This window comes from Staphylococcus cohnii subsp. cohnii, assembly GCF_002902365.1.
GTDB lineage: Bacteria > Bacillota > Bacilli > Staphylococcales > Staphylococcaceae > Staphylococcus > Staphylococcus cohnii.
Window position 1 is genome coordinate 58364 of record NZ_PPQC01000044.1, and the last position, 55376, is coordinate 113739.

Annotated in this window: 49 protein-coding genes (1 of these 49 cut by a window edge); 18 read left to right on the top strand and 31 right to left on the bottom strand. The window is 32.1% G+C overall.

Annotated features, from left to right (window positions below; translation table 11 throughout):
* The 3 genes from CD032_RS07545 to CD032_RS07555 form a co-directional block, all read left to right on the top strand.
* Positions 1-498: the 3' portion of a peptide MFS transporter gene (locus CD032_RS07545; protein ID WP_040030230.1), read on the top strand. It extends 1017 nt beyond the left edge of the window; the window shows 498 of its 1515 coding nt (coding positions 1018-1515); the start codon falls outside the window, past its left edge; it ends in the stop codon at positions 496-498.
* Between the two features lie 261 nt (positions 499-759).
* Positions 760-2268 carry a peptide MFS transporter gene (locus CD032_RS07550; RefSeq protein WP_019469523.1) on the top strand — a complete coding sequence of 503 codons (1509 nt, stop codon included), beginning with the start codon at positions 760-762 and terminating at the stop codon, positions 2266-2268.
* A 203-nt stretch (positions 2269-2471) separates the two neighbouring features.
* Entirely contained in the window at positions 2472-3425 is a 954-nt protein-coding gene (locus tag CD032_RS07555) for a diacylglycerol/lipid kinase family protein (protein WP_026034811.1), read from the top strand.
* 210 nt (positions 3426-3635) lie between these two features.
* Here the strand turns inward: CD032_RS07555 and CD032_RS07560 are convergent, their stop codons facing one another.
* The 6 genes from CD032_RS07560 to CD032_RS07585 all read right to left on the bottom strand — a co-directional run bounded on the left by CD032_RS07560 (position 3636) and on the right by CD032_RS07585 (position 12093).
* The gene (locus tag CD032_RS07560; protein WP_019469525.1) at positions 3636-4184 is read right to left on the bottom strand and encodes a 5' nucleotidase, NT5C type; all 549 of its coding nucleotides are present in this window, start codon (positions 4182-4184) and stop codon (positions 3636-3638) included.
* A gap of 230 nt (positions 4185-4414) precedes the next feature.
* Positions 4415-5470 (bottom strand): histidinol-phosphate transaminase, encoded by a 1056-nt coding sequence (gene hisC / locus CD032_RS07565; RefSeq protein WP_019469526.1) that lies wholly within the window; start codon positions 5468-5470, stop codon positions 4415-4417.
* A gap of 189 nt (positions 5471-5659) precedes the next feature.
* Complete coding sequence (locus CD032_RS07570; protein WP_103211360.1) at positions 5660-7174, bottom strand: ABC transporter permease/substrate-binding protein; 1515 nt, start codon at positions 7172-7174, stop codon at positions 5660-5662.
* Positions 7171-8133 (bottom strand): ABC transporter ATP-binding protein, encoded by a 963-nt coding sequence (locus CD032_RS07575; RefSeq protein ID WP_019469528.1) that lies wholly within the window; start codon positions 8131-8133, stop codon positions 7171-7173. Before CD032_RS07575 ends, CD032_RS07570 begins: the two co-directional genes overlap by 4 nt.
* Positions 8134-8420: 287 nt before the next feature.
* Positions 8421-10199, bottom strand: a complete 1779-nt coding sequence (gene recQ / locus CD032_RS07580) for a DNA helicase RecQ (RefSeq protein WP_019469529.1) — start codon at positions 10197-10199, stop codon at positions 8421-8423.
* 13 nt (positions 10200-10212) lie between these two features.
* Positions 10213-12093, bottom strand: a complete 1881-nt coding sequence (locus tag CD032_RS07585; RefSeq protein WP_064264589.1) for an ABC-F family ATP-binding cassette domain-containing protein — start codon at positions 12091-12093, stop codon at positions 10213-10215.
* 112 nt (positions 12094-12205) lie between these two features.
* Here CD032_RS07585 and CD032_RS07590 point away from each other — a divergent pair, with 112 nt between their 5' ends.
* Complete coding sequence (locus tag CD032_RS07590; RefSeq protein WP_019469531.1) at positions 12206-13024, top strand: ZIP family metal transporter; 819 nt, start codon at positions 12206-12208, stop codon at positions 13022-13024.
* 531 nt (positions 13025-13555) lie between these two features.
* Here CD032_RS07590 and ltaS read toward each other — a convergent pair.
* From ltaS to CD032_RS07620, 6 genes are all read right to left on the bottom strand, one after another.
* Positions 13556-15496: a polyglycerol-phosphate lipoteichoic acid synthase LtaS gene (gene ltaS / locus CD032_RS07595; protein WP_019469532.1), complete on the bottom strand. Its 1941-nt coding sequence runs from the start codon at positions 15494-15496 to the stop codon at positions 13556-13558.
* 970 nt (positions 15497-16466) lie between these two features.
* Positions 16467-17471, bottom strand: coding sequence for a 5-oxoprolinase subunit C family protein (locus tag CD032_RS07600; protein WP_040030233.1), 1005 nt, complete (start codon positions 17469-17471; stop codon positions 16467-16469).
* The gene (pxpB, locus tag CD032_RS07605) at positions 17459-18166 is read right to left on the bottom strand and encodes a 5-oxoprolinase subunit PxpB (protein WP_040030234.1); all 708 of its coding nucleotides are present in this window, start codon (positions 18164-18166) and stop codon (positions 17459-17461) included. Before pxpB ends, CD032_RS07600 begins: the two co-directional genes overlap by 13 nt.
* A 424-nt stretch (positions 18167-18590) precedes the next feature.
* The gene (locus CD032_RS07610; RefSeq protein ID WP_019468264.1) at positions 18591-19199 is read right to left on the bottom strand and encodes an aminotransferase class IV; all 609 of its coding nucleotides are present in this window, start codon (positions 19197-19199) and stop codon (positions 18591-18593) included.
* Complete coding sequence (locus tag CD032_RS07615) at positions 19199-20338, bottom strand: chorismate-binding protein (protein WP_040030235.1); 1140 nt, start codon at positions 20336-20338, stop codon at positions 19199-19201. Before CD032_RS07615 ends, CD032_RS07610 begins: the two co-directional genes overlap by 1 nt.
* The gene (locus tag CD032_RS07620; protein ID WP_040030236.1) at positions 20322-20915 is read right to left on the bottom strand and encodes an anthranilate synthase component II; all 594 of its coding nucleotides are present in this window, start codon (positions 20913-20915) and stop codon (positions 20322-20324) included. Before CD032_RS07620 ends, CD032_RS07615 begins: the two co-directional genes overlap by 17 nt.
* Before the next feature lie 250 nt (positions 20916-21165).
* Between CD032_RS07620 and queC the strand changes: the two genes are divergently transcribed.
* The 5 genes from queC (at position 21166) to CD032_RS07645 (ending at position 24127) form a co-directional block, all read left to right on the top strand.
* Positions 21166-21837 carry a 7-cyano-7-deazaguanine synthase QueC gene (gene queC, locus CD032_RS07625; RefSeq protein WP_019468261.1) on the top strand — a complete coding sequence of 224 codons (672 nt, stop codon included), beginning with the start codon at positions 21166-21168 and terminating at the stop codon, positions 21835-21837.
* Between the two features lies 1 nt (position 21838).
* Complete coding sequence (queD, locus tag CD032_RS07630) at positions 21839-22264, top strand: 6-carboxytetrahydropterin synthase QueD (RefSeq protein ID WP_019468260.1); 426 nt, start codon at positions 21839-21841, stop codon at positions 22262-22264.
* Positions 22257-22973: a 7-carboxy-7-deazaguanine synthase QueE gene (gene queE, locus CD032_RS07635; RefSeq protein WP_019468259.1), complete on the top strand. Its 717-nt coding sequence runs from the start codon at positions 22257-22259 to the stop codon at positions 22971-22973. Before queD ends, queE begins: the two co-directional genes overlap by 8 nt.
* A 242-nt stretch (positions 22974-23215) precedes the next feature.
* A complete protein-coding gene (locus tag CD032_RS07640) occupies positions 23216-23809 on the top strand; it encodes a hypothetical protein (RefSeq protein WP_019468258.1) in 594 nt (197 codons plus the stop codon).
* Positions 23810-23872: 63 nt separating this feature from the next.
* The gene (locus CD032_RS07645; RefSeq protein ID WP_019468257.1) at positions 23873-24127 is read left to right on the top strand and encodes a GlsB/YeaQ/YmgE family stress response membrane protein; all 255 of its coding nucleotides are present in this window, start codon (positions 23873-23875) and stop codon (positions 24125-24127) included.
* Between the two features lie 543 nt (positions 24128-24670).
* Here CD032_RS07645 and CD032_RS07650 read toward each other — a convergent pair.
* The 11 genes from CD032_RS07650 to norA form a co-directional block, all read right to left on the bottom strand.
* Positions 24671-25762, bottom strand: coding sequence for a glycosyltransferase family 2 protein (locus CD032_RS07650; RefSeq protein ID WP_019468256.1), 1092 nt, complete (start codon positions 25760-25762; stop codon positions 24671-24673).
* Between the two features lie 531 nt (positions 25763-26293).
* Entirely contained in the window at positions 26294-27133 is an 840-nt protein-coding gene (locus CD032_RS07655) for an aldo/keto reductase (RefSeq protein WP_019468255.1), read from the bottom strand.
* 216 nt (positions 27134-27349) lie between these two features.
* Positions 27350-28702 (bottom strand): hemolysin family protein, encoded by a 1353-nt coding sequence (locus CD032_RS07660; RefSeq protein ID WP_019468254.1) that lies wholly within the window; start codon positions 28700-28702, stop codon positions 27350-27352.
* 298 nt (positions 28703-29000) lie between these two features.
* Positions 29001-30161, bottom strand: coding sequence for an N-acetylglucosamine-6-phosphate deacetylase (gene nagA / locus CD032_RS07665; RefSeq protein WP_040030239.1), 1161 nt, complete (start codon positions 30159-30161; stop codon positions 29001-29003).
* Between the two features lie 169 nt (positions 30162-30330).
* Positions 30331-32268, bottom strand: coding sequence for a PTS fructose transporter subunit IIABC (locus CD032_RS07670; RefSeq protein WP_019468252.1), 1938 nt, complete (start codon positions 32266-32268; stop codon positions 30331-30333).
* 1 nt (position 32269) lies between these two features.
* The gene (gene pfkB / locus CD032_RS07675; protein ID WP_040030240.1) at positions 32270-33193 is read right to left on the bottom strand and encodes a 1-phosphofructokinase; all 924 of its coding nucleotides are present in this window, start codon (positions 33191-33193) and stop codon (positions 32270-32272) included.
* Positions 33190-33948, bottom strand: coding sequence for a DeoR/GlpR family DNA-binding transcription regulator (locus CD032_RS07680; protein ID WP_019468250.1), 759 nt, complete (start codon positions 33946-33948; stop codon positions 33190-33192). Before CD032_RS07680 ends, pfkB begins: the two co-directional genes overlap by 4 nt.
* Before the next feature lie 797 nt (positions 33949-34745).
* Complete coding sequence (gene ybaK, locus CD032_RS07690; protein WP_019468248.1) at positions 34746-35225, bottom strand: Cys-tRNA(Pro) deacylase; 480 nt, start codon at positions 35223-35225, stop codon at positions 34746-34748.
* Positions 35226-35286: 61 nt separating this feature from the next.
* Positions 35287-36156: a UTP--glucose-1-phosphate uridylyltransferase GalU gene (gene galU / locus CD032_RS07695; RefSeq protein WP_019468247.1), complete on the bottom strand. Its 870-nt coding sequence runs from the start codon at positions 36154-36156 to the stop codon at positions 35287-35289.
* Positions 36157-36319: 163 nt separating this feature from the next.
* On the bottom strand, positions 36320-37066 hold the full coding sequence (locus CD032_RS07700; protein WP_019468246.1) for a hypothetical protein: 747 nt from the start codon (positions 37064-37066) through the stop codon (positions 36320-36322).
* 469 nt (positions 37067-37535) lie between these two features.
* Positions 37536-38696, bottom strand: a complete 1161-nt coding sequence (gene norA, locus CD032_RS07705) for a multidrug efflux MFS transporter NorA (RefSeq protein WP_064264492.1) — start codon at positions 38694-38696, stop codon at positions 37536-37538.
* A 207-nt stretch (positions 38697-38903) separates the two neighbouring features.
* Here norA and CD032_RS07710 point away from each other — a divergent pair, with 207 nt between their 5' ends.
* The 3 genes from CD032_RS07710 (at position 38904) to CD032_RS13425 (ending at position 40961) form a co-directional block, all read left to right on the top strand.
* Entirely contained in the window at positions 38904-39323 is a 420-nt protein-coding gene (locus CD032_RS07710) for a PPC domain-containing DNA-binding protein (RefSeq protein ID WP_040030242.1), read from the top strand.
* 790 nt (positions 39324-40113) lie between these two features.
* Positions 40114-40689, top strand: coding sequence for a DUF1361 domain-containing protein (locus tag CD032_RS07715; protein WP_046467659.1), 576 nt, complete (start codon positions 40114-40116; stop codon positions 40687-40689).
* Positions 40686-40961: a hypothetical protein gene (locus tag CD032_RS13425; RefSeq protein ID WP_064264668.1), complete on the top strand. Its 276-nt coding sequence runs from the start codon at positions 40686-40688 to the stop codon at positions 40959-40961. The genes CD032_RS07715 and CD032_RS13425 overlap by 4 nt, the downstream gene beginning before the upstream one ends.
* A gap of 76 nt (positions 40962-41037) precedes the next feature.
* On the opposite strand, the gene mdh is transcribed toward CD032_RS13425, so the two are convergent.
* From mdh to CD032_RS07745, 5 genes are all read right to left on the bottom strand, one after another.
* Positions 41038-41976: a malate dehydrogenase gene (mdh, locus tag CD032_RS07725; protein ID WP_019468241.1), complete on the bottom strand. Its 939-nt coding sequence runs from the start codon at positions 41974-41976 to the stop codon at positions 41038-41040.
* Between the two features lie 92 nt (positions 41977-42068).
* Positions 42069-42686: a DedA family protein gene (locus CD032_RS07730; RefSeq protein WP_019468240.1), complete on the bottom strand. Its 618-nt coding sequence runs from the start codon at positions 42684-42686 to the stop codon at positions 42069-42071.
* 40 nt (positions 42687-42726) lie between these two features.
* Positions 42727-43026 (bottom strand): hypothetical protein, encoded by a 300-nt coding sequence (locus CD032_RS07735; protein WP_019468239.1) that lies wholly within the window; start codon positions 43024-43026, stop codon positions 42727-42729.
* Between the two features lie 26 nt (positions 43027-43052).
* Positions 43053-43961: an aldo/keto reductase gene (locus CD032_RS07740; RefSeq protein ID WP_103211361.1), complete on the bottom strand. Its 909-nt coding sequence runs from the start codon at positions 43959-43961 to the stop codon at positions 43053-43055.
* Between the two features lie 37 nt (positions 43962-43998).
* The gene (locus CD032_RS07745; protein WP_103211362.1) at positions 43999-44925 is read right to left on the bottom strand and encodes a CobW family GTP-binding protein; all 927 of its coding nucleotides are present in this window, start codon (positions 44923-44925) and stop codon (positions 43999-44001) included.
* Between the two features lie 225 nt (positions 44926-45150).
* Here CD032_RS07745 and mgrA point away from each other — a divergent pair, with 225 nt between their 5' ends.
* Entirely contained in the window at positions 45151-45594 is a 444-nt protein-coding gene (gene mgrA, locus CD032_RS07750; protein ID WP_019468237.1) for a global transcriptional regulator MgrA, read from the top strand.
* Between the two features lie 472 nt (positions 45595-46066).
* Here mgrA and cydC read toward each other — a convergent pair whose 3' ends face one another.
* Both cydC and CD032_RS07760 read right to left on the bottom strand, forming a co-directional pair.
* The gene (gene cydC / locus CD032_RS07755) at positions 46067-47743 is read right to left on the bottom strand and encodes a thiol reductant ABC exporter subunit CydC (protein ID WP_019468236.1); all 1677 of its coding nucleotides are present in this window, start codon (positions 47741-47743) and stop codon (positions 46067-46069) included.
* Entirely contained in the window at positions 47740-49365 is a 1626-nt protein-coding gene (locus CD032_RS07760; protein WP_019468235.1) for an ABC transporter ATP-binding protein/permease, read from the bottom strand. The genes cydC and CD032_RS07760 overlap by 4 nt, the downstream gene beginning before the upstream one ends.
* Before the next feature lie 385 nt (positions 49366-49750).
* Between CD032_RS07760 and CD032_RS07765 the strand changes: the two genes are divergently transcribed.
* From CD032_RS07765 to CD032_RS07780, 4 genes are all read left to right on the top strand, one after another.
* Positions 49751-50626: an undecaprenyl-diphosphate phosphatase gene (locus CD032_RS07765; protein WP_040030247.1), complete on the top strand. Its 876-nt coding sequence runs from the start codon at positions 49751-49753 to the stop codon at positions 50624-50626.
* A gap of 159 nt (positions 50627-50785) precedes the next feature.
* The gene (locus tag CD032_RS07770) at positions 50786-51487 is read left to right on the top strand and encodes a hypothetical protein (RefSeq protein WP_040030248.1); all 702 of its coding nucleotides are present in this window, start codon (positions 50786-50788) and stop codon (positions 51485-51487) included.
* Between the two features lie 5 nt (positions 51488-51492).
* The gene (locus tag CD032_RS07775) at positions 51493-51957 is read left to right on the top strand and encodes a YaiI/YqxD family protein (protein WP_019468232.1); all 465 of its coding nucleotides are present in this window, start codon (positions 51493-51495) and stop codon (positions 51955-51957) included.
* Between the two features lie 3 nt (positions 51958-51960).
* Positions 51961-52527 (top strand): LOG family protein, encoded by a 567-nt coding sequence (locus CD032_RS07780; protein WP_064263522.1) that lies wholly within the window; start codon positions 51961-51963, stop codon positions 52525-52527.
* 57 nt (positions 52528-52584) lie between these two features.
* Here CD032_RS07780 and CD032_RS07785 read toward each other — a convergent pair whose 3' ends face one another.
* Positions 52585-53202 (bottom strand): LysE/ArgO family amino acid transporter, encoded by a 618-nt coding sequence (locus tag CD032_RS07785; RefSeq protein ID WP_019468230.1) that lies wholly within the window; start codon positions 53200-53202, stop codon positions 52585-52587.
* Between the two features lie 312 nt (positions 53203-53514).
* Here CD032_RS07785 and CD032_RS07790 point away from each other — a divergent pair, with 312 nt between their 5' ends.
* Entirely contained in the window at positions 53515-54966 is a 1452-nt protein-coding gene (locus CD032_RS07790) for an aminotransferase-like domain-containing protein (RefSeq protein ID WP_103211363.1), read from the top strand.
* Positions 54967-55376 lie beyond the last annotated feature (410 nt).

Genomic DNA, 55376 nt, shown 5'->3' on the forward strand with positions numbered 1-55376 from the left:
TTTTCAATTCCTGCCTCATGGGCACAATCTTTAAATCCATTGTTTATTATTCTCTTAGCGCCAGTCTTTGCAACGCTATGGGTTAAATTAGGTAAAAAGAATCCGCCTACAGTACATAAATTTGCCTATGGCGCAATTATCGCTGGGTTATCCTATCTAGTCATGATTATTCCATTAGCTACAGGCAATGACTTAATAAACCCATTATGGCTTGTACTCAGTTTCTTATTAATTACTATCGGTGAACTTTGTATATCTCCAGTCGGTTTATCAACTACTACAAAGCTAGCACCAGTCACATTCACGGCGCGTATGATGAGCTTGTGGATGTTAAGTAACGCAACAGCACAGGGCCTCAATGCTCAACTTGTGGTTGTATACACAAAAATGGATCAAAGTGATTACTTTATGTATTCAGGATTAGTTGCAGTTGTTATCGGCGTTATATTATTGATTATTTCACCAAAAGTAAAACGTGCAATGAAAGGTATATATTAATCACTTAAACGATAATATTTTTTAATAAGCAATATAGAGATCTGATTTCAAAGATTTCTATATTGTTTATTTTTTGTAAAAATACACTGTCGTCAATTTAAATATCCTTAAATAAAAATTTATGCTTATATACAGTGATAATAAATCAGAATATTTTGAATATTGTTGTTTTGAGAATATTATTGAAATTTAATTTAATTAAGCGTAAAATCATTTTTATACATTCTTATAGGGAGTATGAAAGGACGGGGAATGTTTTTTATGCAAAATCAAGATAAAGCCCATGAACAAGCGGTTCAATCTATTCCACAAAAAGGATTTTTTGGACATCCTAAAGGGCTAGGCGTATTATTCTTTGTTGAATTTTGGGAGAGGTTCAGCTACTACGGTATGCGTGCCTTGCTGATTTTCTACATGTATTTCGCTATTAAAGATGGCGGACTCGGCATGGATAAAGGCACTGCACAGTCTATTATGGCAGTATACGGTGCACTGATATACATGACATCCGTGCTGGGTGGATGGATTTCCGATAGAATTACGGGGACACGCGCAGCAACATTTTACGGTGGCGTGTTGATCATTATTGGACATATCTTCTTAAGTTTACCTTTAGATATTATAGGACTATTTATTTCTATGTTCTTTATTATTGTAGGTTCTGGTTTAATGAAACCAAGTATTTCAAATATTGTCGGTAGATTATACCCTGATAGAGATACACGTATAGATGCTGGTTTTGTTATATTCTATATGTCTGTTAACTTAGGTGGATTAATTTCACCAATTATTTTAGATCGCTTTGTACATACAGGGAATTTCCACGGTGGTTTCTTAATCGCTGCGATTGGTATGGCACTTGGACTCGTATGGTATATATTTTTCAATAAAAGAAATTTAGGGCAAATTGGTTCAAAACCAACAAACCCATTAAATAAAAGCGAGAAAAAGAAATATAGCATTTTATTTGCTGCAATCATCTTAATTATTGCAGTAGTATTATTAATTACCGGCTTAACAGGTACATTATCATTTAACTTAGTTAGTACAACGGTACTCATACTAGGGGTGGCATTACCAATCATATATTTCACAATTATGATTCGAAGTAAAGAAATCACAGATGATGAACGCTCAAGAGTAATAGCATTTATACCACTATTTATACTCGGTGTAATATTCTGGTCTATTCAAGAACAGGGTGCCAACGTACTTAACCTCTTTGCGTTTGAAAGCAGTGATATGAAATTAAATATATTTGGATGGAAAGCTGATTTCGGTCCTACGCTCTTCCAGTCGATTAATCCATTATTTATTGTATTACTAGCACCAGTGGTTTCATTGATTTGGGCAAAAATGGCTCGACGCCAACCAAGTATAGCCACAAAATTTGTTCTAGGCGCAATATTAGCAGGTGCTTCTTACATAATGATTGGTTTTATCGGTCATTCAGCTGGCGGTACCGATATTAGTGTCAACTGGGTTATTTTATCTTATATCATTTGTGTAATCGGTGAACTTTGTTTATCACCTACAGGTAACAGTGCAGCAGTTAAACTTGCTCCAAAAGCTTTCAACACACAGATGATGAGTTTATGGCTGTTAACTAATGCCTGTGCACAGGCTATAAATGGTACATTAGTAAAACTAATCGAACCTCTTGGACACAAAAACTACTTCCTATTTTTAGGTAGTATTGCAGTTGTAGTTAGTTTAATTGTTTTAGCATTTGTACCAAAAATCATCAAAGGTATGCGTGGCATTAAGTAGCGCATGGAAAAGGCCCTCTTCTCAATTTATTGAGTTAGTGGGCTTTTTCCATGCCCTAAAGCTCAGATAAACATCGACCTAATTATCCTTGTATAATAGTGCGAAGAAATCATTTGAAATGAAATAGATGTTTCGCCCGCCAAAATATATTTATAACTATAGAAATATGGGTAAAGTGAATAAGCAACAAAATTTAAAAGAATATGGTGAAAAAATTGGAAAATACTAAATTCAAACACGGTGTCTTATTTTATCATGAATATAGTGGTATTAAAGATATATATCGAGGACTGGGAGATGTAGCAGCTTCTTTAACTACGTTTTGTAAACATCTGTCAATCCAACTAAGTGAAGATGAAGGTGATATCATAAGATTTTGCCAGAAGATTAAAGACCAAAGTTACAGTGACGATGTAGATATCATTTTTCTCCTTGGTGGAGATGGTACTGTCAACGAATTAATCAATGGTATGATGCAACATGAATTGAATATCCCTATTGGTATTATTCCAGGTGGTACGTTTAATGATTTCGTTAAAACATTAAACCTAAGTCCACGTCATAAAATAGCCAGTCAACAACTTATTCAATCAGAGTTACAATCTTATGATGTTATGAAAATAAATGATCAGTATGCACTAAACTTTGCTGGATTGGGTCTCATTGTTCAAAATGCAGAAAATGTTCAAAATGGCAATAAAGACATTTTTGGGAAATTGAGCTACGTAGGGTCTACTGTTAAAACTTTACTTAATCCAGAGCACTTTGATTATCAATTAACCGTTGATGGTAAAGTCATTGATGGTAATACTGCCATGCTTGTTGTTGCTAATGGGTCATTTATAGGAGGCAGTCGCATACCATTAACAGACCTTTCGCCTAGTGATGGTTATCTGAATTTATTTATCTTCAAAGAACACAGTTCAAGTGTACTGAGTGATATATTTAAGCAAAGAGACAGCATGAACTGGAACCACATGACAGAAGGTATTCAGCATTTATTAGCCAAAGATATCAAAATAGAGACTAAACCTGAAATGAAAGTAGATATCGATGGCGAAATTGCATTAAAAACACCCATCCATATCGAAGTTATACCAAAAGCAATTCAAATTTTAACGTTACCTGAAGACACACCTGATAATGAATATGAATAAATACACTATATATAATGATTAATAAAAAAGGACGAATCCACATACATATGGATTCGTCCTTTGAATTTAGTGTTAAATCATATTTACTTACTTGAAATATAGATAGCCCATAATCTCTCACTCATGACATATTCAGATGTCCGCACATTTTAAGTAAAGCATCATTAAATTTCATATTTAAACACCAAAAACACATTCATGTCATTTATATTATATATCGTAATCACGATCCCCTAAGAAATATTTTTCAACATCATACCAATCATTCACGCGTGTAAAACGATCATCGTTAACATTATGTGATGCTGTATACATAATTGGTTTACCAGTAAATATAGCTAACTGACGAGGGTTGTCATCTATGAGATAATCCGCGTTCACGATATCTTTACGACCACAAAAAACAAAGTGCTGTGAATCTAAAAACGGAAAATACTCTCTTAACCATGCATATTTATCATGAAACGATGTAGGAACGTCCATTGCGGCAGTCGCAATATAGACATCATAATACTCAGTTAGTTTTTTCACCACTTCTTGTGAATGTGCCATCACTTTTAATTTTTTGAAAAAACCTGGTTCGCGTAAAATTTCATGCAATAACCCATCATGTTCAGGCATAGCATGACGTAATTTTTTACCATCCAACATATCATATGTTATTCCTAAATCCGTACGTTTATTCACATCTTCAATCAATGCACCTACTGTATCAGCAAGTACTTCATCCATATCAATAGCAATTGATTTTCTAGTCATCTCGTACTCTACTCCCTTTTAAGTTCTCGTTCATTAGCAAAGATCACGCATGATTACATTAGTCATCTTAGAACATGATCTTGTTTATCACTATTAGTATAGCAAAAAACGTTCAATGAAACCAAAATTGTATATGAGCATATCATAATATACTATATAAATTAATTATTTTCATTATATAGTTTAAGCTTTATACATTTTAATTTATTGAACGTTATAAATACTACTTTTTATAAATCAAAGTTATTTAATACTTCGATCATTTTATCATTTTGCTCAGGGAAACCAATCGTAATTCTGACACCATTCGGAAATTCTCTTGTAATGCACCCTTGTTTTAACAATGCCTCATATAATTCGTGAGGTCGCGACGTATTCACAAAAATGAAGTTCGTTTGGCTTGGATTTAATTTATGACTACTAACTGAATCAAAGAATTTTGCTCTTTCTTGTGCATTTTTTTCACGAATAGAATCTAAATAATCTTGATCTTCTAACGCAGCAAGTGCAGCGTGTTCTGATAATCGACCTACATTAAATGGTGGTCGTATAATATTCCATTTTTCAATCGCTTCTTGAGCAGCAATCACATAGCCAATACGCATGCCGGCTAATCCATATGCTTTAGAAAATGTTCTCAGTAAGAAAGCATTTGGAAATTGCTCTTGTAAAGCTAATGAATTCGGAAAGTCTTCAGCTGTTGCGAATTCAACATAGGCTTCATCTATAATTACCGGTATATCTTGAGGCACACGTGATAAGAATCGTTGCAACTCTTCATGTGTAAAGTATGTGCCGGTAGGATTATTAGGGTTACACAACCATACAAGTTTAGTGTAGTCATCCACTTCAGAAAGTATGCCTTCTAAATCAAATCCACCATCTTTTAGTGGGACTTGTACAACATCTGCCGCTTCAACTATGGCATTATGATAATACTGACCAAAAGTCATTTCACTTGTAACAATTTTATCTCCTTGGGTTAAAACAGCACGTGAAATCATTAATATCACTTCATCTAATCCTGCACCAAATAAAATACGTGCTGGGTCAACATTCAAGTGTTCACTTATCGCTTCTTTAATTAACGGAGAACCCGTTTCAGGATAAAATTGCAATTCATCTAAATGATGTTTGATTGCGTCTTTCACTTTAGGTGATGGTCCATATAAATTTTCATTAGAAGCTAATTTATAAAGTTCACCCTCAATCCCGTATTGTTCTTTTAGTGCTCTTGGTGATAGACCTGGTTGATATGCTGATAATTGTTCGATTTGTTTTTTCATTGTTGATTCGGGCCTCCTTAAATTTACAGAAATTTCAAAACTTAGTAACCATTATATACCTTATTTCCATTGAAAATCAATGTAACTTAATTTTTAAAGCTAGAATTTAATCAAATATAAATACGAGTTCAACTTAATGCATTTTTGTCCGTAATAAAATGCATTGTTAAACTCGTATTGTCTTATGAATTAATCAATTAAATGATGTTTCTCTAGATAGTTTTTAGCTACTTCATATGGATCTTCTTTTTTTACTGTAACTTCATAATTCATTTGTTGCATATCTTCATCAGAAATCTTACCTGCTAATTTATTAAGCGGTGCTTTAATTTCAGGATGCTCTTTTAAGTACGATGTTTTAAACATAGGCGCACCTTGATATGGAGGGAATACTTTTTTATCATCTTCTAATACAACCATATCGTATTGTTTTAATTCAGCATCTGTTGAATATGCGTCGATTAAATTAATATCTCCGCTTTCAACTGCTTGATATCTTAATTTCGGCTCCATCGTCTTCACGTCACCGAAATCTAAATCATATGCTTTTTTAACAGCTGGGTAACCATCCTCACGATCATTAAACTCTAATGTGAAACCTGGTTTAATTTGATCGCTCACTTTGTTTAAGTCACCTATCGTTTTAAGATTATGCTTTTTCGCAAAATCTTTTTTCACCGCTAATGAATAAGTATTATTATATTGCATTGGTTTTAACATAGTCATATCGTATTTATCTTCTAAACTTGATTTTGCTTGTTGATATACTTTATTTTCTTGTTTAGACTTCAAGTCTTCTTTTGTTAACTCTCCAAGTACAGTACCCGTAAACTCAAGGTAGCCATCTATATCGTCAGACTTCAAGGCATTAAATAGGAATGAGGTTTTCCCCATGCCATCTTTCACTTCTACTGTATCATCTGTTTCTTCTTCAATTAAAATTTTATACATATTTGTAATTACAGATGGTTCTGACCCAAGTTTACCTGCTAATGTAATTTTATCCCCTTTTTGAGCAAACATTGGTCCAATAATCACTAATAACAGTATTATAATAATTGCACAAAGGGAAATAAGCAATTTTTTATAGGACAGTTTTTGCATATAACGTAAAACTAAATCAAATAGAATTGCTAATAAAGCCGCAGGAATCGCACCAATAATGATCAATGATGTGTCATTTCGATCTATACCTAAAAGAATCAAATCACCAAGACCTCCTGCACCAATTAAAGCTGCTAATGTAGCAGTACCGATAATCAATACCATAGCGGTTCTAATACCTGCCATAATTACTGGCATGGCTATTGGCAATTCCACTTTCGTTAATCTTCGTCCTGGCTTCATACCGATACCCTTGGCTGCTTCAATTAACGAGCTATCTACCTCATTGATACCTGTGTATGTATTTCTTAATATCGGCAACAATGCATAAACTACTAATGCGATCACTGCTGGTACCTTACCAATACCAAACAGCGGTATCATCAAACCAAGCAAAGCTAATGATGGTATTGTCTGTAACACGGCAGCGATATTCATCACAATCTCAGAAACCTTGCGTGTCTTTGTGAGTAAAATGCCCAGGGGTACCCCAATTACTGCAGCAATGAGCAATGCAATAAACGATATTTGGATATGTTCAAATATCGTAGTTAACAATTGTCCTTTCCGATCTGAAAGTGTATTTATTAATTCATTCATTTTTGACTACCCCCTGTATGCTCCGATAGATATTTAAACATATCTTCGCGTTTAAGCACATGCTGTGTAGCAGTTGAATCATCATTAATAATGATTGCATCGTGGTTAGCCAAATCACTATAAATGCTTTTAATAGACGCGTTACTATTAACAATAGGATAGCCTTTGGTAGCTTCCTGTTCATTAATTGTTAATTCACCAATAAGTTCTGATAGTTTTATATCTTTTTCTATTTTCAGTGATTTATCCCCAACAAATTGTCTTACAAAATCACTTTTAGGATGATTAACCATATTGTCAGGTGTATCTATTTGCTCTACTTGTCCTTTGTTTAATAAACAAATTCTATCAGCTAGCTTCATCGCTTCTTGTATATCATGTGTGACAAAAACGATTGTTTTTTTAATTTTTTGCTGTAATGCTATTAAATCATCTTGCAGCTTTTCTCTGCTAATTGGATCTAATGCACTGAAAGGTTCGTCCATCAGAATAACTGGTGGGTCTGCAGCTAATGCACGTACTACACCAACACGTTGTTGCTGTCCACCTGATAATTCATCTGGTTTTCTATCTTTAAATAGTTCTGGCTCTAAGCCAACCATCTTTAATAACTCGTCTATACGTTTATCAATATCTGCTTCTTTCCATTTTTTCATTTGTGGTACTTGTGCAATATTCTCTTTTATCGTTAAATGCGGAAATAATGCAATTTGTTGTAAAACATAACCAATATCCCAGCGCATTTCATAAACTGGATAGTCACTAATTGGTTTCCCTTTAAAATAAATAAATCCCTCTGTTAATGAAATTAAACGATTAATCATTTTTAATGTTGTTGTTTTACCACAACCTGAAGGTCCGATTAAAACAAAAAATTCACCTTCTTTTATATTAAAGCTAAGATTATCTACAGCTTTCTTATCCCCATAACGTTTCATAACATTTTTAAATTCTATCAATTTGTCACCCTCACTCTTCTCATTGCCTTTACTATCAGTTAAAAAAATTCACATAGTTAACACATAACCGATTTACTAACACTTTAACCCTTTTAATCATAGTTAGATAAAACAAAAACGAAGTTAATTCAAACTAGTCAATAATACTATTACATTTGTGCCTGTATAGTATATTAATAGTTGTCAAATTAACTTCGTATTTTTTGCAATCATTTCAATGTAAAATACTAATACCATTAAAATTAAGTATATGGGATTATATATTCTAAAAACAATTATTTGCTCAACTAAATTTGAGCTTTATAAGATTGTATTGTTTCTAAAAATATTGGACAGTAGTGTTTTAATTTATAACTTCCAACACCATCAATTAATATCATATCTTGTTTTGATTCTGGTTTTCTCTTAGCAAATTCTTCCAAAGTAAAATCTGAGAAAATGCTTACTGGTGGAATAGTTAATTTTTCACTTAATTGTTTACGTACAGCAACTAATTCATCGAATAAAGCACGGTCTACACCTTCTACAGTGTTGATGTTAACCTTTTCTTTTGATTTGCGTTTAAATGGTGTTGTATATATCGAAATTTGGTTATTAAGCAGTTCCTTTACAGAAACATCACAGGTTAATATTTCATCGTGTTCATTCAAAAATCCTTTAAATCGCAATTCATCAATAAGATGACTGAGTTCAGAAGTCGTATAGTTTTTCATAATACTATGCGTTGTCAATTGATTATAATCACAATAACGAATGTAATCAGAGTCTTCGCCCCTTAAAACTTGAATAATGACACTATAGCTTTCTTGCTGTTTCATACGTGCAATACAACTCACTATCATTTTAGCTTCGTTCGTCATGTCATATGTTTTATTTTCTCTAACACAATTACTACATTGTTCACATTCTTCTAGTTTTTCATTAGGTTCAAAATAATGTACAAGTGTTGCTTCTAGACACTTTTTAGTTTTTGTATATAGCAGCATTTTATTCAATTTTTCACCCATTTTTTCTTTGTAATCATCGTCTGCTTTTGAAGATGAAATGAAATATTGGTGTAACCCAATATCTCTATCACTGAATAAAAGTATGCAATCACTCTTCAATCCATCACGACCAGCACGCCCCGCTTCTTGATAATAAGACTCTAAATCACCAGGCATATTATAATGAATCACAAATCGCACATTGGATTTATCAATCCCCATACCAAATGCGTTCGTTGCTACAACGACACGCACGCGATCATATACAAAATCATTTTGCGCTGCTTCACGCTCTTTATTGGATAAACCAGCGTGATATATTGTGCTACTAATTTTATTATTTTCAAGTGCTTCATGTAGTTCTTCTACTTGTTTACGTGTCGAGCAATAAATAATGCCTGCTTCTTTTTGATGTTCTTTAACATATTCTAGTACGAACTTTTGACGTTGATACGTTGGATTAACTTGAAATATTAAATTACGTCGTTTCGTACTTGTTTTAATTTCGTCATGCTTGTCGATATTTAAGCGATCCATAATATCTTTTTGCACTTCAATTGTAGCCGTTGCTGTTAATGCTACAATTGAAAAATCTTGTGGCAAGGCAAAAACCTTATGAATAACTTCTTGATAACTTGGTCTAAAATCATGTCCCCATTTTGAAATACAATGGGCTTCATCAAAGGCAACTAAATGTATATCTAACTGCTGTAATAAACGCATAAAGTTAGCATTATCAAAACGTTCCGGTGCAACATATAAAAATTGGATTTCTCCACTTTTTAGTTGTGCTTGAATGTCTTTTTGTTGCTTTTGAGTCAAACTACTATTTAAATATGCTGCGCGAATCCCCATGGCCTTTAATTGATCAACTTGATCTTTCATAAGTGAAATTAATGGGCTGATTACGATTGTCGTACCACCCAACATTAACCCTGGCACTTGGTAACAAATTGATTTTCCCCCACCAGTTGGTAAAACGCCAAGCACATTACGATGATCCATTACTTTAGTTATAATTTCTTTTTGACCTGGACGGAATGTGTCATAGCCAAAATAATGTGATAATGTTGCTTCCATGTTATATAATCCCTCATTGTTCTTTTAATTCTTCAAGTTCGCTCCATCTTGTTATATCTTCTTCATACAACATATTAAGATTTTGTTGTTCTTCATTTAATTCTTTTACTTTAGCATAATCAGAACTTGCTTCAACCATTTCTTGTTCGATTTCTTCTAATCTGTGCTCGGTTGTTTCAATACGCGCAATTATTGTTTCATATTCTTGTTTTTCTTTATATGATAAACCTTTTTTCTTTTTCTTTTCATACGTTGGTTTCACTTTAGCTTGTTGTTTTTCTTGCGTTTGTAATTTATCTATCTCTTTTTTATATGCTTCATAGTCATCAAAATTTCCTATGATACGTTCTATTTTTCCATCATGAATATACCAAAATTCTTGAGCAACTTTATTTAAAAAGTAGCGATCATGACTCACCGTGATAACTGTGCCGCCAAACGTATCGATATAATCTTCTAAAATAGTTAACGTTTCTGTATCTAAGTCATTAGTCGGTTCATCTAATAATAAAACATTAGGTTGATGCACTAATAATTTTAATAAGTACAATCTTTTTTGCTCTCCACCTGATAATTTATAAACTTTTTTACCATGTGTTGCACTTGGGAATAAAAAGCGTTCTAATAATTGCGTAACTGACACAGCAGTTCCATCTTTTTCTTTCGCTACTTCACTTTCCTCACGCAAATAATCAATCATTCTGATGTCCCTGTCTAAACGAGCTTCAGTCTGCCTGAAATAAGCAACTTTAACGGTTTGACCAACTTTCAATTCCCCTTCGAACGCCTGGTCATCACCATTCAAAATATTTAACAATGTTGTTTTACCAGCACCATTTGGTCCAACGATACCAATTTGTTGTCCATTTTGAATAATTTCAGTGACATGTTCAAATAATATTTTATCGCCTATACGTTTTGACACGTTATCAAGTTCAAAAACTTGTTTACCTAAACGTGAATACGCAAGATTTAAAGATGCTTTATCTTGTTGTTGTTGATTTTTCACATCGTGTTCTAAATCTTTAAATCTATTTTTTCGTGCTTGTTGCTTTGTAGAACGCGCTTTTACTCCTGCACGCATCCAAGCTAATTCTTGTTTATATAATGCGCGCTGTTTCGCTTGTTGTTTTTGCTCAACAATTTCGTTTTCAGCACGTTGTGCGATGTAATCTTCATAATTACCTGGATAAGCAGTTAATTTACCACGATCTAATTCAATAATGCGAGATGATACTTCATTTAAAAAGTAACGATCATGTGTTACAAACAGCACTGTATGCGGATACTGCTTAACATAATTAATTAACCAGTTGATTGACTCAAAATCTAGATGGTTCGTAGGTTCATCCAGAAGTAATAAATCCGGTTGCTCTATAAGTGTTTTAGCAAGACCAACACGTTTTTGTTGCCCACCTGAAAGTTCTCTCACTTTTTTAGTCGTATCATTGATGCCTAGCTTTGATAAAATAGTCTTAATTTCAGCACTATAATCCCAAGCTTGATATGTATGCATTGCTTCTTGTGCTTGCATCATTTGTTGAAAATCTGTCTCATTCTGCGTCTCACTATATTTTGTTACAGCAGCTTCATATGAGCGAATCACCTGAAGTGTCTTTGTCTCTGACGTTAATACCGCTTCAAAAACAGTTAAATCTCCTTCAAACTCTTGTTTTTGAGACGAATAACGTATGCGATATGCATTAGGATGTGAGACCTCTGCCTCGAAATCTTCATCCAAACCAGCAATTACTTTTAACAAAGTACTTTTGCCTGTACCATTAATACCTACAAGACCTATTTTTTCTCCTTCAGAAATAGACAGATGTAAATCATCGAAAATGATTTTATCAGCGTAAGATTTATGTAAATGTTCAATTTTGTAGGCTTCCATCGTCCAACATCCTTTTTAATATCGAAAATTATAATTAATTCTGTTAAACTTAATTTCAGTTCTATATATTATACACCTTTTTGAACTCAAATGATACAAGGGAGCGTAGCTTATGTCAGATTTTTTCCAAGACTTACCTCCTTTTATCCAAGCACTAATCGCAGGTATCATCACATGGTTATTGACTGCATTAGGTGCTGCAGCAGTCTTTATATTCAAAAGAGTAAATGATAAAATACTGAATTCAATGCAAGGATTTGCTGCAGGCATTATGATTGCTGCAAGTTTCTGGTCTCTATTACAACCATCAATCGATTACGGTTCTGGTTCATCTTTTGCATGGTTACCAGCAGCAATAGGTTTTTTATTGGGCGGTTTTTTTATACGCGCGTTAGATTTAGTTATTCCACACATTCACCCAAACACCCAAGACACTAACCAATACCAAGAAGGTGTAGGAACGAAAAAACTCAATAAAAATACATTACTTGTATTAGCCATTACATTGCATAACATACCAGAAGGTCTGTCTATTGGTGTAGCATTTGGTGGCGTAGTAGCTGGTAATGGACAAGCAACTTTTTTAGGTGCACTTGGTTTAGCAATTGGTATCGGGATCCAAAACATCCCCGAAGGCGCTGCGCTTTCAATGCCTATCAGAGCAGCTGGTGCTTCACGATGGAAAGCATTTAACTATGGACAAGCATCTGCAATTGTTGAGCCCATTTTTGCTACAATAGGCGCTGCTGCAGTTCTTTTCATTACGCCTATGTTACCTTATGCACTCGCTTTTGCCGCTGGAGCAATGATATTTGTTGTTGTGGAAGAGCTTATACCAGATTCTCAAGCTAGTAATAACACTGATTTAGCAACATTAAGTTTAATGCTAGGCTTTACTATTATGATGATTTTAGACGTTGCACTTGGATAAAAGGTAAAAGAAAAAGAAATAACTTGGATCCATTCTTCAAATAAAAAATGATGAGCCTGGGACAATCGTCTCAAAATCAAAACAAACAATCTGGGGCATAAAACCCAGAAAATAGCACTCAGATGATTGAATTCAATTCATCTGAGTGTTATTTTTTTATTCAACACTTCGTATTGTTGCCTCGCTTTCATAGGGAGGGCAGCTTCATCCTATAATCTTCAGCTTGTCCCATTCCCTCATGCGTCTCGCCAAAATACCTCACATTTGTTCAAGAACTATATGTCTCAGGAAATCTTATTTTGAGAATGGTGATTTATACCCCATCTCTTTTTAGCATTTATTTCTTGTTATTTTAAGCGTAAGTACTTGCTCGTAAAATGGATTAATCCGCTATCCCGCACTTCTTAAACTTCACTCATATTAAATAATTTAATACAATCATCATGTGCATTATAAGACACCATTCAATACACTTGCATATATAAAAGCCCTAATCCATTATCTAAAAATGGATTAGGGCTTAAATAATTATTATTTTTTCTCTTGTCCTTTTGGACCTACTTCGTATTTATAATCTGATGGTTTCACTTTATCAAAGTCAGGATTATCATAAAATCTCAATAAGTCACCGTTTAAGACATCATCACTCATTTGCAAGTCTTTTTCAGCTTGCTGTTTACGTTTATCAAAATCACTAGGTTTTTCTGTTACTGGCTCATTATTTTTATTATCATATATTCTGCCATTTACATATTTGTAATCTTTCGTTACAAAGTCACCGTTTCTAAACGGTACAGTATCATTATGATCTTTTGATAATAAGTCTGTACCCATCATGAGATAATTCTTAGTATCAATACCCATTAAATGTAGTAATGTAGGCATTACATCTGCTTGTCCAGCATATGTTTTATCAACAGTACCTTCTTTACCAGGGATTTTCAACCAGAAACCTGTACGATTTAAATCTGTAAACTTAGCTGGTGTAATATCTTCACCTAATAATTTTTCCATTGCTTTGTTATGATTTTCTGAAATACCGTAATGGTCACCGTAAATCATGATAACTGAATCATCATAGACGCCTTTTTTCTTCAATTCATTTACAAATTGTTCTAACGATTCGTCCAAATATCTCGCAGTCTGTACATAACCGTCAACTGTTGAATCACCAGTATTTGGTTTATCAATTGATGCATCTTCTGGAGATAAAGTGAACGGATAATGGTTCGTTAGTGTAATCAAATGACTATAGAAAGGTTCTTTTTCTTTCGCTAAATAATCTGCTGATTCATCAAAGAATTCTTTATCTTTCAGTCCTAAATTCTCTTGATTTTCTTCAGACATATCATAGTACGTTGCATCATAGAATTTATCTACGCCGAAATGTTTATAAACTTGGTCACGGTTCCAGAAAGTTTTATAATCACCGTGCATCACGCTAGATGTGTAACCTTGTTGTTGATGCAAAATCGCTGGTAATGATTGGAACGTATTGTCACCTTTAAGTGAGAATGCCGAACCTTGTGGTAAACCATATAAACTATTATCCATTGTAAACTCTGAATCTGAAGTTTTACCTTGTCCTGTCTGATGGAAGAAGTTTGGATAGTATCTAAAATCTTCATTACCAGTAGAAAGTTTATTTAAGAAAGGTGTAACTTCTTCACCATTTACTTTTTTGTTAATCAAGAAAGTTTGGAAACTTTCTAAGTGTATTTTAATCACATTTTTTTTCTTAGCCGCTCCGAAGTATTCTGGATTCGGCTGTGTTTGTTTTTGTTTCGTATAATTTAAGACTTTTGTTAAATCATCTTCATTTGCTAATGCTTTTTGTTGATTATTTTGTATCGTTTTTACACCATCATAAACTGTGAAGTTATATGGACCTAAGTATTTAACTAAATATTTATGGTCGAATGTACGTGTTAATAATTCCGGACGATCAGATTCAGCAAAAGCTAGGTTTAAGAAAAATAATGCAACGGATGCTGCCATAATCACTGGAACAAATTTTTTGCTAAACACACGCTTGTCTAACCATTTTTGTTTAAATATTAATACAAATAAATAAATGATTGTATCGATAAAGTAAACAAAGTCATACCATTTAAATGAAGCTGATACAGCACCACCCATTGATTCAACATTACCTACTTGATTTAATGTACTAAAAGTCAAGAAGTCAGAGAAAAATCTAAAATATACAACATTTGCGTATAATAAGAAGGTTAAAATAAAACCGCCTATAAAGATAAACCAAAATGCTTTCTTACCTTTGAAGAATAAGAAAATACTCAATACTAATGCAATTAAACTATATGGATTCATTAATAAGATTAAATTTTGAACTAACCCTTTAACACCTAAAGAAAAGTCAACATAGTATGAAAAATACGTTTTAGCAGTAACTGTTAATACAGTTAAAATAAAAAACGCAAAAAGAGTTAGTTTCTTTTTGTGTAGACTCATGTCTGTTCCCCCGATATAAATTAATAAAAGTTGGTGCTAATACCTAGCCCAATTAAAATACTTTGTAATCATTGTTAATGTGTAGCTTATATTATCTAACAATGTCTTTATCGTTATTTGCGAAAGTTAAAATTTAAATAAGAAAAATAGGGTGACATCCTGTATCTTTCTTCTAAAACACATCTTTTTACCTTTTGTCACTAATTTATTTTTATAAAGTAGCAATTTTTATTTTTAATGAAATTTATTGATTCTTTTTGAAAAATTATATTTGTTGTAATGTAAATTATGTTAATGCGTTTCATTAAGTTTTACATCGTTTTTACACTGCATTCACTCTGTAACATCTTTGTAATAAAACGATTATAGTTCAATTAATAAATATAAAGCAATTCTTGTCTAATATCAAGTAAAAACACACTTTTTTTAATTAAAAACGCTGATTTAACCGTTTTATGAAGGTATCATTAACCTATTGTGAATACGTGATTAAAATAAGATTAAAATTTAAATTTCCTTTATAATTATACTTGCTCTATTTAATAAATTAATCAGGCCTTGGACCTATTTAAATAATGGTTAATTTATACTGAATGGCTTATGCAATTACTTAATCTTATCATATTCAACACGATCACCGTTTATAATACTAGATAAATGAGTACAAATATTTAAGAATTAATCACTGAATCTAAATGTTTATCGAATAATCACTAATTATGTATCACAAATAAAATTTCAGAACTATATTTTAGTTAAACATTTGTCTAAGATTTATGTATATTGAGAAAATCATCTAATGTAAAAAACCTTAGGTAATTTATTACCTAAGGTTTTTTACATTCTAAAATTCATTAACCAAAAGACATATTGATATAATAATTATTTTATGGATAAAAGATTTTTAATTTTAAATGCACACTTTCACAACGTATTACTATACAAAAATCCGTTTATTTTTTTGTGTATACTATTTTAACATTTCTAATTGCATTCTATACTCAATACCATGAAACAGTTGATTTAACCAATTGGTATATTTTATTAAATTCTTTTCTGCAGTTTCAACATCTATGAATTGAAACTTCAACTTAGTACCGGGATGTTTTTGGCCTAACTTCGTTAAGTGATAACTGGCGATTGTCCCTATTTGTGGGTAACTGCCTAATGTGTAATGATCATTTAACAATATAATAGGTGTACCGTCCCTCTTAACTTGAATCGTTCCTATTTGTACAGATTGATGTGCAGGCATATCTTCATAAAATGCTTTAACAGGTTGACCTTCAACATACATGCCCACCCTATTCGCTTTACTTGTCACTTTATATTCCCCATAAATAAAACGATTTAAAGCATCTTGATTAAAATCTTCTGTTCCTTTGTTTTTAATGACATGAAATACATCTGACATATAATTAAAAGAAAGTGCATAGCCATCTATACCCCAATCTGTTTGATGTGTATGTTCAAGATTCTCAAAAAGTTTGTGGTGACGTTCTGTATAATCACGTTTCATATTGATTTCATCGCCTTTTTCTAATTTGCGACCATTAAAACCACCTAGTTTAGACATAAAATCAGTAGATGTAGAACCCAGCCATTCGTCTAACTCAAATCCTCCACCAACGGCTAAGTAAACTCTTGAGGTCCGTGAAGTTTCTGTAAACTCAAGTACATCACCTTTTTCCATTAAATAAAGTTTATTAGGTAAGACTTTTAAATTAGAAGTTTTGGCTTTAAAACTGCCGCCACTTAATGCAATTAAAGTAGGTTCAGTGAAACGAATACTAGCCATTCTATTGGTCATTTCTAATGTTGCTTCATGTTTATCGTTGGCTACCAACCGATTAGCAATTTCATGTGACAATGGGTCTAAAGCACCGCTTGGGATTACACCATTGTGTTCAAAACCGATACGACCAAAATCTTGAAAACTTGAGAACAATCCTTCATTTTCTATTATGATTGACATGGTTTAAATCCCCCTAAATCCAATGCTTCTGCTGTCATAGCCTTAAATTGCACATTATCTCCTAATTTTAAAGTCGTAAAATCTGTTTGATGTGGATTAAATAATTCAACTGGCGTATAGCCTATCACTAGCCAATCACCATAAGTATCAATCGTAGTAATACCTGTTTTCTTACCTTCAATAATCACTGATCCCGCAGGAATAAATGCTTTTTTACCACCTGTGTGATTTACAAATAGACGCTTATCCATCCCTGTTAAATATGGAAATCCTGGAGAATAGCCCATCATTGATACGAAAAAGTTCGAATTTGTATGTAATTTTACAAATTTGTCAAAACCCATTTTATAATATTTTAGCAAAGACGCTAAATCTGGACCGAATTCACCACCATATACGACAGGTATTTGAATTGGTTCAGACGTCTCTTCTACATGTTTTATTTCTAATTGAACAGATTGCAACAATGCTTTCATATATAAAAATGGTGATTTTATGTTGTGATGTTTAATCATATCTCTGGCGTCATAGCAAATCATCATATCCGACTCTGTTGGCACAATTTCCGTAATAAAAGGATAATTTTTGTTAACAAGATATGTTTTTAACGCGAGTAAATCGTCAGTTAAATCTTTGGAGACTTCTTTTTCTATAGAAACCACAATTGCTTGGTCACCTTGACTGTATATCTTCATAAATTCACCTCATCTATTGTGACTATCGATAAAATACATTTAATATTTGTATTAAGTAGCGTATTAATTCTTTAACTAAACCATAGATAAATATCAACTGAATAGCACATGAAATAGTGACGATTAACTTAGTAGCAGAATATTTATGTTGATTCATTAAATAGGTTACATACCATTTTGTAAGGCCGATTAGCGCGATAATTAATAAGAGCCAAATCAATATCATTATTTTGCCTCGCTTGCTGACATTAGATTTTTTAAAACTCGTATAACTTTGTTGATCTTAATTCAACTCATACAGTTAAACTACATCTATGTGTGGCATATTTGATATTTCCAACTATTGGCATCAAACACGCTCACAACAACGTTTCATCACAATTATAAGAATTAAAATTAATATTTTTCTTATACTTTCTATATTCTATAGATTTATTACAACATCGGCAACCTCTCTCAAACTATTTATCAGAAAAACTTGAATTTGATTCCGCCTTAACTTTTGCTTAAAATCTGTCAAACTATAATCTTTTTCTATCAATTTACCTTTTTCTATTAATTCTTGTCTCTTACACCCTTTTAAAAAGTCTTCATTGTATGCTGGTGTATAATAATAGTTTCCCTCTTTGATCATAATATTTCCAATATCAAATTCTAATATTTTTCCTGATTTGTCATAGAGTAAGATGAGATCAGTTTCATGATTATGTGCTAAATGATCCCTATTTGTTGTTTTATTCGTAAGCACTCGTTTATCTTGAATTTGAGGTGAAGGTACAATTTTTGCCGTAAAGCTATCTTTTTGAGGTAATTCCGCAACTTCATATTTAAAAATACCGTTAGAGTGTAATATAATTTTCACTCTATAAGTTCCTGTAAAATATAAGCCTTTAATTTCCGAAATCGTTTTGTTCCATTGCGCATCTTCGAAAGTCATTTGGAATTGATTTGCCGAATGTTTTATTCTGTCGTAATGATACATCAGCCTTGAAAATTTGCCAGAATCTAATCGTAATGTTTCAAATAACTGCATTATAATCTCTCCAATATTTTTGTCTTATCAATAAATTCTTGCACTTCAGATTCTGGATCAGAATCAATGGTAATACCTGCGCCAACGCCATAAACAGCTTTCCCATTAATATATTGAATTGTACGAATAGGTACATTAAAAATAGATTTCCCATCAGGTAGCAATAAGCCTATCGTTCCACAATAACCATTTCTTGGTGTTTGCTCTAATTGTTTAATATATTTCATTGTGTTCAGTTTCGGTGCACCGGTAATTGAACCACAAGGGAAAATGGCTTCGAGAACACGTAATAAACACATATGATTTGGTAATTGTCCAGTTACCATGGATGTCATTTGATAAACTGTTTGATATTTTTCAATATGAAACGGTTGATATACTTTAACTGTTCCAGTATTGGCTACTCTACTTATATCATTACGCAACAAATCAACAATCATTACATTTTCCGCTCTATCCTTGGTAGAGTTTCTTAATTTTTCAAAATGTTCCTTATCTTCTAATTCTGTTTCTCCCCTAGCTATGGTCCCTTTCATGGGTTTACTTAATACAATATTTGATTGATTTTTAAAGGGCCCATATTGAAAAAATAGCTCTGGTGATAATGATGCAATTTGAACTTCTTCTGTATCAATCAGTGCAGAATAATGTCCATGATTCCCACCCTGTAGTACATGGTAAAGTTCAGAAATTGGGCCTTGTATATCATCGCTCAATCTTGTTGTATAATTAACTTGATATGTATTGCCTTCAACAATCGCTTTTTGTACTTGTTTTATATGTTCAATCATTTGCGCATGTGCATATTGAAATTCAAAGTTATATTTACGCTGATATGTGCCATTTTGTTCATTTATGCTATCATGTACTGCTTCAAATACATATGCAGCAGCATAAACAAATGCACTATCGGAAGTTACTGTTGCTAACTGATCATTAAAATAACTTGCCGCTTCATACGGTAAATATAAAGCTACATATTGCCCTTTGCTTTGATGTAATTCAGCAAATTGAATGACTGCTCCAATGTCCTGCTTTTGATATGCTATTTTTTTACATACACATTGTTTAAATAGATATTGATAAGTTTCGGTTTCGGTTTCATTTATGTAATATTGATAATTAAATTTTACTTGCATGATGTGCCTCCACAATTTCAATAAATAATTTAATTTGGTCGATACCGTATTCACTCAAAAATGATTCAGGATGGTATTGGACACCATAAACAGCAAATGCTCGATGTTCACAAGCCATAATAATCCCTTTATCATTGGTTGCTGTCACGGTTAGCTCAGCAGGAAATGTAGGTATATCAGCCATTAATGAGTGATAACGCATAACATTAAATGCTTTTGGTAAATTTTTAAAAATACCTTTGCCTGTATGCGTAATTAAAGTTGTATGTCCATGGATAGGCTTATAGTTCTTTACGATGTGCCCACCAAAATAACTAATAATTTGTTGAAACCCTAAACACACACCCAAAATCGGCACATGGTTCATAAATTGTGTTATGACTTCATTTAAAATCGGATAATCTGACGGCGTTCCTGGCCCTGGCGATATTACAATTGCTGAGGGTTTCATATTGATCAGCTTTTCTATATTAATTTCATCCACATCAATCACTGTGATTGCCTCTGTATAACATTGTTTGAGATAGTCCACGATATTATAGGTAAATGAGTCTTTATTATCGATTACAAGTAGCATTGAATCACCTCAATTATAATTATATATTGTTCTAATATAGTCATTATCCCAAATCTCAACTTGATTTTACAGCTTAAATGTATTATTCTAGTCACGGTATAAATATAACAGAGGTTTCTAGCTGACACCCTCTATAAAAAACTAGACACTTGAACGACGTCTATCTTTTTATAGAGATAGGCGTTTTTTTATGGCGTCATAAGTTTTATATGGCAAAGCTAGCACGATATTTTAAGGAGTGTAAACTATAATGACACAACAGCCATTAAACAATAATAAAGCCATCGTCGTTTTTAGCGGGGGCCAAGACAGTACAACCTGTTTATTTTGGGCAAAAAAACATTTTGATGAAGTAGTCTTAGTGACTTTTGAATATGGACAAAGGCACGATACAGAAATTCAAGTTGCAAAACAAATCGCCAAGGAGCAAGCAGTAGAACACCATGTACTTGATATGTCACTATTATCTCAACTCACTCCTAATGCGCTCACACAACATGACATTGATATAAATGAAGATGAAGACGGCATGCCAAACACTTTTGTACCTGCACGTAACTTGCTGTTCTTATCATTTGCTGGCGCACTAGCTTATCAAACTAATACAAAACATATTATCACAGGCGTATGTGAAACAGACTTTTCTGGTTACCCTGATTGTCGGGATAACTTTATAAAGTCAATGAACGTTACACTTTCACTCTCTATGGATAAAGATTTCGTTATTCACACACCGTTAATGTGGCTTGATAAGAAACAAACATGGGCATTGAGTGATGAACTCGGTGTATTAGACTATGTTAGAAATCGAACGTTAACTTGTTATAACGGTATTATTGGTGAAGGTTGTGGCGAATGCCCTGCCTGTAAATTACGCGCACGTGGTCTTAATGCTTATTTAAAAGAAAAAGGAGCGAATTAATATGTTCCAACAAAATTATCCGAGTGTGAACCACAATTACCAATTTGAACTTAATAAGGATTTTAATTTTTCAGCTGCACATTATATTCCAAGTGAAGACGCTGGAAAATGCATGCGTACGCATGGACATACTTATTTTGTCAACTTAACAATCGGTGGAGATACCGTAGACCATAATGGATTTTTAGTGAATTTTAGTGAATTGAAGCAGCTCGTTCACGGACAATTCGACCACCAATTATTGAATGAGTTACCTCAATTTAAAGGTAAAAGTCCATCGACTGAAATTGTTGCACAAACGATATATGAGATGGTTCAGTCCTCATTAGATCAAAGACCAAACAAACCACAATGCTTACAAGTTTATGTTAGAGAAACACCAACAAGTTATGTCATATATCGACCAAAGGAGCTAAATCATGAGTAAAATACCTGTGCTTGAAATTTTTGGTCCAACGATACAAGGTGAAGGCCGTGTAATCGGTCGTAAAACCATGTTTGTACGTACAGCTGGATGTGATTATCGTTGTAGTTGGTGTGACTCAAGTTTTACATGGGACGGCAGTGCTAAAGAAGATATACGCATGATGGATGCCACAGAGATTTATGAGAAATTATATGACATTGCGGGTGAATCATTTAACCACGTAACAATTTCAGGAGGTAATCCTGCTTTAATAAAAGGCATTCAAGGATTAGTCGATTTATTCGAAGAAAAAGGCATACAAAGCGCTCTAGAAACCCAAGGAAGCAAATTCCAGCCATGGATGACACAAATTGATGATTTAACAATTAGTCCAAAACCACCTAGCTCAATGATGAAACCAAATTTACCTATATTAGATGACGTCATTGCTAAATGTAAGCCAGAAACACTCAATCTCAAGGTAGTTATTTTTGATGACGATGACTTTGAATTCGCAAAAATGATTCATCATAGATATCCTAATGTGCCATTTTATTTACAAGTTGGGAATCCATACCTAGATGGAGAATATGTCGAATCTCATACAGAAAAGTTACTTTCATTATATGAAGCCCTTGTTAATCGTGTTATGGATAGTAGCGATATGAATAATGTATATGTATTACCTCAATTACACACATTACTTTGGAGTAATAAAAAAGGTGTTTAAATTGAGTAAATCAACCGGTTCGTTGTATAATGCTCTTTGTCTATACAATAAATCGGTTTTTCTTTTGTACATTAAATATAGTAATGATTGTCACTGTAAATATAATTATTAAAAATAATAACATTTTTACAATATGTCAGATGATGACTTATAATTTTTTAAAACATCAACTGTTATTAAATGATTAAATCTAACTTAATTGATATAATGTTGCAGTGAAGTATCTAGGTTAGGAGAGCAACATGCTAATAAATATAATCATCAATATAGCTACGGTAGTAATCATACTCGGTATTGATTTATATCGTCAGAATTTCAAACAACTTAAGTTTAGCTCTATACTTTTATCAATAACTATTAACAGTATCATCAATTTAGTCTTTGTTGGTAAATACGATTACATAACATTTTACACTTGCACTCAATTGGTTATTTGGACATTATTGCAATTGTATCTCAATAAAAAAACAAAAATATATGTGATAACTGATCAAAAATTTATTGGTTTTATTTTAACGATTATCATGAGTACATCTTTAATCCTTTCATACGATACAAGTAAAGATTCTTACTATATGTCCATTCCGTATTTAGCTCCAGCTATTTTTCTCATAGGTGCAACTTTATTGTTCTATAGTACATTTCAAACACATGAAAAAGAACAAATTAAAATCTTGAATCGTATTCGTAAACCAGTAATGATTGGGCAAATTATTATTGTATTATCTTTTACAATCATGCCGTTATTAACACCTTATTGGTATGCCTTTATTATTGTACATTTATTATTCTTACTTTTTTTATTATGGCAGAATATATTTTTTTCAAAAAAATGATTAGCAAATTATATTTTGTGGTATGTAATAATTGATAATAATATTTAAAAAGGAGGTATACTTATGTTTGGATTTATTATTATGTTAATTGTCGGCGGTTTGATTGGCTGGATTGCTGGTGGTATCGTCGGTAAAGATATCCCTGGAGGTATTTTAGGTAATATTATTGCCGGTATCGTAGGTTCTGCACTAGGCTCATGGATATTAGGTGATTGGGGTTGGCACTTAGGCGGTATCGCTATCTTCCCTGCACTAATTGGAACAATTGTTCTTGTTGCCCTTTTATCATTTATATTGGGTAAATTACGTAAAAAATAAATGGTTTGTAAAATTTTTAGTTTTAACAGAAATTCCTAAAACTTAATGTCATAGTTTCTATATCGACAGAAGATGACTATATAGCGAAAGTATTCAGGAATACTAAAATCTCAACCAAAAATAAGCGTCAATTTCTATAAACATATTATAGAAATTGACGTTTTTTTGTTTTTTGAAGTTATATTATCTTGAGGGGTTTATAATCTATCTTTCGTAAAATGTCACTCGTATCAACCTTAGTCGTTGTTTTAACTTTGTGTGTATGGCACAACAATAACCTAAAATCTAAAATAACTTTTATAAAACAAACATTACTTCTATATCAAAATTTCTTTGACTATAGTGTTTTTGTTTTTAAAAGTATTTAACTAATTAGACTCGTTCTATAATTTTGTAATGTGCTAATGCTTGAGAATGATATGCTTAAAAGCCTACAGACTCAATTGTATCTCCAAGCATCTAAGGTCAAAATTGTAATAATCATTTTGTTTATACACAAAGAAGCCCCCAGGCTATACTTTTAGCATAGCTTGAGGGCTAGAATTATCTGTGTTTAACGAGCGTTTTATTTTTTTCAGTTTTCACCTTATGTGATGGTACATAAAAATGCTCTTCTCTATTTATTCTGTTTTCATTATTTTCTTCTGGATATTCAGACATTTCTATTTCAGATCCCAATCCTGTTGTTTTGTGTATTGGTTTCAAATTAGATACTTGAACAATATATTTTGGTCGCTGTTTTACTTCATAATATATCCTACCGATATATTCGCCTATAATACCTATTGAAATAAGTTGTATACCTCCAAGTAATAAAATAGCTGCAATGGTTGAAAAGTATCCTGGTGTTTTCACACCGTTAATCATAATGTTACCAAAGCTAAATACAATATAAAGTAGACTCACAAAAAATACGATAAGTCCTAAATAAATCATAGCCCGTAACGGCTTATTATTAAATGAAATCAAGCCATCTATTCCATAATTTAGTAATTTACCAAATGACCATTTAGACGTACCTTCTTCTCTTTCAACGTTTTCATAAGTGAAAACCTTAGTATTATAACCTATCCATTCATACAACCCTTTTGAAAAACGATTATATTCATTTAACGATGTTAATGAGTGTAGTGCGCGTTGACTAAGCAACCTAAAATCTCCAACGCCATCTTCTAATTTAATATCCTCAACAAAGTGATTAATCATTTTATAATAGCATTTAGTTAAAAATTTTCTTGAACGTTTTTCACCTGTTCTATCACGTTTTGCAACAACTTGATCATAGCCATCCAAATAACTATCTATCATCTGTGGTATAAGCTCTGGCGGGTGCTGTAAATCAGCATCAATCATCACAACAGCATCACATGCCACACTGTGTTGGAAACCGGCAATCATCGCTGATTCTTTACCAAAATTCCTACTGAACGAAATATACTTCACATGTTCATCATGAGTTGCCATTTCTTGAATATAATTAATCGTTTTATCATGGCTACCATCATCTACAAATAGTAAATCATAGTTATAGTGACGGTTAAGACTATCTTTTTCTAGTATTTCAGTTAACCTATGGTATGTTTTTAATATTACTTCACCTTCGTTATAACATGGCACTATAACTCTTATCTGCATAATAAACACCTTCATTTCAATTACTTCAATTTCACTTTACCAATATTTACAGTTATTTCGCCATTCTTTTCATTTAGATTTACATAATTTTTATATTTCCTTAATATTCAATTATAAAACTTACACGCTTTAAAAAAATTGCCGAAACAGATAACATCAATGGTTTACATAACAAAGAAAATCTAAAATGCAATTTTCAAATTTTTCTAATAAAACAGATTATATATACACATAAATGTTGCTCTATATCTTTTTTGAAAAAAGTTGTAACTTTGTCCGTCTAGTTTATCAACTATTTGTCAGAAATGGAAACAAAACCTAATATTAGTAAAATTAAAAAAATAAGATAGAGAATTAAGTGTCATTAAAACAATTCTCTATCTTACACAATATAAAATAATCAGCTTACAACCTTTTAGGTATATGTTACAGAAAATAGACCAATGATTATAATCGCTGATTATTAATTTTGTAATTATTATTCAGTAACACATGCTGATAAAACGATTTAAACTTACTACTTTAAATAACTTATTTTAAATCACCTATACGCACTTGATCAGGATCTTTACCTTGACGAGCATCTCGATTTAGATTATCAATTTCAGCAATGTCTGTTAATTCTAAATTAAAATCAAAAATTTCATAATTTTCTTGGATACGTTTTGGTGTTTTAGATTTAGGTATAATCAAACGGTTGTGTGCTAAATGCCAACGCAACACAATTTGCGCAGGTGTTTTACTATAACGTTCAGCAATATCAGCAATGACAGGATGTTCAAGTAAACCTTGGTTTCGCATGAGCGGCATCCAAGCTGTCACGGCGATATCATGCTTATCACAAAAATCTTGTAATTCATGCTGATTGAAATAAGGATGTACCTCCACTTGATTTACTGCAGGTGTAATTTCTGTTTCAGCCATCAATTTTTCTAAATGATGTTGCTTAAAGTTACATACACCAATTGCACGTATTCGACCTTCTTTGTATAATTTTTCCATCGCTCTATATGTTTCAATAAAAAGTCCATCTTCTTCACATGGCCAATGTATTAAAAATAAATCTAAATAATCAGTGCCTAAATTCTCTATAGATTTTGTAAAAAATTCAATCGTTTTATCATACCCTTGATAATCATTCCATATCTTTGAAGTAATAAACAATTCAGAACGGGGCACATCAGATTTTTTCAAAGCATTGCCTAATGCAATTTCATTTTTATAAAAGTAAGCTGTATCAAAAGCACGGTAACCGATATCTAAAGCGCTAGATACAGCTTTTTCCATTTCCTCATCAGTAATTTTGTAAACACCCAAACCGATTTTCGGCATAGGGTAACCATTATTTAAATAATAAGTATCTTCTATCATAAATTTATCCTCCTCTTTATTAGTATAGATGTATATTTTCATCCTTTAAATAAAAAAACTGGGACATTGATTGATGTCCCAGTTTTTGCAATACCTACTCATTTTTATAATACAAGTTGTATGCGTATGGTGCAAAATATATGTTGATATTTTGCTAGCAAATGATAATTGCTATGTTAAAAACTCAAACATCACTAAATTATCATCATTCGCAGTTTAATTATCATTACTTTCTTCGTCTTCATCTTCTTCAGGAGTCGGACGTGTTTCATGATATTCAAACTCTAAGATAACATTGATAATTTGATGATTATCCACTTCCGATATTACCCAACGATCATATTGTGTATCTACATAATCATTTGGTTGTAAGTTGGTATTATGTGCTTGTAACCAACCACCAATTGTATCTATATCTTCAGAATCCTCAAATTCAATACCAAATTGATCGTTTAAATCATCTAATAACACTCTACCGTTAATTTGGTATTTATTGTCACTTAGTCTGAGAACATCATTGACTTCATCATCGTCAAACTCATCACGAATTTCACCAACAATTTCTTCTAATATATCTTCCATAGTTAAAATACCTGCTGTACCACCATATTCATCAATAATCAAACTAATGTGAACGTGTTCACGCTGCATTCTGATAAGCGCATCACTGATTCTAGTAGTTTCGGAAATCATTGGCAAATCATGGATATAGTTACTTGCTTTCATCGGTTTACCAGAAGCATACTCTGTTAAAAATTCTTTTACGTTAATAAACCCTTTTACATGGTCTTTATCGCCATCTTCTGTAATTGGATAACGTGTGAATTGATGTTCTTTAATTGTTTCTAATAATTCATCTACATTAAATGGCTCATTTAGTGTAACCATTTGTGTACGCGGCACCATGATATCTTTAGCATGTCTTTCATCAAAAGAAAAGATGTTTTGCATATATGCTAATTCTGTTTGATTGATTTCTCCGCCATTGTAACTATTATTTATGATAATTTTTATTTCTTCTTCTGACATAGCATCATTATTTGCATCAGGATCCACACCAAACATACGAATAATCATTCTTGCTGAACCATTCATTAACCAAATTAATGGCTTCATTATAAATCCGAAGTAATATAGCGGTCTAGCATAAACTAGTGCCAATTTTTCGGTATATTGGATAGCAAGCGTTTTCGGTGCTAATTCACCCAAGACAACATGCAAATATGTCACAATGATAAACGCTACAATAAATGAAAAAGTTGTCGTTAGTGCTTCTGGTAAATGGATTAATTCAAATAATGGGTGTAGCAATTTGTTAAATGTTGGTTCACCTAACCAACCTAGTCCTAAAGATGTCACGGTAATACCCAATTGACATGCTGATAAGTAATAGTCTAAGTTTTTAATCATCTTTTTAACAACACGTGCACTACCGTTGCCTTCTGTTGCAAGTTGTTCAATCCTAGTAGTACGCACTTTAACTAATGCGAATTCTGATCCTACGAAGACTGTAGTTAATGCTATTAAAAAAAAGAATATTACTAAATTTATTATGGTCACTGTTTCCAATTAGTTCCCTATTTCTAGGGATTCACCTCCAAATTTTGTGTCACAATAGGTGACTGCTTATAAAATATTATATGATTGTTAAAGTTTGTATTATATGCTAAATCCTTCCCATTGTAACACCTCCCTAAAAATACGCATTTCTTTTATTTTATCATAATAGTTGTTTCGAAAGTAATTTATACAAATTAAAATTTATATTCACCTAATGTATCATTTAAACGCAAAATTACCTTCGCGTCAACTTTCTAAATTTTACATCATTTGTCCTAAATAATATTTATTTATTCTAAAATAATGATTACTTAATAAATTGATGTATTTCACCATTTTTGATAGTTGTCTGAACTTCAATATCATCGTTCACGATGACAATATCTGCATCTTTACCTGCTTTTAAGCTACCTTTTTTATCGTCAATGTTTAAAGCAATTGCCTGATTCAAGCTAGTGACACGCCATAGATTATCCAATGAATCACCTGTAAATTTAAGAAGATTATGCAAACCAGTATTCATTTTTAAAATACTTCCTGCTAATGCTCCTGAAACTAAACGCGCTTCTGAGTCTTTCACGATGACATTTTGGCCACCTAAATCATATTCTCCATCTGGCATGCCTTTTGCGCGCATAGCATCTGTAATTAAATAGAAATGTTCATTTCCTTTTTGCTTATATGCGATATCTACAGCAGCGGGATGTGAGTGGATGCCATCGACAATAACTTCAGTGTTCAATTGATCATTAACCCATGCTGCCCCAAATAGACCTGGTTCTCTATGTTCAAAAGGTGTACCAGCATTATATAAATGCGTTACATGTTTGGCCCCGTTTTTTACCGCTTCATTACTTTCATCAAATGTCGCAACTGTATGTCCAATTGAAAATATAATTTGATCTTTAAAAGCTGCTAATGTTTCTTTAGCGCCATCGACTTCAGGTGCAAATGTGATGACTTTGATGTGATTATTCGCTATATTTTGGAAGTATTTTAATTTTTCCACTGAAGGTCGTTGGACATAACCAGGATTTTGCGCACCTACTTTATGTTCAGAAATAAACGGGCCTTCTAAATGGATTCCCACAATTTCAGCTGTATTTAACGTATCTTGTTGTGTTTGATATGCAGCTATATTTTTTAGCGCATCTGTAATATTCTCATCTGATTGTGTCATTGTAGTTGCTAAATAACTCGTTGTACCTTCAGATAACAATGACTCTGACAAATGTTTTAAGCCCGTCATCGATGCATCCATTGCATCTTCACCGTAACCGCCATGCATATGAATATCAATAAAACCAGGTAAAATATGATACCCTTGTGCATCTATCGTTTGTAAATCACCTTCATACTTTCCTACACCTAAACCAGCAATTTTACCAGATTTAATGATGATATAACCGCAATCAATGGTTTCAGTTTCAGTATATATTCGTCCATTTTCAATTACATATTCAACCATTTATGTTACCTTCTTTTCAATTATTTTAGGTTAAAATTTTCTTACATCACTTGTAATTTATTTTACCAAATTCAACGCTTATATTATATTCAAAAGCAAATAATAAAAAAACCAGAAGTTTCACTCAATCATGAGTTCTTCTGGCTTTTCATTATGAATCTCTGTAATTTTAATCATTCATCGCTTCTGAGTTTTGTATCTCTTCTTTAGTTAATTTTGTTTTTAACATACCATAAATAACTGCTGCTATGATAGCTCCAATAATGATTGCTATCAATGATTGCAATACGTGACTAAAGTCTGTTCCTAATATAACGATAATACCACCATGTGGTGCTTGAATGGATGATCCTAAACCTAATGCAATTGCACCTGCTACACCTGAACCCACCATCATAGACGGGATTACACGAATAGGGTCAGCTGCGGCAAAAGGAATTGCACCTTCAGTAATAAAGGATAGCCCCATCACATAGTTTGGAACAATAGAACCTTTTTGTTCTTTAGTGAATTTTTTACGGAACAGTAACATTGCTGTTGCAATAGCAATCGGTGGCACCATACCGCCAATCATCGCTGCTGTAATTGGTGCTGCATTGCCTTCTGTCAATGCAGCTACAGCGAATACATAAGCTGCTTTATTAAAGGGACCTCCCATATCTATAGCCATCATCGCGCCAATAACAAGACCTAATAACATAATATTAGTACCTGATAAACTTTGTAAGCCATTCAGCAATAAATTATTTAACCAAGATGCTGGAGGATTTAAAACATAAATCATCAGTAAACCTGTTATAGAAACAGAGAATACTGGGAAAATTAGAGTTGGTTTTAAACCTTCTAGAGATTGTGGCATACCATTTGTTAATTTCTTGATGCCTAATGTTAAATAACCTGCTAAGAAACCTGCAAGAATGCCGCCGATAAAACCAGAATCACCTGTACTAGCTAATAAACCACCAACCAAACCAGCTGCGAAACCTGGTTTGTCTGCAATACTACGTGCTATATAACCAGCAAGTATAGGAATAATTAGCATAAAGGCACTCTTGTTACCTATGTTCCACAATTGTTCTGCGAACGCGTTGTAATCTGAACTTTTTGGATCAAACGAATTTGCACCAAACAAGAACACGATAGCCATTAAAATACCACCAGCTATAACAAGTGGTAGCATATTAGAAACACCGTTCATCAAATGTTTATAAATTGTCTTACCTACACCTTGTTTTTCATTACTTTCTGATTGTGCTTTACTTGAATCAGTACTCGCTACAAACGGTTTACGAGAAGTATCTTGAGCAATATTAATTAATTCTTCTGGGCGTTTAATACCGTCAGCTACTGGTACTTCAACGACGTTCTTACCATTAAACCGCGCTGTTTCAACATGTACATCTGCCGCTACAATAATACCAGTAGCACGTTCGATATCTTCATTCGTGAGATGATTTTTTATACCGCCAGATCCATTTGTTTCTACTTTTATTTTAACGCCCATTTTTTCAGCTTGCTTTTTCAATGCATCTCGCGCCATATAAGTATGTGCTATACCCGTTGGACAAGCTGTAACCGCTAATATATAGGGTTCATTTGTATCAGCTGAAGCAACAGAGCTTTCAGTATCTTCTTCAACTTCTTCTGTAGCTTCATCATCAGCTTTATCAATGATTTGTAACACAGATTGAGGAGAAGTTGCATTTAGTAAATCTTCTCTTACTTTGTCATCCATTAAAATACCTGACAGTTTTGCTAATGCATCTAAATGTGTTTGTGCGCCACCTTCTGGAGCCGCAATCATAAAGAACAGATGTGCCGGTTGCATATCTAAACTTTGATAATCTACACCCGCTTTAGATTTACCAAAAGCGATGGCAGGCGTATCTACTGCAGCTACTTTGGCATGTGGTATCGCAATACCTTCTCCAATACCAGTCGTACTTTGCGCTTCACGGTTATAAATAGCTTCTTTAAAAACTGATACATCGTTTAATTTCTTTGCTTTATCCAGTTGATTCACTAATTCATCTATGACACCATTCTTATCAGTTGATGAAAGATCCATAGCTATTGTCTCTTGAGTTAATAACTCTGTAATTCTCATCTCATTCACTCCCTTTTAGAGTCGTAATTGTCACTTGTTCTTTAATATCTTCAATTGCTTTGTATGAGGCTAAATCATCGTTAAAAGCAGTTGCCGTTCCCGCAGAAACCGCTTGTTTAAACGCGTTTTCAATTGTCAATCCTGTTTCAAGACCAGCTATCATGCCTGCAACAGTGCTATCACCTGAACCAACTGTATTGACAGCTTGGCCAAGAGGTACTGATGCTTTCAAACTATGCTTATGATCAACATAAACTGCGCCTTCGCCACCAAGTGACACAATCACAGATGATGCTCCTTGTTTCATAATTTCTTGTGCATAATGGATAACATCTTCGTCCGAATCGATTGCTGTATCAAACATGACTTCTAATTCATGTTTGTTTGGTTTAATAAATAGCGGATTGTATTTTAATACGGATTCCACTAAATCTTTTTCAGCATCTACGACTAATCGAGCACCTGTTTGTTTTATGATTTTTGCAATTTGTTCATACGCATCTTTAGGGACGCTTTTCGGTATGCTTCCTGCCACGACAACTATATCTTCTTTTGAAGTTTGTTTAAGTTGTCTGAGTAGATTTTCAAAATGTGTTTGAGAAATATTTGGTCCTGGTGCATTTATTTCTGTTTCATCACCAGTTTTCAATTTTACATTAATCCGTGTATCTTCATCTATTTCTATAAAATCGGTTTGAATACCTGCTTTTTTTAAAGTGTCATCTATAAATTGACCTGGAAATCCACCCGCAAATCCTAAGGCTGTTGAAGGTACATTCAATGTTTGCAACACTCTTGAAACATTGATACCCTTACCTCCAGCAAATTTAAAAGTTTCTGTCGCTCTATTTAATCCATTTAATTCAAAATCATCAGCAAACATGATGTAATCAATAGAGGGATTAAAAGTTACCGTATAAATCATCGTGTACCTCCAATAAATGTGTAATGTTCAGTATATTTCTTAAATATGTCACTCTCTTTTACTTTTTTAGAAGTAACAATGCTTACTTGTGTTTCGACAGGCACATGTGCAAAATACACCTTGTCGTATTTATCATGATCAGCTAAAATATAAGCGTTTGTGCCTAAATGTATAGCGTATTTTTTAATAATCGCTTCTTGCTCATCAGGTGTAGTTAAACCATATTTTATATCTATACCATTCATACCAAGGAATACCTTATCAAAACGATAGCTCTTCAACGTTTCAAGCGCGCTAGCACCTACTGTCGCATATGTTGTCGATTTGATTTCTCCACCTAAAATAAATGTTCGAATACCCTGTTTAATTAGCTCTTCGACATGCGTCAAACCACTCGTTACAACAACAATATTTTGTGCACTGATGTAAGGGATCATCTCAAGTGTAGTCGAGCCAGCATCAATAAAAACACATTCATTATCTTCTATTTCTAGTGCTGCTAACCGTGCAATTTCTTGCTTTTCTTTTAAGTTTGTTCCACGTTTATCTGCTAAATTAGGTTCTAAGATAGATGAGTCGTTTAGCATTGCCCCGCCATGCACTCTTTTCAATTTTCCAATTTTTTGTAATTTGGATAAGTCTCGGCGAATTGTGGACGCACTACATCCTGTTCGCTCTATTAATTCCTGTAAAGTCAAAAAGTCTTTTTTTGACAATTCAGTCAATATGAGTTCCTGCCTTTTTTCAGTAATCATCCCTTCACCTCAATTCATTTTCATTATAATGGTTACGCTTTCTTATTTCAATCATTTTTTGTCAGAAACAATCAAAAACAATCATATAAAGTTAATGAAATTTGATATTCCACCTTTTCCTCAATAAATTATGATTTTTATCTATGCGTTAATAACCACATTTGAACATCTTGATAATACATCTCATTACGTTACAATAATTATGTATTATACAACTTTTTTATTTCACATATTTCTTACAAGGAGTGCCTTGAAGTTATGCAACAATCATCTATAGTTAAATGGGAAAAAAGAATCAGAATCAGTACCGCAATTATCTTTGCTATTTTAATGATGCTCAACATATACATAAGTGAAAAATTCAAAACTGACTTTGTATTTTTTCAAACGTTGATTATGTATATCTTGTTGTTTTTTCAAATGGGCTTTAACCTGTTACAATTTCTTAGTCATACAACGAACAAACATATACGAATAATCATGATTTTACTCTATACATATGCTTATATTAGTAACTTTATCGTGTTGTTAATTTTACTTATATCCCCAATAGATTCTATGCTTGTTTTAACTATGGTCCTCACATTTTTTACATTGAGCTTTATGTTTTTAATAACCGTAGAACATCAATTTAAAAAACGCATAAAAAAAAGAGCGCAAAATTCGAAAAAAGTTTCAAATCATTAACGCTCGCGATTTTATAATATTATAAAAGGTATATGTTTGCTTACTGTCCATTAAATAATCACGAAATGGTATCATGACCACTTCGTGATTTTAATTATCTTATTATGCTGTTACTGATGAGTGACGTTCAACACTTTTGCTTTAGTTATTTTAATCAAGTCATCAACTGTCATTTCAATCTGTACCCCACGTTCTCCACCACTAATATAAAGAGAATCTATACATGTCGCTTGCTGATCGACAACCGTTTGAAATTGTTTTTTCATTCCAATTGGTGAACAACCACCCCTAATATAACCTGTTACGTTTTTAAGTTCATCTAAAGGCATTAAATGTAGTTTCTTTTCATTTACGGCGTTAGCTGCCGCTTTCATATCTAATGTGTCACTTACTGGAATGATAAACACAAAATGTTGGTGATGACTATTTTCTAAAACAAGTGTTTTATATACATATTTATCCTCTATGCCAACTTTGTGTGCTACTTCAGTACCATCCATATGTTCATCCGAGATTTCATACGTATTGACATTGTATTTTATCTTTTGACGATCTAACATGCGCATAGCATTTGTTTTCTTTTGTTTCATTTCGATACCTCATATGATTATAAATATTTTATGCATATCAAAATTATTTTATCACAAGCAATCAATCTAGCTTAAGTTGTTTAATGAATTTCGTTAAGGCTTCGTTCATTTCTTGATCTTTCAAAGCGAATTCTATCGTAGTTTTTACAAAACCTAACTTTTCACCAACATCATAACGCTCACCTTCAAAGTCGTAGGCATAGACTTGACTTTCTTTATTCATTCTTTCAATAGCATCTGTCAGTTGAATCTCTCCACCGGCGCCTTTACCTTGGTTTGCTAAATATTCAAAGATATCAGGTGTTAACACATAACGTCCCATAATCGCTAAATTTGAAGGTGCTGTTCCTTGTTTCGGTTTTTCCACAAATTGATTCACTTCATATTGACGACCACTTTTACCTAACGGATCAATGATGCCGTAACGATGTGTATCATTTTCATTCACTTCTTGGACACCGATTACAGATTTACCAGTTTCTTCATATGTATCCATCAATTGTTTAATGGCTGGTTGTGTTGACTCCACAATGTCGTCGCCCAATAGTACCGCAAAAGGTTCATTGCCAATAAATTGACGTGCTGAATAAATTGCATGTCCCAACCCTTTTTGTTCTTTTTGTCTTACATAAAAAATATTAGCAAGTTCAGTAGAATAATTCACTTTTTCTAATAGATCCGTTTTTCCTTTTTCTTCTAAAATCATTTCTAATTCTTTTTGATTATCAAAATGATCTTCAATTGCTCGCTTGTGTTTACCAGTTACAATTATAATATCCTCAATACCAGCACGAGCTGCTTCCTCTACAATGTATTGAATCGTTGGCTTATCTAAAATCGGCAACATTTCTTTTGGCATCGCTTTTGTTGCCGGAAGAAATCTTGTACCTAATCCTGCCGCAGGTATAATTGCTTTTTTTATTTTTTTCAAAACATTCATCCTTTTCAATTTTTAATATTTAAATATTAATCAAAGTATAAATCAGTTTAAACTTAATATAATAATAACATCGATACATTTAACTTTATACTTTTTATGACAATAAAAAACATCCAACTTCAATAGAATCTAAAAGTTGAATGTTTTCATTTTCTTATTTCAACGCAGGTTGACGGATGACATCACCCAGTTTATTCACAATAACTTTATATTCTTTTTTAGCTGTCGCATCATAAAATGTATAAAACATACCTTGCTTTGAGGCATGTACTTGCTTCAAGGTAGCATTGTTTCCCAATGCATCTTTTGCATATTTTTGAGCTATTACTTCTGATTCATGTGGCGATATTCTCGGTTTGTCTTGGTCTTGGTGATTTTGCACTTTATAAGCATCATCAAATATCCTTGCCTTATTATTTTGATCTACAGTGACTCTATAATATGTTTTGGGATGTTGCTTATTCTTAAAAGTGAAAATATAGTAATATGTCCCCTCACATGTACTATCAATACCATAGTCATTATATTCATTTTCAGAATGGTTATCACTATCAACCATTTTTTGTGCTTTATTTAACGCTTCTGAAAATTGAGGCAAATTGATTTCTCCAGCCTCTTTATCATTCAAATCATGTGTTGCTAATTTTGCTATAGGTTCGTGGTTTTTTGCATTATATGGCTTTTCTTTTGGCACGTCATGTTTTGTGTCATCCGGCACATTTGAATCAAAATCTGCTTTTTCTTCTCCTGCTTTGGATTGAGCAACATTATTTGTATCGGAATAACTCGATATTGTTTCATGTACTTTTGCAAGCACTTGTTGATTAGTAACTAACACTAATAAAAATATGAAACAACATGTTAATAGGAAAGCCAATATTGATAATAGTAAATTCTTCAACTTTATCCCCTTAATCATCTCTCTTTAATAATAACAACATATTATCACAAATATTTAACAAAAAACTTATATAGACCACAATTTAAAACAATTGTAATTTCTGTAACATGAATATTATGTGTGCAACTTTATTTAACATTCGTGTCATATTTGAAATTCTAATGTACTAATTCTGACAATTTTTATATCCATTAATACATTAACCATTACATCCTATTACTTCATACGTATTTTGAAATTTTTCTAATGAACATAAGTTTAAAAATTGCCATGTTTAATTTACTTAATAAAAAAAGGAGCAAGAAATGAAATTAAAATGGTGGTTCTAATTTCATCTCTTACTCCTATAACATTAACTAATTCGTCAGAAAGTTAAATTGTCTTTTATAAAATAATTATTCATTTTTACATTTTATACATAAACATTTTAGCAATAAGCATAGCAAAATAGCTACGTCATTCATTGAATTTATGATTTTTTTAGACGATTTCGAATTGCTTTTTCAAAAAATATTACTATCATTCCAATAAACATCACTAATATCGCCATGTACAGTGGAAATTCAAAATTAATATCGTATAACGTACCAGCTACTAATGGACCTATAAAATTCCCCATGCTGGTAAAAGTCGAATTTAACCCACCAGCAAATCCTTGACGATTTCCAGCTATATTTGAAAAATAATTGGTAATTGCTGGACGAATCATGTCAAAACCAATAAATACTATAAAACTAATAATCATAATTGACCAATAACTATGCATAAACGTCAATGCAAGTAAAATAATCGCTGAATAAAGTAATGCATAAGTAATAAAAGTAAGCTCTTCAAAATATTTCATAACCTTATCAAAGAAAAACACTTGGAATATCGCACCAAAAATACCGCCACCGGTAATTGCAAAGGAGATATCTATAGGTGAATAATGTGCTTTATCGGCTGTATATAAAGGGAATAATGTTTCGAACGCAGACAAACCAAATGCAAGTACTAGTGTTAAAATGACTGGAGTGAGGAACACTTTCCAATTTATTTTAGCCAATAATTCAGGTTGATATTGTGTAAAACCATCTTGCGTTTCATTTTTCGGGTTTTTAATTAATGTGATAGATAATATAAGCGCCACGATACCACTTGTACCAGCCACATAGAACGGCAATCTATGCGATACTTCCGCCAGCAAACCACCTAAACCAGGTCCTAAAATAAAGCCAGAATTAATGATTGCCGACATATAACCAAAATTCTTTGCTTTATCTTTTCCTATAGAAATATCCGCAATCATCCCAGTAACACCAGGCATGACCATTCCAGCACTAAAACCACCTAATATTCTGGAAATGATTAGTAGAGAAAACGTGTGACTTGCGGCAAACAAGAATTCTGAAATTGCAAAAAGTGCAAGTCCAATACAAATAATTAATTTTTTACCTAATTTATCTGCAAGCGTACCACCAAACGGTGAAATAATCATTTGTGCGAGTGCAAAGACCGCAACAAGAATTCCTAAATCACTACCTTTTAAACCTAAATCTTTTAAATAAACTGGTAGCACTGGTACAACTAGACCTATACCTAAAAAGACTAAAAAGATATTAAAATATAAAATATAAAATTGTTTATTCACGTTTCTCACTCCATTCTTTTACACACTTTTTTCACCATCTTGTTTTGTATCGTTAATTTAGAGGAATGCACAATATTAGAACATTCTATAACATTTTCCTACAGAAAAACAATAGAAAAACTTACATTTTCAAACACTATTATACATCTCATAAATAATTAATTGTATAATGATATTAAATGCATTAATTTGAATGGAGGTTTTCAAATGGTATATCAAGTAGATGGTAATACGATCGTATTAGTTTTAGAACAAGGTGAAGACATTGTTGAAGCTGTAACGGATCTCGCTCGTGAGCAAAATGGTAAATTTGGAACAGTCAGTGGTATCGGCGCTTGTGATAACGTAGAATTAAATTTCTATAATTTAGAAACTAAAACCTATGAAAAAAAAGAAATTAAAGAACCTTTAGAATTAATCAGCCTTTTAGGTAATATTTCTCATATTGATGAAAAGCCATTTGCACATTTACATGCAACTTTTGGTACTAATCAATACGAAACATTAAGTGGTCATTTAACAAAAGCAATTGTTTCAGCTACTGCAGAAATCGTCATTACAATGACAAACCTAGATATAAATCGTAAACACAATGGCGATATCGGCTTGAATCTATTAGATTTGTAATTCAATGACGCTCGGCCAACAGGGTTTTAACATTATTCAACTTATAAAAACATATCAATTTAAATATAATTTTATAAGTTGGAATTTAAAAACGTAATCTATACTAATCAAGCATCATGGATATTAATATCTCTGCCTAAAGCATAAACGTTAATTTCTATTGAAATTATATAGGAATTAGCGTTTTTATACGTTTATGAAAATTTTGTAATATTGCTGACTACCATGCTCCATTTTTTTGTATTAACATGTATCTTTTTTACAATTTTGATACGTATTGACGTTCAAGGATTGATTATGTAAATAACTATTGAATTGAACTATGCGAATTGATAACTGGACAAAGTCACACACGATAACCCAAATTTTAATGATTAGCCATTATTTGAAAATAAATATTTATGTTTAACTTGTTTTTGTTTGTAAAACGTTTTCATTCATTTTGACTAGTGTTTATAATTGAAATTTCTGTCTATAAATTGTATTATAAAAAATCACATTCGTAATTTTATGTTTATGTTCCCTTAGCAGTAAGCTTTTTAAGGGGATTTTTATTTGCTGTTTAAAATTAATACTTATTATCATGTACGAAACAATATCTAATACTTCATAGACAAGATTATATAAAAATTCAATTTCGGGTAAAGTTGTTTTTTAAACTTCAGCTATAGTTATACTCTATAAAAATAATTATATGAGCTTGTGTGCTTAGCACAAATATAAATTCAAAAAGAAAGTAGGTGTAAGTATCGCCCCTCGTTACATTGCTAGAACAATATTTTTAATTTTAATGATCATATCAATTTTCTTTAATCAATTTTATCAATTTATGACGCTTAATCTCTTTCTAGCATATGTTCCATTTGAATTATGCTTACTCTTAAATTTATTTAAACCCAAATATAAATATGAATGGCCATTATTTATCGTTTTTGTACTTATATTTTTATGCATGGTACCCAATACGCTATATATGGTTACAGATTTAATACATTTAAATCAATTTACTTTTAATTTTTATCAAGGTTTAATCATCGTTGAATGGGTGTATTTTACATTTTTAGTTGCCGGCGTCTTATTAGCTTTATATTTATTAATTTTGATGTTTGTAGAAATGGAAAATTTTACAACTCACCGTTGGTTAAATAGAACCATTATACTCATTATGATGTTTTTAAATGGCTTAGGTATTTATATTGGACGGTTCTTACGTTTGCATTCTGTTTATATTATCAATGAACCACTTCGAATTTATAGAGAAGTTATCAATCATTTAGATTTTGATGCTTTCCTATTTGTCATATTATTGGTATTACTTCAAATTTTAATTTATACATTTGCGAAAGGAGTACAACGTACAAAATGACTTTTAATATCTTAATTTTACTTATTGTACTCATCGTATTTCAATTAATTATTGGACATTTACTTCATGACGTAGGCTTTTCATACACAAAAAGCATCTTGCTTATGTGTTTACCACTAGGTATCGGTTTATTTTATTTACAATTATTTTATTATGAACGAAAATATCCTAATTGGCATGTTTCTATTAAAACAAAGATAAGGTTAAAGTATATGTATATTTTAACTTTTCTTGAGTACGTTGCGATGTATATTTGTATTTTCAGGATGTAATCACAAATTTAATTATATAACGAAACACCCACAGCAGACTTATTAGCCATGTTGTGGGTGTTTCTTTTTAAAAAAGTTATTTATTTTTTAGCGATTGCTTCACTTGTTGAACAGCATTTGCTGAAATTTGTAATTGCTTTAATTCTTCATCCGAAAGCGCAAGCTCTAAAATGCGTTCTATACCATTTTCACCTAATATTGTAGGAACACCTAAACAAATATCAGAAAAACCGTATTCCTCTTCTAAATATGCGATGGCAGGTAATAAACGTTGTTGATCTTTCAAAATTGCTTCCAACATACTATATACTGCCGAAGCTGGCGCATAATAAGCAGAACCTGTACCTAGTAATTCTACTATTTCAGCACCACCTTTTCGAGTGCGTTCAATAATTTGGCTAATCGTAGTTTCATCTAATAATTTAGTCAATGGTACACCATTAACATTTGTAGCATTTACTAATGGAAGCATGGTATCTCCATGACCACCTAGAACTAACCCTTTAACATCTTTAATAGAAATTCCTAAAGCTTCTGCTATAAATGTTTGATATCTTGCAGTATCTAATATACCTGACTGTCCAATAACACGTTTTTTAGAAAAACCTGATGCTTTCAAGACTGTATAAGTCATTGCGTCAACTGGATTAGTAAGCACTACTATTTTACATTCTGGAGAGTATTTAACAATTTCTTTTGTAACTTCTTCCATTACTTGTTCATTTATTTTAACCAAATCGTCTCTACTCATTCCAGGCCTACGTGGTACCCCTGCAGTAATTACAACAATATCTGAATTTTTTGTATCAGAATAATCTACTGAGCCTGAAACATTTACATCAAATCCATAAATAGGACTACTTTGTAATATATCGAGTGCTTTACCTTTAACCTGCCCTTCATTTTTAGGTTGATCGATCAGTACAACATCCGCTAATTCGTGTTTAGCGATAATAAAAGCTAAAGTAGACCCTGTATTACCAGCACCTATAATAGAAATCTTTTGTTTTGTCATAATGTCAGCCCCTTATAATGTTAGACAAATGAATTGTCTTAGTATGCTTGAATTACATTTCTCAATTTATTGAGCTAGTACGTTAACTATCATCACTTTCGCTTATGTTTTCGTTGGCGTTTCAACCACTTCCAAATAATAAAAACAGCTATAATAATAAGTACGATATAAATAATTTTAGAGTAAATATCCATATAGTGCACGATAACGTGCCAATTGCTACCAACTGTTTGTCCTAAATAAATTAAAACGATATTCCAAATCAATGTACCAATTGTTGTAAATAATAAAAACAAAGGCATATTCATACGTGTTAAACCGGCTGGGATTGAAATTAAGCTTCTTAAAAGCGGTACAAATCGGCAGAAAAATATCGTCCAATAACCGTATTGTTCAAACCATTGCAGTGTTTTATCTAAATCACTTCTTTTTACTCGTATAATTTTTCCATAACGATCTATAACTTTATATAAGTTTCGCTCTCCTATCCAAGCGCCAATGCCATAAAGGACAATCGCTCCAACAACAGATCCCACAGTTGATGTTAGTGTTACACCAATAAAATTCAAGTTAGAGTGTGTAGTCATAAAACCACCAAAGGTTAAGATGATTTCAGATGGTATAGGTGGAAAGATATTCTCAAAAAATATTAGAAAAGCAATTCCCCAATAACCATATTGTTCCATAAAGTGAGTGATCCATTGCTCCATGTATGTCCTCCTAATTATTTAAATCAAATCGTATTAATCATTATAGTAAGTTATTTGATTTAGCATACAAATACATCGTCATTCCAAATAGTGCTAATGATAATAAGGTTAAGATGATTGCTAATAACATAACGCGTTTATAATGTTTAATAAACGCAACAAACAATATCGCACCATTGTAAAAAAAGAACAGACCAAATAATGTCATCATTAAATTAATGTCAGGATATATTATGTTTAATAAAGCAATTACTATTGCAAAACCCAAAATAGGAAAATTAATAAAATTGCGTTGAAATCTAAACTGATTTCTAAGGTGTTGTTCACTTTGATTACTCATGTTCTACGCTCCTTCTAAATTAAAATCTAAGGAATATCATGACCTAAGGAAGCTGTATAAATATCAAACCATTCTTGGTCAGTTAACGTTATTGCCATACCTTGTAATGCTTCATCAATACGATTAATCTTTTGTGTGCCTAGCACTGGCATGATTGAAGCTGGATGTTTCTTTAACCAAGACATAATAATTGCAGTTGTCGTAACATTATACTTTTGTGCCAATTGGGATATAATCGCAGTAATTCTTGCTGTTTTTTCGTCTTCAAGATCAAACAGTTTTCCTCCAGCCAATGGACTCCATGACATTATTTTAACATCATCTTTGTACATATAGTTAATAGTTCCATCTTCAATTGCATCTAACGTATAAGGAGAAACTTCTAATTGATTTAAAGTAATATGTAATTTATCACAAACTAAACATTTACTTAATAAATCATACTGCGATTTGTTGAAATTTGATACTCCAAACGATTTGATTTTTCCTTCTTTAACTAAAGATTTAACAGCTTCTGTGATTTCATGTGGATCCATCAATGGTGATGGCCGATGAATCAGTAATGAATCTAGTTGTTCTACTTGTAATTGTTTGAGAGAACGTTCTACAGTTTCTGTGATATGTTTTTTACTATGATCATATCGATGTCCATCTGCTGTCGCTAAATGGTCAGATGGCAAAACGATGCCACATTTAGAAACAATTTCAAGATGTTCACGTAGATTAGGCGATAATTTAAGCGCTTCTCCAAAAATCCCTTCACAACTGTAATCACCATATATATCTGCGTGATCCATCGTAGTAATACCACGCTCGACCAGTTCATTAATATAGCGATTTAACTGTTGTGGAGTCCACTTCCAATCGTTTGCTCTCCAAAATCCTTGTATTACATTTGAAAAGGATACATGTTGGTTAATCTTCACTCTTTCCATAGTGAATCAACCCCCTTCTTCATTACATTAATTTAAATTAGGTAAATTGTAGCATATCTAATTGATTTCGTAGTTTATTTACATCTAATTGCTCACCAATAATAACAATCGTCAAGGACACTTCTTTATCAATCGTTTGATAATCTGGCAACCCAAAAGCATATTGAAATTCATAAATATCTTCGGGCACATCTTTAAATTTCACATATCCCTTTAATCTTAGAACATTATCCGGCAACCGTAAAATAAATTGATAAAATAATTGTCTATTAATGGGTCCAGAAAAACGATAATGTAGACGATTTATACCATGATGATGTACATGGGAATTCATTTTCATTTGATTTTCATTTGCAGCCGCACTAATTTGATTCATATCAATATCTGCATAGGTAGTAAAATATTTAGATGCTGTTGGATTAATTTTGCGAATTGCTTCATCAATATCATGTGCATGATTATCAATGAGATCCATTTTGTTCATGACTATGTCATGACACACAGATAATTGTTCTTCCATCAATTGAATTGTATGGTTGGTATATTGAAAACGATTTAGGAAACGAGGCCCATCCACCAATCCTATAACTGTAGGTTGGGCGACTTGTTCAATGATTTCAGGATCCTGACATGCCGCAATAATTTCAATTGGATGTGCTAAACCTGTCGCCTCAATTATTATATGGCGCATTGCACTTTTGCTTAGAAAATGTTTTAATTGTTTTATTAAATCTAGTTGCAAATCACAGCATACGCAACCATTTAATATTGACACAACCTCAATATCATTGCTAATAGCATAGCTATCTATATCTAATTTACCGTATTCGTTTACGATTACGCCTGGATATTCATTGCTTTTTTGTAAATATTTTACATATTTACTGAGGAAAGTTGTTTTACCACTTCCTAGAAATCCTGTAATAATCGTAATTTTAGTTTTTTGATGGTTAATATTTTTCATATACTCACTCATTTCATAAATAAAAATGTTTGCGTAAAACCTTAATTATTCTTATAATTAACCTTTCACTTGATAAAATGTTGACTTTCTTCTAAACTTTATACATACTTTATTTTAGCATGGCACAGTGTGAAAGTATGCTTGAGGAAGTGAAACACAACAATAGACGGATTCAAATCCGAAACAGAAAGAACAAAACGGATAGAATGTCTGGAGGAGAACTTTATGTCTGAACCACTTAATTTAAAGGATCAATTATGTTTCAGTTTGTATAATGCTCAAAGACAAGTAAATCGCTACTACTCTAATAATGTCTTTAAAAAATACAAATTAACATATCCACAGTTTTTAGTTTTAACAATCTTATGGGCTGATTCACCTGTTAACGTGAAAAAAGTCGTAACTGAATTAGCACTTGATACAGGTACTGTATCTCCATTACTAAAAAGAATGGAGCAAATTGATTTAATTAAACGTGAACGTTCTGAAGTAGATCAACGTGAAGTGTTTATCCACTTAACAGATAAAAGTGAAGCAATTCGACCTGAATTGGACACAGCATGCCAAGATGTGGCAGTTGCATCTTCACTTAGCGCAGAAGAAAACAAAGAACTAAATCGATTACTTTCAAAAGTAATTAATGCCTTTACTGAAGAAAAAGCAAAATAATGCTAAATTTCTAATGTTAAGGTTAAACTATATGAAATTGATGAATTAAATATATTAATTTAAAGCTAGAGTCTGGGACATCATTGAATTGTCCTAGACTCTAGTTTATTGTAAAGCCCCACTTCTCAATTTATTGAGTTAGTGGGGCTTATGCATGAGCTTTAGCTCAGGTAATCCTTAATACCACTTCTCAATTTATTGAGTTAGTCTGACTTGTGCACGAGCCACAGCTCAGGTAATCATTTTATATTCAATACTAATCATTCTTACGAGGGTGGGACGACGAAAACTGTTAATAAATTAGATTTCTACCCCACCCCTTTTTTAAATACTATTAATAAATCACCGAAGTAATGATACATTTCTGCACAAATACTTCAGTGATTCGTTCATTTGTTTGACCTTCAAATTAAATTTTTAACATTTTCCATTTACAAATCAAGTGCTTATATTGCTATCTTTTATTAAAAAGTCACTCTTGATTTAACATGACCATTTGATATAAATAGCCTTTGTTTGATAGTAACGATTGGTAATCTCCATATTCTATTATTTCACCGTCAACCATAACCACGATTTTATCAAATTTTGGTAGTAATCGTAAATCATGTGTTGCAACGATTAATGTTTGAGATTGTTTGTGAATTTCATCCATCACAAGATTCGTGTGATAAATATCTAGTGCTGTAGTAGGCTCATCAATCACCCAAATCGGAGCCTCTTTTAATAATAATCTTGCAATACCAACCCTTTGAATTTCACCACCAGATAGTGTATTACCTGAAAGTGTGATGTGTCTATCTAAATCAATGTGTGATAAACCTAGTGTATCAAAAACATCTTCGATTACTGCATCTTCTTGATCAGTGAATAAATTATCACGTACTGTACCATCAAATAACTGTTGTGACTGTAATAGAGCATTAATCGAACTGTATTTATCTGAATCTAAAATACTTGTAATATCTTGATTATTTAATAAAACAGTGCCTTCTTCACTTTGATAGAGACCTAACATTAATTGTAATAAGGTACTCTTACCTGAACCAGAAGGACCAATAATTGCAACATGTTCACCTTCATGCACACTCAGCTGTACTTCTTTTAAAGTGTACTTCGATTGATTCCAATATTTAAAATCAACATTTTGAACTTCTACTAACGATTGATGTACAGCATTATCCAATGATAATGGTTGATTGCCTTGTTGAATTGGGTGTGCAATAACTTCATTGATATTATTTAAAGCTTCATCCGTATCTGCTTTATAATAAGCCACATTACTCATAGGAATTGCTTGTTCAAATAATGTTAACATCATCAAAACAATACTTGTTAAGTAAACAACATCTAGCTGTTGATTTTGCACTTGTATAACACCCAAATATAATGTTGCAAATAAAGCAATCATTGAAACCAGATTTAAGCTATATTCATACAACGATAAGAAACGTTGCTCTTTTGCTTGTGCTTGTTCATACGCATTCAATTGATTTAAAACCCGATGCTGATAATATTCTGTTTGGTCAAATCGCGCAAGTTCTTGATATCCTTCTTTATAATCATAAAATTGATTTAAAAATTGGTCTTGTATACGATTAACATCCCTTTTTAATAATTGTGCCTTTTTCGCGCTTAACCAAGGAATTAAAACCAATGTTATCAGCATACTAATAAATATGATAATTGCATGAACAAATGAAAAATAAAAAGTCACAACCATTGCAATTATCGCCGTTAAGCCAATAACTACTGGTGGATAATAAACTCTTAAATAAATATTTTGTAGTGCTTCCACACTACCAACCATGCGACCAAGTAAATCACTGGATTTAAATTTTCTATATACGTCTGGTACGACAGGTATAATATTCTTAAAAAATTGTACTCTCACATTTCTCAACATAGTAAATGTTGCTTTGTGAGATAATAATCGTTCGATATATCTTGCAATAGCACGTATAAATCCAAACATTTTAACAGAAACAATTAAAACCATTAAAGCAAATAATGGTGCACCTAAAGCACTTTGCGTTACCATATAACCACTTAAGAAAAACATGCTTAATGCAGTTAAACTGCCTAAAATACCTACAATGATAGATAAAATTAAATCTTTATCTACCTTAAATTGAATATGTGGTCTCAACAAAAGTCACCACCTTTATACGCATTTTGCTTGATTACTTTTATGGACTCAACAGAACCTTCATTAATCTTTATACGTCTATCTGCATTTTTTATGGTGTTTTCTCTATGTGCGATGGTGATGATAGTCGTATTTTCAAACTTTTTGTTTATCACAGATTGAATAACATGTTCTGTTTGTACATCCAATCCCGTTGCAGGTTCATCAAATATCAATACATCAGGTTGCAATAATAACAATCGTGACAGTTCAATTCTTCGCATCTGTCCTCCAGAGAGCATTTCCCCACCTTCACCAATCCAAGTATCAATACCGTTTTCTAACGCATTGACCACATGTTTTAAGTTAACATCGTCAAGCGCTTCTAAAATTTTATCTTCGTCAATTTTTTGGAACATGGTCATATTATCTCTTATAGATGCGTTAAAAATATATGGATGCTGACTTAAAAAACCAATTTTCAATTGTTGTTTATAGATCACAGAGCCATATTGTGTTTTAAAATGTTGTGCTATAACTTGGGCTAAAGTAGACTTTCCAGCCCCACTTTTTCCAATTAATGCAATATGTTCTCCATCATAAATACTAAGATTGATATCTTCTAAAGCATGGTTCTGCGCGTCGTCATATTTATAATACACATGCTCAAGCTGTATCAATGGCTTTTGATAACTATTTGTTTGCACTTGTGATTTTACATATTGCTCTTGTCGGTCTAATAAATCGAAGACAACATCACTTGATCCTTCACTTTGCTTTCCAGTATGAAAAGATTGACCTAAATCTTTAATAGCATTATAAAATTCAGGGGCTAATATGATTGCTATAGCTGCCGTCTTAAAATCTATACTATCAAACAATATCAATCCTAGACCCGCTTCTAAAGCAACAAGGCCAATACCTAGCATACTAATAAACTCCAACATCAATCCCGATAAAAAGGCGCTTCTTAAAATGCGCATCGTTAAATTTCGAAATGTTGTACTTTCTTCATATAAAGATTGTTCTGTAGCCTCAGTTTTATTAAATAATTTGAGCGTAATCAACCCTTTTATTTTATTTAAAAACTGCTGACTAAATTGATTTAAATAGGTCATTTTATCTTTTGATTCATCACGTGTTTTCAATCCAAAAATGATATAAAACATTGGTATAAATGGTGCAGTAACAATCATAATTAAAGCAGTGTTTAAATGTATGAAACACATTGCAATTATGATAAATAGCGGTATCATCATAGACTTAAAAACCTGAGGAAAGTAACTATTAAAAAATGGCACTATGCCATCTATATTTTCAGTCAGTGTATTTATTTGGACACCAATGGGTTCTGACGATTTATTCAAAATCAATTGACGTCGTAAGTCATATTTAACGCGAGCAGACATACGATTACCTATCATTTGATTTATTGTGTTAAATGTTGCTCTTGCTAATAAAATAATTAATGTCACTAGTAGTAAAATTAACAAACCTTGGTGTGTATTGCGTAACATTGCATTTAAAATTTCTGCTATAGCAACGTTCTGAATGACTACAGTAAGTGCTAATGCTGTACTGATTACAAACATTAAAATCGGATAAATTTTATACTTCATCGCTAAACTTGTTAATCTTTTCACAAATATCACCTGGTTCATATTATATATGGATTGTATTAAAATGAAATGAATTGGCTCAAAAATTAATACATTTTTATTTACTTAATTCATATTTTTGCCATAATTATAATTAAGCGATTGAATTCTTAAATTTTAATCATAAACAACAAACTTTTTATCATTATAAACTTATTAAATTATAAATAAAGTTTCCTAAAAATAATTTCGACTTTATAATGGAAATTTATCATAATGTACTTTTCGCCCCATTAACTGAAGTAAGCATTTTTTCCTCAGTCTTTAGTCCAAAATCTTATTTATCTATGGCACTTTATAATTTTAATGTGCTATTATTATAAAATGAAAATGAATAAATTATAATCCATATTATGAAAGTAGGTTAATTATGATATTGCTTGAATTGATAAAAGGAATCATTCTAGGAATTGTCGAAGGATTAACTGAGTTTGCGCCTGTATCTTCTACTGGTCATATGATTCTGGTAGATGATATGTGGTTAAAATCAACTCAATTTTTAGGCTCTGAATCTGCATTCACCTTTAAAATTGTGATTCAGCTCGGTTCTGTGTTCGCAGGAGCCTGGGTATTCCGTGAACGTTATTTTGAAATGTTACATATAGGTAAATATAGGTCTGAGCCCATAGATGGCATCGGCCAAAAACCAAAACGCTTAAATTTACTCCATATCATTGTGGGTATGATTCCAGCTGGTATCCTTGGATTAATGTTTGATGATGTTATTGAAAAATATTTATTTAGCGTCCCAACAGTCATGATTGGATTATTTGTCGGTGCAATATATATGATTATTGCAGATATATACAGTAAAAAAGTTACGAATCCACAAACAGTAGATCAAATTAATTATTTCCAAGCTTTTATAATTGGTTTATCTCAAGCCATCGCTATGTGGCCTGGTTTCAGTAGATCTGGTTCTACAATCTCAACAGGTGTACTCATGAAAATGAACCATAAATCTGCTTCTGATTTCACATTTATTATGGCAGTTCCTGTGATGTTAGCAGCAAGTGGTTTATCACTAGTGAAAAACTTTGAATATATTCAATTAAATCACATTGGTTTTTACTTCCTAGGGTTTATCACAGCATTTATCGTTGGTTTAATTGCCATTAAAACATTCTTATTCTTAATTAGTAAAATAAAATTGATTCCATTTGCCATTTATAGAATTGTGTTAGTTATTATAATCGCAATCCTTTACTTCGGCTTTGGTATAGGCCAGGGAATCAGTGGACAGTAAAATGGTTAGAGGCTGAGACAAATAATTTGTCCAGCCTCTTCTTAAATTTCATTTCTAAAATTACAGCAATAAATCCATGAAAGTACGTGTATTTACCGTTTATTATGATGTATTATGGGGTAATAAGTAGATAGTATAAAATTATTGGAGGCAACGAGTATGGACAAAAAGCAATTAATTAAAACAATCATCACAGTAGCGCCTGTGTTTTTAGTACCGTTAATCGTTGAACGTAAACGTATTAAAGATCATCCAGATGTTAAAAAAGCCAGTGATGCAACTGCTAAAGCTTCAAAAACCGTAGCAAACAAATCTGTTCAAATTAAAGATACAGTAGTAGATAAATCTTCAAACGCAAAAGATTATGTTATTGATAAAAAACATAATATGGATCAAAAACGTGAACTAAAACGTATTGCTAAAGAGCATAATCCTGCTTATATTGAGAAAAAAGGCGAAAAACTTGAAAAAGAAAATCGTAAAGAAGCAGACAAAATGAATAAGAAATTACAGAAAAATATAGACAAACGTCATAATGAAGAAGATAAAAAACGTCAAGAAAATGAAAAACAACGTATTCAGTCTATGAAAAAATCTAATAAACACATGGAAAAAGTTGGCATGACTCCAGGAAAATTAGACAAAGAAACAGAACAAAAAGGCGAAAAACTTGAAAAAGAAAATCGCAAAGAAATAAATAAATTCAATAAGAAATTACAAAAAAATATTGATAAACGTCATAAAGAAGAAGATAAAGCTCGCGATAAAAATAAAAAAGATCGTTTAGCAGAATTTAAAAAGTACAAAAATTACGTTGCTAAAAGCATTGTTAAACAAAACAATGAAGAAAAAGGTAAATAATTATTATGACTCAAGTCATCATTGATGGAGATGCTTGTCCTGTTACCAATTCTGTTGTTGAATTGACACAAGGGACAAGCATCTTTGTTACCGTCGTTCGAAGCTTTAGTCATTTTTCTTCAAAAGTACAACCTGATCACGTTAATATCATTTATGTTGATGATGGACCAGATGCTGTCGATTATAAAATCGTTAAAATCACTCAATCAGAAGATATTGTAATAACACAAGATTATGGACTTGCGAGTTTATTATTAAATAAAGCTAAAGTTGTTATGCATCATAAAGGGTTTGTGTTTAATCAAAATAATATCAACACCTTGTTAGAACAACGACATGCTAGTGCACAATTCCGAAAAAGTGGCGGGCGTACTAAAGGTCCTTCTGCTTTTACAGCAGATGATATTGCGATATTTGAACAAAATTTTTTGTCTATAATTAATGATTTGTCATTATTTACGGAGGAATAGAGTATGAAAAAAATTGCTGTTTATTGTGGTGCAAGTAAAGGTAAAGACGCATTATACATGAAAGAAGCTTATCAGTTAGGCACTTATATGGCTAAACATAATTATGAACTGGTATTTGGTGCTGGTTCTGTCGGTATTATGGGAGCCATTCAAGATGGTGTATTAGATCATGGCGGTAGTGCCATTGGCGTTATGCCCAATATGTTAAACGAACGAGAAATTACTAGTACTAGACTAAGTGAACTCATATTAGTTGATTCTATGCATGAAAGAAAAAACAAAATGGCAGAATTAGCAGATGCTTTTGTTATGGCCCCAGGAGGCGCTGGCTCTTTAGAAGAATTTTTTGAAATGTATAGTTGGTCGCAAATTGGTATTCATGAAAAGCCAATCGCTATCTATAATATCAACCGTTTTTTCGAGCCTTTACAAACATTGATTGATCATATGATTCATGAAGGATTTATCGATAAAAAATATCAATCACTTGCACCGCTATGTAACAACCCTGAAGAGCTGTTCGAAACGATTCATAACTATAAGCCTTTAGGTGTTAGAAGTTATGATTAACTATAAAAGCAGAGATATGTATGCATTACGATGCAACTATCTCTGCTTTTCTTATGTTTAAAATAGTATTACTAATAATTGTTTTAATATGATACATGCAACTATCACAATAATCATTGCTGAAAATTTATTTAATATTAAGATATATTTTCCAGTTTTATCAATATTACCTACGACTTTGCCTGCAATAGCCAAAAATATAAACCAAACCCAAGAAACAATGATTGTAGTTAGGGTAAAAAACATTTTATCTGTACTTTCATATATTGCTGCGTTCGTACCTATAACACCAATGGTATCTATAATTGCATGAGGATTCAGTAATGAAACAGACAAAGCAAAACCAATTTGCTTTCGCGCAGACATTGATTGATAACGATCAAGCGCTTGAGGTTTCTCTTTCCATAATGACCAAGCCATATAAATAAGAAAAATAAAACCAATACAATAAATTACAATTTGTAACATTGGTAGCGACAGTAATATAACTGACACACCTAATACAGCTAATACAATTAATAATGTATCACATAGCCCTGCTGCTATGATCACTGGAATTGTCTTAATGAATTGTTTTTGATTTGCTCCTTGGTTAAATACAAATACATTTTGTGCGCCTAAAGGTAAAATTAAACCTAAAGCTAAAAACAAACCATGAATCATTGGTTGAAACATATTATCTCCTCTTTCTGAATAACAAAATCATCATTAAACCATACCAGTCCCCTCTTCTCTCGAACTTAACTAGCAGGTATATATAGCTATTCACAATCAATTACTACTAACCAACATTTCGCTTTAATCCACACATTATACTGATGTTTTCAACTGAATGAATTAATCTTCTACAAAATAATACGCACTAAATATTCAAATTTAAACTACGGAACGTGTTTCTGTATATAATCATGATACAATAAATTCAATTGATTTTTACCAACCAGTTATAAATTAAAAAGCCAACCAATCATTTAAAGGAGATTTAGCATGTTCACGCCAAAATACAAAGAAATTATTGATGATATACTTTTAAAAATTAAAAATGGTGATTTAGAAGCAGGTATGAAATTACCTTCTCAGAGGAATTTGGCTACTCAATATCGTGTCAATCGTTCAACTATTATTCAGTCTTTAGAAATACTACAAAGTTATGGAGTTTTAGAAAGCAAAGCACGTAAAGGGTTATACGTTTCAAAAAGCAATTGGAACACATATATCAATCATAAAATGAATTGGCATGACTATATTAAAAATAGCTCTTCAAAGAATAACCAATACTTTATACAACGAATTAACCAATTAGAATTCGATGCACACATAATACGTTTAAGTACTGGTGAACTTAGTCCACAGTTAATCCCAAACAAGCAATTTCGAGATATTTTTTCAAAACAAACGACAACTGCTCTAAAAACGAATTATGAACATCCCTTAGGTAATTTGAATTTAAGAAAAGCGATTGTAAATCATGTTAAAAAATTGGGGATTACATGTAATGAAGAAAACATTTGTGTCACTTCAGGTGCATTGCAGGGATTAAAACTAATCGCTGACGGTTTACTCATACCAAATTCAAAGATTATTATAGAAACACCCTCATATATAAATTCTGTACATACATGGCATAATATTCGAGCAGACCTTAACTTTTTACCGATTTCTAAAATAAAGCAACAAATTAATACTATTTTCAATGCAAAAACGTTATATAAAAACAGTATCTTTTATTGTATACCGACTTTACATAATCCCACGCAACATTCATATAACCAAACAGAAAAATATAAATTAATTCAACAATGTCAACAAGCAGGTATCCCTATTGTTGAAGATGATGTATACGGTGACTTGTGGTTCGAAGGACTTCGCCCTCGACCTTTAAAATCATTAGAAGAGAACGACAATATTTTATATATGAGTAGTTTATCCAAAACAGTGAGCCCTGGTTTAAGAGTAGGATGGATTATAGGTAAACCGTCCGTTGTTATGCATTTAGCTGATTTAAAAATGCAAAATGACTATGGTGCCAGTTCACTATCACAATTTATCGCAACTGAGTGGTTAAATAACCCCATATACCATGAACAACATTTAAAATATTTAAAACAAGCGCTTTTAGAGAGACGTAATAAATTTTTAAAATCTTTAAATCAACATTTTCAAGAATTAGGCACGTGGTCAATACCTGAAGGTTCTTATTATATTTGGTTCAAATTGAATGTACCAGTAAACATGAAGACACTATTCGATTTAGCGATTCAAAATCAAATTCTAATTCATCCCGGTGAAATTTATGATAAAGACGCTCAATATCACATAAGATTTTCATATTCTTATATAAATATTGAAGATATTGATGTTGCATTACAAAAATTGAGTCACCTCATTAAAAATCAAATACAAAGCAAAATATATTTAAAACATGGTTATTCGTTGTGATTTTGTATCGTGCTGACGCCGGGGGAAATGATATGAGTGAGAGACTACAGGCTCGAGCCATATCGGCAAGCATGCACGGTTAAAATCATAATAAAAAAAGACTAATCCATCATTTGATTAATTAAAATTTAACTTTCTATTAGTTGTATATGATAAAGCATGTTTTCTAATGTTATAAAATAGTTACTTCTTTATATAATACGAAGTGTTTTGTGTATTAAAAAACATTGCTTATAGAGATTTTATACCGTGCTGACGCCCGGGGAAATGATATGAGTGAGAGACTACAGGCTCGAGCCATATCCCCAGGCAAGCATGCACGGTTAAAATCATAATAAAAAAAAGACTAATCCATTTCATGAACTGCACCCTGTCAAGTAGACAGTGAAAAAAACAAAATGTTTATGGCT

What these genes read in the sequence shown, in the direction of transcription:
- CD032_RS07550 (WP_019469523.1), top strand. Translation starts at nt 760, where the DNA reads ATGCAAAATCAAGATAAAGCCCATGAACAAGCGGTTCAATCTATTCCA.
- CD032_RS07555 (WP_026034811.1), top strand. Translation starts at nt 2,472, where the DNA reads ATGGTGAAAAAATTGGAAAATACTAAATTCAAACACGGTGTCTTATTT.
- CD032_RS07560 (WP_019469525.1), bottom strand. Translation starts at nt 4,184, where the DNA reads ATGACTAGAAAATCAATTGCTATTGATATGGATGAAGTACTTGCTGAT.
- hisC (WP_019469526.1), bottom strand. Translation starts at nt 5,470, where the DNA reads ATGAAAAAACAAATCGAACAATTATCAGCATATCAACCAGGTCTATCA.
- CD032_RS07570 (WP_103211360.1), bottom strand. Translation starts at nt 7,174, where the DNA reads ATGAATGAATTAATAAATACACTTTCAGATCGGAAAGGACAATTGTTA.
- recQ (WP_019469529.1), bottom strand. Translation starts at nt 10,199, where the DNA reads ATGGAAGCAACATTATCACATTATTTTGGCTATGACACATTCCGTCCA.
- CD032_RS07585 (WP_064264589.1), bottom strand. Translation starts at nt 12,093, where the DNA reads ATGGAAGCCTACAAAATTGAACATTTACATAAATCTTACGCTGATAAA.
- CD032_RS07590 (WP_019469531.1), top strand. Translation starts at nt 12,206, where the DNA reads ATGTCAGATTTTTTCCAAGACTTACCTCCTTTTATCCAAGCACTAATC.
- ltaS (WP_019469532.1), bottom strand. Translation starts at nt 15,496, where the DNA reads ATGAGTCTACACAAAAAGAAACTAACTCTTTTTGCGTTTTTTATTTTA.
- CD032_RS07600 (WP_040030233.1), bottom strand. Translation starts at nt 17,471, where the DNA reads ATGTCAATCATAATAGAAAATGAAGGATTGTTCTCAAGTTTTCAAGAT.
- pxpB (WP_040030234.1), bottom strand. Translation starts at nt 18,166, where the DNA reads ATGAAGATATACAGTCAAGGTGACCAAGCAATTGTGGTTTCTATAGAA.
- CD032_RS07610 (WP_019468264.1), bottom strand. Translation starts at nt 19,199, where the DNA reads ATGCAGTTATTTGAAACATTACGATTAGATTCTGGCAAATTTTCAAGG.
- CD032_RS07615 (WP_040030235.1), bottom strand. Translation starts at nt 20,338, where the DNA reads ATGCAAGTAAAATTTAATTATCAATATTACATAAATGAAACCGAAACC.
- CD032_RS07620 (WP_040030236.1), bottom strand. Translation starts at nt 20,915, where the DNA reads ATGCTACTTGTAATCGATAATAAAGACTCATTTACCTATAATATCGTG.
- queC (WP_019468261.1), top strand. Translation starts at nt 21,166, where the DNA reads ATGACACAACAGCCATTAAACAATAATAAAGCCATCGTCGTTTTTAGC.
- queD (WP_019468260.1), top strand. Translation starts at nt 21,839, where the DNA reads ATGTTCCAACAAAATTATCCGAGTGTGAACCACAATTACCAATTTGAA.
- queE (WP_019468259.1), top strand. Translation starts at nt 22,257, where the DNA reads ATGAGTAAAATACCTGTGCTTGAAATTTTTGGTCCAACGATACAAGGT.
- CD032_RS07640 (WP_019468258.1), top strand. Translation starts at nt 23,216, where the DNA reads ATGCTAATAAATATAATCATCAATATAGCTACGGTAGTAATCATACTC.
- CD032_RS07645 (WP_019468257.1), top strand. Translation starts at nt 23,873, where the DNA reads ATGTTTGGATTTATTATTATGTTAATTGTCGGCGGTTTGATTGGCTGG.
- CD032_RS07650 (WP_019468256.1), bottom strand. Translation starts at nt 25,762, where the DNA reads ATGCAGATAAGAGTTATAGTGCCATGTTATAACGAAGGTGAAGTAATA.
- CD032_RS07655 (WP_019468255.1), bottom strand. Translation starts at nt 27,133, where the DNA reads ATGATAGAAGATACTTATTATTTAAATAATGGTTACCCTATGCCGAAA.
- nagA (WP_040030239.1), bottom strand. Translation starts at nt 30,161, where the DNA reads ATGGTTGAATATGTAATTGAAAATGGACGAATATATACTGAAACTGAA.
- CD032_RS07670 (WP_019468252.1), bottom strand. Translation starts at nt 32,268, where the DNA reads ATGAGAATTACAGAGTTATTAACTCAAGAGACAATAGCTATGGATCTT.
- pfkB (WP_040030240.1), bottom strand. Translation starts at nt 33,193, where the DNA reads ATGATTTATACGGTAACTTTTAATCCCTCTATTGATTACATCATGTTT.
- CD032_RS07680 (WP_019468250.1), bottom strand. Translation starts at nt 33,948, where the DNA reads ATGATTACTGAAAAAAGGCAGGAACTCATATTGACTGAATTGTCAAAA.
- ybaK (WP_019468248.1), bottom strand. Translation starts at nt 35,225, where the DNA reads ATGAAACAAAAGAAAACAAATGCTATGCGCATGTTAGATCGTCAAAAG.
- CD032_RS07710 (WP_040030242.1), top strand. Translation starts at nt 38,904, where the DNA reads ATGGTATATCAAGTAGATGGTAATACGATCGTATTAGTTTTAGAACAA.
- CD032_RS07715 (WP_046467659.1), top strand. Translation starts at nt 40,114, where the DNA reads ATGATCATATCAATTTTCTTTAATCAATTTTATCAATTTATGACGCTT.
- CD032_RS13425 (WP_064264668.1), top strand. Translation starts at nt 40,686, where the DNA reads ATGACTTTTAATATCTTAATTTTACTTATTGTACTCATCGTATTTCAA.
- mdh (WP_019468241.1), bottom strand. Translation starts at nt 41,976, where the DNA reads ATGACAAAACAAAAGATTTCTATTATAGGTGCTGGTAATACAGGGTCT.
- CD032_RS07730 (WP_019468240.1), bottom strand. Translation starts at nt 42,686, where the DNA reads ATGGAGCAATGGATCACTCACTTTATGGAACAATATGGTTATTGGGGA.
- CD032_RS07735 (WP_019468239.1), bottom strand. Translation starts at nt 43,026, where the DNA reads ATGAGTAATCAAAGTGAACAACACCTTAGAAATCAGTTTAGATTTCAA.
- CD032_RS07740 (WP_103211361.1), bottom strand. Translation starts at nt 43,961, where the DNA reads ATGGAAAGAGTGAAGATTAACCAACATGTATCCTTTTCAAATGTAATA.
- CD032_RS07745 (WP_103211362.1), bottom strand. Translation starts at nt 44,925, where the DNA reads ATGAAAAATATTAACCATCAAAAAACTAAAATTACGATTATTACAGGA.
- mgrA (WP_019468237.1), top strand. Translation starts at nt 45,151, where the DNA reads ATGTCTGAACCACTTAATTTAAAGGATCAATTATGTTTCAGTTTGTAT.
- CD032_RS07765 (WP_040030247.1), top strand. Translation starts at nt 49,751, where the DNA reads ATGATATTGCTTGAATTGATAAAAGGAATCATTCTAGGAATTGTCGAA.
- CD032_RS07770 (WP_040030248.1), top strand. Translation starts at nt 50,786, where the DNA reads ATGGACAAAAAGCAATTAATTAAAACAATCATCACAGTAGCGCCTGTG.
- CD032_RS07775 (WP_019468232.1), top strand. Translation starts at nt 51,493, where the DNA reads ATGACTCAAGTCATCATTGATGGAGATGCTTGTCCTGTTACCAATTCT.
- CD032_RS07780 (WP_064263522.1), top strand. Translation starts at nt 51,961, where the DNA reads ATGAAAAAAATTGCTGTTTATTGTGGTGCAAGTAAAGGTAAAGACGCA.
- CD032_RS07785 (WP_019468230.1), bottom strand. Translation starts at nt 53,202, where the DNA reads ATGTTTCAACCAATGATTCATGGTTTGTTTTTAGCTTTAGGTTTAATT.
- CD032_RS07790 (WP_103211363.1), top strand. Translation starts at nt 53,515, where the DNA reads ATGTTCACGCCAAAATACAAAGAAATTATTGATGATATACTTTTAAAA.